At 33.8% G+C, this 55,974-nt stretch carries 64 protein-coding genes, 4 tRNA genes and 1 other RNA gene (1 of these 69 only partly in view); 50 read left to right on the plus strand and 19 right to left on the minus strand.

Annotation, left to right across the window (positions count from 1 at the left end):
• Positions 1 to 7 precede the first annotated feature (7 nt).
• The 5 genes from IJL02_RS12510 (at position 8) to IJL02_RS07525 (ending at position 3,273) form a co-directional block, all read left to right on the plus strand.
• Complete coding sequence (locus IJL02_RS12510; RefSeq protein WP_369334641.1) at positions 8 to 211, plus strand: zinc ribbon domain-containing protein; 204 nt, start codon at positions 8 to 10, stop codon at positions 209 to 211.
• Between the two features lie 196 nt (positions 212 to 407).
• Complete coding sequence (locus tag IJL02_RS07510) at positions 408 to 731, plus strand: helix-turn-helix domain-containing protein (RefSeq protein ID WP_292814277.1); 324 nt, start codon at positions 408 to 410, stop codon at positions 729 to 731.
• Positions 732 to 1,445 (plus strand): ImmA/IrrE family metallo-endopeptidase, encoded by a 714-nt coding sequence (locus tag IJL02_RS07515; protein WP_292814281.1) that lies wholly within the window; start codon positions 732 to 734, stop codon positions 1,443 to 1,445.
• Positions 1,442 to 1,978, plus strand: a complete 537-nt coding sequence (locus IJL02_RS07520) for a nucleic acid-binding protein (RefSeq protein ID WP_292814285.1) — start codon at positions 1,442 to 1,444, stop codon at positions 1,976 to 1,978. The genes IJL02_RS07515 and IJL02_RS07520 overlap by 4 nt, the downstream gene beginning before the upstream one ends.
• A gap of 281 nt (positions 1,979 to 2,259) precedes the next feature.
• Positions 2,260 to 3,273, plus strand: a complete 1,014-nt coding sequence (locus IJL02_RS07525) for an ArsA family ATPase (RefSeq protein ID WP_292814288.1) — start codon at positions 2,260 to 2,262, stop codon at positions 3,271 to 3,273.
• A 257-nt stretch (positions 3,274 to 3,530) separates the two neighbouring features.
• Here IJL02_RS07525 and IJL02_RS07530 read toward each other — a convergent pair whose 3' ends face one another.
• From IJL02_RS07530 to IJL02_RS07540, 3 genes are all read right to left on the minus strand, one after another.
• The gene (locus IJL02_RS07530; protein WP_292814293.1) at positions 3,531 to 6,377 is read right to left on the minus strand and encodes a hypothetical protein; all 2,847 of its coding nucleotides are present in this window, start codon (positions 6,375 to 6,377) and stop codon (positions 3,531 to 3,533) included.
• Between the two features lie 171 nt (positions 6,378 to 6,548).
• Positions 6,549 to 7,187 carry a cobalt-precorrin-7 (C(5))-methyltransferase gene (locus tag IJL02_RS07535; RefSeq protein ID WP_292814296.1) on the minus strand — a complete coding sequence of 213 codons (639 nt, stop codon included), beginning with the start codon at positions 7,185 to 7,187 and terminating at the stop codon, positions 6,549 to 6,551.
• A 1-nt stretch (position 7,188) separates the two neighbouring features.
• Positions 7,189 to 7,572: a helix-turn-helix domain-containing protein gene (locus IJL02_RS07540; protein ID WP_292814299.1), complete on the minus strand. Its 384-nt coding sequence runs from the start codon at positions 7,570 to 7,572 to the stop codon at positions 7,189 to 7,191.
• Positions 7,573 to 7,723: 151 nt separating this feature from the next.
• Between IJL02_RS07540 and IJL02_RS07545 the strand changes: the two genes are divergently transcribed.
• A complete protein-coding gene (locus IJL02_RS07545) occupies positions 7,724 to 8,488 on the plus strand; it encodes a protein-ADP-ribose hydrolase (RefSeq protein ID WP_369334642.1) in 765 nt (254 codons plus the stop codon).
• On the plus strand, positions 8,481 to 9,332 hold the full coding sequence (locus IJL02_RS07550; protein ID WP_292814305.1) for a hypothetical protein: 852 nt from the start codon (positions 8,481 to 8,483) through the stop codon (positions 9,330 to 9,332). Before IJL02_RS07545 ends, IJL02_RS07550 begins: the two co-directional genes overlap by 8 nt.
• Here IJL02_RS07550 and IJL02_RS07555 read toward each other — a convergent pair.
• Positions 9,329 to 11,455: a phage holin family protein gene (locus tag IJL02_RS07555; RefSeq protein ID WP_292814309.1), complete on the minus strand. Its 2,127-nt coding sequence runs from the start codon at positions 11,453 to 11,455 to the stop codon at positions 9,329 to 9,331. The genes IJL02_RS07550 and IJL02_RS07555 overlap by 4 nt on opposite strands.
• Positions 11,452 to 12,321 carry a metallophosphoesterase gene (locus IJL02_RS07560; protein ID WP_292814312.1) on the minus strand — a complete coding sequence of 290 codons (870 nt, stop codon included), beginning with the start codon at positions 12,319 to 12,321 and terminating at the stop codon, positions 11,452 to 11,454. Before IJL02_RS07560 ends, IJL02_RS07555 begins: the two co-directional genes overlap by 4 nt.
• 79 nt (positions 12,322 to 12,400) lie before the next feature.
• Between IJL02_RS07560 and IJL02_RS07565 the strand changes: the two genes are divergently transcribed.
• Genes IJL02_RS07565 through IJL02_RS07575 form a run of 3 tightly spaced genes read left to right on the plus strand, consistent with a single transcriptional unit; the run spans position 12,401 to position 14,980 of the window.
• Positions 12,401 to 13,591 carry a redox-regulated ATPase YchF gene (locus tag IJL02_RS07565; RefSeq protein WP_292814315.1) on the plus strand — a complete coding sequence of 397 codons (1,191 nt, stop codon included), beginning with the start codon at positions 12,401 to 12,403 and terminating at the stop codon, positions 13,589 to 13,591.
• A 33-nt stretch (positions 13,592 to 13,624) separates the two neighbouring features.
• On the plus strand, positions 13,625 to 13,945 hold the full coding sequence (locus tag IJL02_RS07570; RefSeq protein WP_292814317.1) for a TIGR04076 family protein: 321 nt from the start codon (positions 13,625 to 13,627) through the stop codon (positions 13,943 to 13,945).
• Positions 13,946 to 13,960: 15 nt separating this feature from the next.
• Entirely contained in the window at positions 13,961 to 14,980 is a 1,020-nt protein-coding gene (locus IJL02_RS07575; protein WP_292814323.1) for an SLC13 family permease, read from the plus strand.
• On the opposite strand, the gene IJL02_RS07580 is transcribed toward IJL02_RS07575, so the two are convergent.
• The gene (locus IJL02_RS07580) at positions 14,977 to 15,921 is read right to left on the minus strand and encodes a hypothetical protein (protein ID WP_292814328.1); all 945 of its coding nucleotides are present in this window, start codon (positions 15,919 to 15,921) and stop codon (positions 14,977 to 14,979) included. The genes IJL02_RS07575 and IJL02_RS07580 overlap by 4 nt on opposite strands.
• A gap of 25 nt (positions 15,922 to 15,946) precedes the next feature.
• Positions 15,947 to 16,345 carry a C-GCAxxG-C-C family protein gene (locus tag IJL02_RS07585; protein WP_292814332.1) on the minus strand — a complete coding sequence of 133 codons (399 nt, stop codon included), beginning with the start codon at positions 16,343 to 16,345 and terminating at the stop codon, positions 15,947 to 15,949.
• A gap of 85 nt (positions 16,346 to 16,430) precedes the next feature.
• Between IJL02_RS07585 and cfbD the strand changes: the two genes are divergently transcribed.
• From cfbD to IJL02_RS07600, 3 genes are read left to right on the plus strand one after another with little or no spacing between them, the layout of a single operon-like run.
• Positions 16,431 to 17,501 (plus strand): Ni-sirohydrochlorin a,c-diamide reductive cyclase catalytic subunit, encoded by a 1,071-nt coding sequence (cfbD, locus tag IJL02_RS07590; RefSeq protein WP_292814336.1) that lies wholly within the window; start codon positions 16,431 to 16,433, stop codon positions 17,499 to 17,501.
• A gap of 1 nt (position 17,502) precedes the next feature.
• Positions 17,503 to 18,099 (plus strand): imidazole glycerol phosphate synthase subunit HisH, encoded by a 597-nt coding sequence (hisH, locus tag IJL02_RS07595; RefSeq protein WP_292814339.1) that lies wholly within the window; start codon positions 17,503 to 17,505, stop codon positions 18,097 to 18,099.
• Positions 18,100 to 18,101: 2 nt separating this feature from the next.
• A complete protein-coding gene (locus IJL02_RS07600; protein WP_292814342.1) occupies positions 18,102 to 19,466 on the plus strand; it encodes an AIR synthase-related protein in 1,365 nt (454 codons plus the stop codon).
• A 34-nt stretch (positions 19,467 to 19,500) separates the two neighbouring features.
• Here the strand turns inward: IJL02_RS07600 and IJL02_RS07605 are convergent, their stop codons facing one another.
• Together IJL02_RS07605 and IJL02_RS07610 are read right to left on the minus strand one after the other, a co-directional pair.
• Entirely contained in the window at positions 19,501 to 19,629 is a 129-nt protein-coding gene (locus tag IJL02_RS07605; RefSeq protein ID WP_292814345.1) for a hypothetical protein, read from the minus strand.
• 63 nt (positions 19,630 to 19,692) lie between these two features.
• Positions 19,693 to 20,553, minus strand: a complete 861-nt coding sequence (locus IJL02_RS07610; protein ID WP_292814348.1) for a S49 family peptidase — start codon at positions 20,551 to 20,553, stop codon at positions 19,693 to 19,695.
• Positions 20,554 to 20,713: 160 nt separating this feature from the next.
• Here IJL02_RS07610 and IJL02_RS07615 point away from each other — a divergent pair, with 160 nt between their 5' ends.
• The 8 genes from IJL02_RS07615 (at position 20,714) to IJL02_RS07650 (ending at position 28,050) form a co-directional block, all read left to right on the plus strand.
• Positions 20,714 to 21,151, plus strand: coding sequence for a hypothetical protein (locus IJL02_RS07615; RefSeq protein WP_292814351.1), 438 nt, complete (start codon positions 20,714 to 20,716; stop codon positions 21,149 to 21,151).
• Positions 21,152 to 21,203: 52 nt separating this feature from the next.
• A tRNA-Arg gene (locus tag IJL02_RS07620) sits at positions 21,204 to 21,277 on the plus strand.
• Between the two features lie 20 nt (positions 21,278 to 21,297).
• Positions 21,298 to 22,554, plus strand: a complete 1,257-nt coding sequence (gene truD, locus IJL02_RS07625) for a tRNA pseudouridine(13) synthase TruD (protein WP_292814354.1) — start codon at positions 21,298 to 21,300, stop codon at positions 22,552 to 22,554.
• An 8-nt stretch (positions 22,555 to 22,562) separates the two neighbouring features.
• Positions 22,563 to 23,081 (plus strand): zinc ribbon domain-containing protein, encoded by a 519-nt coding sequence (locus IJL02_RS07630; protein ID WP_292814356.1) that lies wholly within the window; start codon positions 22,563 to 22,565, stop codon positions 23,079 to 23,081.
• Between the two features lie 9 nt (positions 23,082 to 23,090).
• Positions 23,091 to 23,480, plus strand: coding sequence for a DUF126 domain-containing protein (locus IJL02_RS07635; protein WP_292814358.1), 390 nt, complete (start codon positions 23,091 to 23,093; stop codon positions 23,478 to 23,480).
• A 7-nt stretch (positions 23,481 to 23,487) separates the two neighbouring features.
• On the plus strand, positions 23,488 to 24,699 hold the full coding sequence (locus IJL02_RS07640; RefSeq protein ID WP_292814360.1) for an amidohydrolase family protein: 1,212 nt from the start codon (positions 23,488 to 23,490) through the stop codon (positions 24,697 to 24,699).
• Positions 24,696 to 25,487 (plus strand): nitroreductase family protein, encoded by a 792-nt coding sequence (locus IJL02_RS07645; protein ID WP_292814363.1) that lies wholly within the window; start codon positions 24,696 to 24,698, stop codon positions 25,485 to 25,487. The genes IJL02_RS07640 and IJL02_RS07645 overlap by 4 nt, the downstream gene beginning before the upstream one ends.
• A 70-nt stretch (positions 25,488 to 25,557) precedes the next feature.
• Complete coding sequence (locus IJL02_RS07650; RefSeq protein ID WP_292814368.1) at positions 25,558 to 28,050, plus strand: heavy metal translocating P-type ATPase; 2,493 nt, start codon at positions 25,558 to 25,560, stop codon at positions 28,048 to 28,050.
• Positions 28,051 to 28,055: 5 nt separating this feature from the next.
• On the opposite strand, the gene IJL02_RS07655 is transcribed toward IJL02_RS07650, so the two are convergent.
• Positions 28,056 to 28,910 (minus strand): hypothetical protein, encoded by an 855-nt coding sequence (locus tag IJL02_RS07655; RefSeq protein ID WP_292814371.1) that lies wholly within the window; start codon positions 28,908 to 28,910, stop codon positions 28,056 to 28,058.
• An 8-nt stretch (positions 28,911 to 28,918) separates the two neighbouring features.
• Positions 28,919 to 30,268 carry an adenylosuccinate lyase gene (gene purB, locus IJL02_RS07660; protein WP_292814374.1) on the minus strand — a complete coding sequence of 450 codons (1,350 nt, stop codon included), beginning with the start codon at positions 30,266 to 30,268 and terminating at the stop codon, positions 28,919 to 28,921.
• A gap of 156 nt (positions 30,269 to 30,424) precedes the next feature.
• On the opposite strand from purB, the gene IJL02_RS07665 reads away from it, so the two are divergent.
• The 19 genes from IJL02_RS07665 (at position 30,425) to IJL02_RS07755 (ending at position 44,468) form a co-directional block, all read left to right on the plus strand.
• A complete protein-coding gene (locus IJL02_RS07665; RefSeq protein ID WP_292814377.1) occupies positions 30,425 to 30,628 on the plus strand; it encodes a helix-turn-helix transcriptional regulator in 204 nt (67 codons plus the stop codon).
• A 445-nt stretch (positions 30,629 to 31,073) separates the two neighbouring features.
• The gene (locus tag IJL02_RS07670; RefSeq protein WP_292814381.1) at positions 31,074 to 31,499 is read left to right on the plus strand and encodes a CPBP family intramembrane glutamic endopeptidase; all 426 of its coding nucleotides are present in this window, start codon (positions 31,074 to 31,076) and stop codon (positions 31,497 to 31,499) included.
• A 35-nt stretch (positions 31,500 to 31,534) separates the two neighbouring features.
• Complete coding sequence (locus IJL02_RS07675) at positions 31,535 to 31,933, plus strand: hypothetical protein (RefSeq protein ID WP_292814384.1); 399 nt, start codon at positions 31,535 to 31,537, stop codon at positions 31,931 to 31,933.
• Between the two features lie 91 nt (positions 31,934 to 32,024).
• Positions 32,025 to 33,521, plus strand: coding sequence for an anthranilate synthase component I (gene trpE / locus IJL02_RS07680; protein WP_292814387.1), 1,497 nt, complete (start codon positions 32,025 to 32,027; stop codon positions 33,519 to 33,521).
• The gene (locus tag IJL02_RS07685; protein WP_292814391.1) at positions 33,518 to 34,102 is read left to right on the plus strand and encodes an aminodeoxychorismate/anthranilate synthase component II; all 585 of its coding nucleotides are present in this window, start codon (positions 33,518 to 33,520) and stop codon (positions 34,100 to 34,102) included. Before trpE ends, IJL02_RS07685 begins: the two co-directional genes overlap by 4 nt.
• Positions 34,099 to 35,106, plus strand: coding sequence for an anthranilate phosphoribosyltransferase (gene trpD / locus IJL02_RS07690; RefSeq protein WP_292814394.1), 1,008 nt, complete (start codon positions 34,099 to 34,101; stop codon positions 35,104 to 35,106). The genes IJL02_RS07685 and trpD overlap by 4 nt, the downstream gene beginning before the upstream one ends.
• A 5-nt stretch (positions 35,107 to 35,111) precedes the next feature.
• A complete protein-coding gene (trpC, locus tag IJL02_RS07695; protein ID WP_292814397.1) occupies positions 35,112 to 35,888 on the plus strand; it encodes an indole-3-glycerol phosphate synthase TrpC in 777 nt (258 codons plus the stop codon).
• Positions 35,881 to 36,480 carry a phosphoribosylanthranilate isomerase gene (locus IJL02_RS07700; protein ID WP_292814400.1) on the plus strand — a complete coding sequence of 200 codons (600 nt, stop codon included), beginning with the start codon at positions 35,881 to 35,883 and terminating at the stop codon, positions 36,478 to 36,480. The genes trpC and IJL02_RS07700 overlap by 8 nt, the downstream gene beginning before the upstream one ends.
• Positions 36,477 to 37,661, plus strand: coding sequence for a tryptophan synthase subunit beta (gene trpB, locus IJL02_RS07705; protein ID WP_292814404.1), 1,185 nt, complete (start codon positions 36,477 to 36,479; stop codon positions 37,659 to 37,661). The genes IJL02_RS07700 and trpB overlap by 4 nt, the downstream gene beginning before the upstream one ends.
• Positions 37,654 to 38,427, plus strand: coding sequence for a tryptophan synthase subunit alpha (gene trpA / locus IJL02_RS07710; protein WP_292814407.1), 774 nt, complete (start codon positions 37,654 to 37,656; stop codon positions 38,425 to 38,427). The genes trpB and trpA overlap by 8 nt, the downstream gene beginning before the upstream one ends.
• 69 nt (positions 38,428 to 38,496) lie before the next feature.
• On the plus strand, positions 38,497 to 39,231 hold the full coding sequence (pcn, locus tag IJL02_RS07715) for a proliferating cell nuclear antigen (pcna) (protein ID WP_292814411.1): 735 nt from the start codon (positions 38,497 to 38,499) through the stop codon (positions 39,229 to 39,231).
• 53 nt (positions 39,232 to 39,284) lie between these two features.
• Positions 39,285 to 40,160 (plus strand): hypothetical protein, encoded by an 876-nt coding sequence (locus tag IJL02_RS07720; RefSeq protein ID WP_292814416.1) that lies wholly within the window; start codon positions 39,285 to 39,287, stop codon positions 40,158 to 40,160.
• Between the two features lie 236 nt (positions 40,161 to 40,396).
• Positions 40,397 to 40,675: a 50S ribosomal protein L44e gene (locus IJL02_RS07725; protein WP_292739056.1), complete on the plus strand. Its 279-nt coding sequence runs from the start codon at positions 40,397 to 40,399 to the stop codon at positions 40,673 to 40,675.
• Between the two features lie 9 nt (positions 40,676 to 40,684).
• Entirely contained in the window at positions 40,685 to 40,864 is a 180-nt protein-coding gene (locus IJL02_RS07730; protein WP_067044971.1) for a 30S ribosomal protein S27e, read from the plus strand.
• Positions 40,865 to 40,928: 64 nt separating this feature from the next.
• Positions 40,929 to 41,726: a translation initiation factor IF-2 subunit alpha gene (locus IJL02_RS07735; RefSeq protein WP_292814418.1), complete on the plus strand. Its 798-nt coding sequence runs from the start codon at positions 40,929 to 40,931 to the stop codon at positions 41,724 to 41,726.
• A gap of 6 nt (positions 41,727 to 41,732) precedes the next feature.
• The gene (locus IJL02_RS07740) at positions 41,733 to 41,900 is read left to right on the plus strand and encodes an RNA-protein complex protein Nop10 (protein ID WP_292751336.1); all 168 of its coding nucleotides are present in this window, start codon (positions 41,733 to 41,735) and stop codon (positions 41,898 to 41,900) included.
• 6 nt (positions 41,901 to 41,906) lie between these two features.
• Positions 41,907 to 42,677: a proteasome assembly chaperone family protein gene (locus tag IJL02_RS07745; protein ID WP_292814423.1), complete on the plus strand. Its 771-nt coding sequence runs from the start codon at positions 41,907 to 41,909 to the stop codon at positions 42,675 to 42,677.
• Between the two features lie 29 nt (positions 42,678 to 42,706).
• Positions 42,707 to 43,258 carry a DUF2112 family protein gene (locus IJL02_RS07750; RefSeq protein ID WP_292814426.1) on the plus strand — a complete coding sequence of 184 codons (552 nt, stop codon included), beginning with the start codon at positions 42,707 to 42,709 and terminating at the stop codon, positions 43,256 to 43,258.
• A gap of 22 nt (positions 43,259 to 43,280) precedes the next feature.
• On the plus strand, positions 43,281 to 44,468 hold the full coding sequence (locus tag IJL02_RS07755; protein WP_292814429.1) for a TIGR00375 family protein: 1,188 nt from the start codon (positions 43,281 to 43,283) through the stop codon (positions 44,466 to 44,468).
• Positions 44,469 to 44,477: 9 nt separating this feature from the next.
• Here IJL02_RS07755 and IJL02_RS07760 read toward each other — a convergent pair.
• From IJL02_RS07760 to IJL02_RS07770, 3 genes are all read right to left on the minus strand, one after another.
• Positions 44,478 to 44,551 (minus strand) — tRNA-Arg (locus IJL02_RS07760).
• 55 nt (positions 44,552 to 44,606) lie between these two features.
• A tRNA-Arg gene (locus IJL02_RS07765) sits at positions 44,607 to 44,680 on the minus strand.
• Positions 44,681 to 44,767: 87 nt separating this feature from the next.
• Positions 44,768 to 45,283, minus strand: coding sequence for an endoglucanase (locus tag IJL02_RS07770; RefSeq protein ID WP_292814433.1), 516 nt, complete (start codon positions 45,281 to 45,283; stop codon positions 44,768 to 44,770).
• 160 nt (positions 45,284 to 45,443) lie between these two features.
• Here IJL02_RS07770 and frhA point away from each other — a divergent pair, with 160 nt between their 5' ends.
• From frhA to frhB, 4 genes are read left to right on the plus strand one after another with little or no spacing between them, the layout of a single operon-like run.
• Positions 45,444 to 46,658: a coenzyme F420 hydrogenase subunit alpha gene (gene frhA / locus IJL02_RS07775; RefSeq protein WP_292814437.1), complete on the plus strand. Its 1,215-nt coding sequence runs from the start codon at positions 45,444 to 45,446 to the stop codon at positions 46,656 to 46,658.
• A gap of 18 nt (positions 46,659 to 46,676) precedes the next feature.
• The gene (gene frhD, locus IJL02_RS07780; RefSeq protein ID WP_292814440.1) at positions 46,677 to 47,246 is read left to right on the plus strand and encodes a coenzyme F420-reducing hydrogenase, FrhD protein; all 570 of its coding nucleotides are present in this window, start codon (positions 46,677 to 46,679) and stop codon (positions 47,244 to 47,246) included.
• Positions 47,246 to 48,094: a coenzyme F420 hydrogenase subunit gamma gene (gene frhG, locus IJL02_RS07785; RefSeq protein ID WP_292814444.1), complete on the plus strand. Its 849-nt coding sequence runs from the start codon at positions 47,246 to 47,248 to the stop codon at positions 48,092 to 48,094. The genes frhD and frhG overlap by 1 nt, the downstream gene beginning before the upstream one ends.
• Positions 48,095 to 48,105: 11 nt before the next feature.
• Positions 48,106 to 48,957: a coenzyme F420 hydrogenase subunit beta gene (frhB, locus tag IJL02_RS07790; protein WP_292814447.1), complete on the plus strand. Its 852-nt coding sequence runs from the start codon at positions 48,106 to 48,108 to the stop codon at positions 48,955 to 48,957.
• Positions 48,958 to 49,034: 77 nt separating this feature from the next.
• Here frhB and map read toward each other — a convergent pair whose 3' ends face one another.
• Entirely contained in the window at positions 49,035 to 49,952 is a 918-nt protein-coding gene (map, locus tag IJL02_RS07795) for a type II methionyl aminopeptidase (protein ID WP_292814450.1), read from the minus strand.
• Between the two features lie 100 nt (positions 49,953 to 50,052).
• Here map and IJL02_RS07800 point away from each other — a divergent pair, with 100 nt between their 5' ends.
• The 4 genes from IJL02_RS07800 to rnpB all read left to right on the plus strand — a co-directional run bounded on the left by IJL02_RS07800 (position 50,053) and on the right by rnpB (position 51,471).
• Entirely contained in the window at positions 50,053 to 50,457 is a 405-nt protein-coding gene (locus IJL02_RS07800) for a hypothetical protein (protein WP_292814453.1), read from the plus strand.
• A 12-nt stretch (positions 50,458 to 50,469) separates the two neighbouring features.
• A complete protein-coding gene (locus IJL02_RS07805; RefSeq protein ID WP_292814458.1) occupies positions 50,470 to 51,000 on the plus strand; it encodes a hypothetical protein in 531 nt (176 codons plus the stop codon).
• A gap of 94 nt (positions 51,001 to 51,094) precedes the next feature.
• Positions 51,095 to 51,169 (plus strand) — tRNA-Met (locus IJL02_RS07810).
• A 19-nt stretch (positions 51,170 to 51,188) separates the two neighbouring features.
• Positions 51,189 to 51,471, plus strand: an RNA gene (rnpB, locus tag IJL02_RS07815) — RNase P RNA component.
• A gap of 26 nt (positions 51,472 to 51,497) precedes the next feature.
• Here the strand turns inward: rnpB and IJL02_RS07820 are convergent.
• The 4 genes from IJL02_RS07820 to IJL02_RS07835 form a co-directional block, all read right to left on the minus strand.
• Complete coding sequence (locus IJL02_RS07820) at positions 51,498 to 52,100, minus strand: TetR/AcrR family transcriptional regulator (RefSeq protein ID WP_292814461.1); 603 nt, start codon at positions 52,098 to 52,100, stop codon at positions 51,498 to 51,500.
• 30 nt (positions 52,101 to 52,130) lie between these two features.
• Complete coding sequence (locus IJL02_RS07825; protein WP_292814466.1) at positions 52,131 to 52,739, minus strand: TetR/AcrR family transcriptional regulator; 609 nt, start codon at positions 52,737 to 52,739, stop codon at positions 52,131 to 52,133.
• A gap of 150 nt (positions 52,740 to 52,889) precedes the next feature.
• On the minus strand, positions 52,890 to 53,492 hold the full coding sequence (locus tag IJL02_RS07830) for a TetR/AcrR family transcriptional regulator (protein WP_292814468.1): 603 nt from the start codon (positions 53,490 to 53,492) through the stop codon (positions 52,890 to 52,892).
• Between the two features lie 25 nt (positions 53,493 to 53,517).
• The gene (locus IJL02_RS07835) at positions 53,518 to 54,126 is read right to left on the minus strand and encodes a TetR/AcrR family transcriptional regulator (RefSeq protein ID WP_292814471.1); all 609 of its coding nucleotides are present in this window, start codon (positions 54,124 to 54,126) and stop codon (positions 53,518 to 53,520) included.
• Between the two features lie 330 nt (positions 54,127 to 54,456).
• Between IJL02_RS07835 and IJL02_RS07840 the strand changes: the two genes are divergently transcribed.
• The gene (locus IJL02_RS07840) at positions 54,457 to 55,884 is read left to right on the plus strand and encodes an MFS transporter (RefSeq protein WP_394357494.1); all 1,428 of its coding nucleotides are present in this window, start codon (positions 54,457 to 54,459) and stop codon (positions 55,882 to 55,884) included.
• Positions 55,885 to 55,938: 54 nt separating this feature from the next.
• Positions 55,939 to 55,974, plus strand: partial view of a DUF308 domain-containing protein gene (locus IJL02_RS07845; RefSeq protein WP_292814477.1) — the start only. The gene runs 417 nt beyond the window's last position; the window shows 36 of its 453 coding nt (coding positions 1-36); the start codon lies at positions 55,939 to 55,941; the stop codon falls past the right edge of the window.

A 55,974-nucleotide genomic window follows, 5' to 3' on the forward strand; every position in this document is an offset into this window, starting at 1 on the left:
GTAGAATTTGTTAAAGTATCTAAATTTTTCCCATCCACTCAAATATGCCACAAATGCCAAGAAAAAAAATGAAAACCTCAAAGGACTTAAAAATCTAGAAATACGGGACTGGGACTGCCCGCATTGCCATACACATCACGACCGTGACTGGAATGCGGCCATTAACATCCTTAATAAAGGATTAGAAATCGTCGGGACGACGGTGCAGTAAAATTTCCAAAAAAATAAACTATATTTTTTTTGGTTTACGAATCCCCGTCGTCAACACGACAGGGAAGTTCAATTTCAAATAACTATTCAGCTTATTATTTTTTTATATGCAAAAGTCAAAATTGGAATATAATTATACAAATATTTATATATATTTTATTCCAAAATAGTATTATTTGAGATTTTGGAGGAATAACATGGTTGAAACAATAGGCGATAGGATAAAAAAATTGAGAAAAATGCATAATTTTACTCAAGAACAAATTGCAGATTATTTAGGATTTAAACAAACACAAATTGCCAAATTAGAAAATAATGATAGGAAATTAAAATCCTCTTCACTAAATAAATTATGTGAACTTTATAATTGTCCTAAAGAATATATTTTAAAAGGAATTGGTAACTATTCCAAAGATGAATTTAAATTTAGATCATCAAAAGATTTAGATTTAAATACATTAGCAAATATGAATAGGGTAATTAGAAACCTTAAGGAATTAAATGAATTAAATGGTGATTAAATGAATTCATATAAACTTAATCATTTAGCCATGGAATTCCGATTAGATATTGGTTTAGATTATGGTACTCCATTAGATTTTTTTCCTGTAATTACAAGTAAATTAAAAAATCTAACAATTGTGTTTATAAAAATGGATGATAAAATAAGTGGGGCCTGCTTTAAAGTTGATTCACAACAAATCATGTTTATTAATTCCAAACATCCCAAAGGAAGGCAAGTATTCACTGCAGCTCATGAAATTTATCACTTATTTTATGAGGATACAAATTTCACAATTTGTAATCTAAATAGTAATGATGAAATCGAAAAAAATGCAAACAGATTTGCTTCATTCTTATTAATGCCAATTAATGCATTATATTCTTATAAAAAGGAGAATAATATAGAAAAATGGAATTTGAATTCCATAATTGACTGTGAACAATATTTCCAAATTTCTCATGAAGCACTGCTTTATAGATTAAAAAGTGGGGGCGACATCACATTTGATGAATTTAACTTGTTTAAACCGAACATTAAAAACAATGCTCTACATAGGGGATATGATTCCAGTTTATATGAACCTTATATCGGTAAAGATTATACTATAGGCAATTATGTGAGATTAGTTGAGGAAGTTTACGAGAAAGATTTGATTTCTAATGGAAAACGGGAAGAATATCTTATTCAAGCATATCTAAGTGATTTGGTGTATAATTTGGAGGACTTATGAGTGATAAAGAGATATTCTATGATACCGATTGTCTAAGTAGTTTTATAAGTATTAATGATGTTACAATACTAAAAGAAATGTTTGAGAAAGTAATTATTCCTTATGAAGTATATGAAGAATTTTCTCGAGTAATTATATTGAAAAAACGTATTGACGATTTGCATTATGAAGGATTTTTAGAAATTAGGGATTTTGATGTTGAATCCGAAAGTTATACTCTTTTTCTAAAGCTTTGTGATGGAGAATTCACCGGAAGGAAAATTGGTGATGGTGAAGCAGCTGCTATTACATTAGCTGTGGAAAATAATGGTATTTTGGCCAGTAATAATACTAGGGATATTAATGATGCAGTCAAACATTTCAATTTAACTAGAATAAGGACTGGAGATATACTCGTCAAAGCATTTAACTGCGACATGATAACTGAAAAAGAAGGAAATGAAATTTGGAATAAAATGCTTAATCAAAAAAGATATTTAACTGAAAAATCATTTTCAGATTACTTAAAAAAATATCCAAAAACCCTATTTTAATTTTATTTAACCTTATTAAGTGAAAAAAATTCGGAATCTCCACCTCTTATAGGGAGGGTGGTTCAAAAATTAATCTTCGTTATCACAAAGATTGGAATGTCATTATTGATAACTAACTTTATATACTATAAAACATTAAATATCATTTAGTAACCTAAAGTAAGATTAATTAAAATCTATACTTTTTACACTAATAAATGGAAAAATTTCATGAAAAAAGGAGTAAGTACACGAAAATTCGAGTACAACCTAAAGTAATTATATTATAAGGAGGTAATCTCTTGGCATTTAAAGATTATTTTAAATTTAATAAAGATAAGACAACATTTATTTTTGTAGGTGGTAAAGGTGGAGTTGGTAAAACTTCAGTATCTTCCGCTACTGCATTATGGTTGGCCGAACAGGGTAAAAAAACTTTAATCGTATCAACTGACCCTGCACATTCCCTTGCAGACTCACTGGAAGTACCAATTGGCAGCTATCCGCGTGAAATAAAAACAAATTTATTTGCAGTTGAAATAGACCCTGACGAAGCAATGGCTCAAAAACAGGCACAATTGGAGGCTCAAAAAGCAGCAAATCCATCTGAGGATGGGGGATTATTGGGAATGGATTTCCTATCTGACCAGTTGGATATGGCATCATCTTCTCCTGGAGCTGATGAAGCGGCTGCATTTGAAATGTTTATGGGTGTGATGAATTCCGATGAATTTGATGTTGTAGTCTTTGATACTGCTCCAACAGGACATACTTTAAGATTATTATCTTTCCCGGAAGTTATGGATTCATGGGTTGGTAAAATGATGATGCTTAAGGCAAAATTAGGCACTGCTACCAATGCACTTAAAAAAATCATGCCGTTTATGGATGCAGTAGATGATCCTCAAACTTCTGAAGATTTAAAAAGAACCAAAGAACAAATTGACCAGGCAAAAGAAGTTTTATCAGATCCTAATAGAACCACATTCAAGATGGTTGTAATTCCGGAAGAGATGTCAATTTATGAATCTGAAAGGGCTCTTGAAGCACTTGCAAAACATGATATCACTGTTGATAGTGTTATTGTAAATCAAGTAATGCCTGATATCTGCGATTGTGATTTCTGCCATTCAAGACACAAGTTACAGCAAAAACGTTTAGCTTTAATTGACCAGAAATTCCCAAACCAGCACATTGCAGAAGTTCCTTTATTTAAAGATGAAGTTAAAGGTCAGGAAAAGTTATTAAAATTAGCTCACATCCTATATGATGATGAGGACAATGATGAAGTAGTTCAAGAAGCTATTCAGTTATAATAAGTTAAGGTATTAATTATTCTTAACTTTAAATTCTTTTTTTAAAAAAATAAATAAGTTAAAATAACGAGTATTTTAACTTTTAAATAGATTATACCAGCTAGTCACGCCCAGAATTATTATCATCAGGGCGGATATGGTATAATCCATAGAACCGGTCAATATCAATAAAATAATTTCATAAATTAGACAAATTAGAAATATGATGTCTAATATCTGAATTATTTTGGGCTGATTTTTGAATTTTTCAATTATTTTCATTTTACAACTCCTTTCCAGCTATTGTCCCAGTATTTTGTAGGAATGCTGTATGGTGTCCAGTAATCACCTTCAAAATATTGATAGGTTTCTGTCTTAGTTAGATGTTTGGTTTTTCCATTACTAATGTATATTGCATTATTTCTGTCTAAAGTCAGATCTTTGTTGATTGTAACTTCAATATAATCATATCCTCCATTTTTATTTGGAATGTTATAAACTTTCTTGTTTTGAAGATATCCCGGTCTTGTGAATGTATATTTGTCCATAACTGCATACCATTCTTTTTCATTAACCACTTTATTTCTGTATGTCGTACCAACGGTTTGAACAACAGCCATTGTTGAAAATAATCCCAAATAAGCTGATGAGGCACCTGTCAGTACTTTGTTTAATATTTCTTTTCCAACCAGGTATGTAATGTAGCTTGCTGGTTGTGCATTATTTAGAATTTCAGATATTCCTTTTGAAAGGGACCCTAAAGTGTTTCTGATTCCGGCAATAATGTCTTTGGGCATTATGCCTACACTACAACAGTCTTTCGTTGTGGATATTGTTGAGCCTTTATAAACATTGTCATTGTGGTATAATAGCACATTAGCCACTCCATTCGATGTGTTATATGCTATAACGGATTGGGTTGTGTCTTCCGAGAATATGTAAATCATTTCACCTAATTGGGTGATGCTGAATCTGTTTAGTGAAATTGAATTAAAAACATTTTCAAGGGAATTCGTTGAGTTTTGCTTATATCTCCATTCAACTTCAGATAATGCATAATCCTCTAAATTTGGCAGGTTTAGAGAATTGATTAGTCTGAATAATAAAACATTTTTTTCAGCTCCACTGACGTCCATGCCCATATCTGCATTTAATATGTTTAGATATGTATCCTCCAGGTTAATGCCGCCCATTATTGTTAATGTGTGTCCTCTTTTCCAATTTACGTTATATTCTTTGGAATAACTGTTTGCCATCTCATCTGCAAGCCAGGCGGTTTCCAGTGATGCCAAATGCATTCCATAAACATTCATCACTCCGAATCTGTCCAAATATTTTTTATTGTCATTGACCCAATTTTCCAAAATTGTTTTTGTTATTTTTTCATTGATTATGCTGTATGACTGAAGAACCTCAAAACCTAACGTTTTTCTGTAGTTTTCACCAAGACCATAGCTAATGATTTCTGTTTTTTTAAGCTCTTCTTTATCATTTACCATAAATTTCGTTATTATTTCTTCTTTTGAACAGTAGCCTTCAATGCTTTTACCGAAATATGAAAATGTAACTGGGGTATTGGTGTTTGCGAACTTTATCGATTGCGTGTTGTGGTTTGTAATTTCATCATAGCTTTTATAGTCAAAGTCATAAATGGTTTTTTGATAAAATTTGGCTAAACTGTATTTCAGACCCATTTCATCAAAGCTTTGGGTTTGAAAGTTCACTTTGGCCATTATCTTGTCATTCTGCATATATGTTAATGTTTCACTGTTTAGAGATCCTCTGTCGGCATAAAACCCGAATAATTCGACATTGTCTTTGGTATTGGATTGATAGTCAATTTGAGTATATCCGCTTATTCGAGAAATTATCAGTCCTGTTCCCTTAAAATTATTTTTATTTGTGTCAGTTTTCATTTCACTTCCATCTAATGGGATAAAATAGCTTTTGTATCCGAGAACAATTGAATCCAATCCGTTAATGCTTGACGTTGAAAACAGATAACCGTTGTTTTCAGTTTGCACAATGAATGTTTCTATTTTCGGCATCTTTATTATTCCGTTTAAACCTGTCTTCAGTGAATATGCTGAATTTTGATATACGTGGGGGATTGTTACATTAACATAATTTGGAATCAGTGTGGAATGAATGAATTTTGATGTTTTTATAACCTTATTTACAGTTATCTTATTTGTTGCTTTCAGACCGTCAAATTCGGTTGTTATTGTGTATTTTCCGGGGTTTAATTTTATTTCTAATGTTGCAATGCCGTTTTTATTGGTAGTTTTTGTATAGGTTTTGCCATTTACTTTTAATGTGGCTTTTTTACCGGCTGCCGCTTTACCGTTATTATTCAGTATTTTAACATTAAATTTTCCTGTTTCACCTTCTTTTATTGTCAAATCCTTTGTTTCAATCAGCGATTTGATTGTGACTGTTTTTGTAAGTGTCTCTGAAGTTTTTGTATTGGTAATTGAAATGCCATATTTTCCGGGCTTCAGGTTTATCGCTAATTTTGCGATACCCTTTTTATCGGTTTTGACAGAATACGTTTTACCGTTCAACTTAAGTTTCACTTGGGTATTTTTCAGAATTTTTCCTTTTTTATCATAGAAAGTGGCCGAATAGGGTGATGTGTTCTTGTAGTATTTTGCCAAATCGCCGCATTTTATGGTACTTTTAATTGTAACTGTACTTTTTGCGCTACTTTTTTCAAATTCATTATTTCCGTTGCATATGCTTAAAACGCTATATTTTCCGCTTTTATAATTTAGATTTATAGATACTTTCCCGTTTTTGTCTGTCGTTTTTGTAAATGTTTCTCCGTTAATTTTTATCTGAACTTTAGCATTTCCGATTGTCTTTTTGCCGTATTTTAATGTCGCTGAAAATTTGCTTCCGTCCTTATAGTACATGTTTACATTAGGTGCAGTTAATGTGGTCTTTTTTTTAGTTATCACTTGGGACTTGGAAGCGGCACTTAATTTTATTTCATCACTTGTGGCACTTAGTTTTTCATTATCCTTTTCTACACTTATTTTACTTAAATCCTGGTTAGGATTAGGTTGTTGAATACTTATTGTTGTTTTATTTTCAATTTCGCTGGCAGAAACTGCCGATATCAAAAAAACAAATAAGAAAATAAAACATATGGTGTTTATTTTTTTATTCATAGTATCTACCTGACGTTAATTTTTTTAATTAACAATCAAAGTATGATTTCTAGAATATAAATGTTTTAATCTTTAAAATAAATGGTAAATGACTTTTAAAATGAATTTTACAGATAAATTGTTCTAATATATGACCATAATGCACATATAGGTAAATTCACTTTGAGCAATGTCTTTTAAAGTGGCTTCTACAATTTGCTCATCAGGGTAACTGAGACGTTCGCAGACAACAACTTTTCGATTTGGCTCAACGCCATTGTCAAGTAAAAACTGAGCCATGTCCTTCACTTTTCTTGAAGGAAGCGCAATGGTTGTCTTTCCATTGTTTATGACCGGCAGAATGTCTTCAATATTTTCCCTTCCATGAAAAGTCATCACATTGGCATTGTCCCACTGAATGTGGCATCTTCCGGCAGCAAGCTGAAGTGAACTGATTCCGGGAATTACTTCGATATTGTCTTTATCAAATCCTTTTTCATCTGAAATTCTTAAAACTGTATTCAGCACTCCTGAAAAACCCGGATCGCCGGTTGATAATATGGAAACAGTATTTCCGTTGCAAGCTAGCTGAACACCCTCTTCGATTTTATCCAATAAGTCTTTCACGTTAAAAGGAATTTTTCCTTTAACATCATCAAAAAGCTCTATTGCTCTTGTACTTCCAACAGTATAGTCGCTTGCATTTACTGTGTCAACAGCTTTTTTTGTTAGATATTCGCTTGCACCGGGACCAATTCCAACAATATAAATTTTTCCGCTCATTTTAACCATCGATTCCTAATTTTTCTATAAATGTTTCTTTTAGCATTTCTCTGGTTTCATCAGAATAGCTATTGTCATTTTCGTCATGTAAAGTAAACATTGCGAGTTCAAAGACAATTCTGTTCATGGATTTTCCATATTCTGTCAGGTAATATTCTGTTGTCACTGGGGTGGTGTTTAAAACGACTTTTTCTATCAATCCATTTTCTTCCAGCTCTTTAAGGCAATTTGACAACACTTTATTGCTCAATTTTGGTTTATCTTCTTTAAACTCTTTGAAATGTTTTTTACCAAAAAACATGTCTCTTATGATTTGTATGCTCCATTTTTTATTAATCAGATTCAGAGTTTTATCAACGGGACAAACTATCTTTTCGGTGTTCATATTATTAACTTTGTTTAAATGTTATATATCTTTTGTTAGTTACTTTCAAGTAACCAGGTTGCTTTTTAGTTACAAAAATCATTTAAATATCTTAAATTATATTATTATTAACAAATTATTTGGAGGGATTAAAATTAAAACTGCTGAACAACTGGATTTTTTAATTAATTACTTGATTGATGAGAGAAATGAAGTTATTGATATTCCGAATGATATTCAATCTAAGAAAAATTTGTTACGATCTCTAATGAATATAAGAATGCCCTCTGAAGTTAGTGAGGAATTTTTAAACATTCAGGATGATTATTTGACAAATGAAACTTTAAATAAGACTTTAACATCTTTAAATGATATTGAAGAGGTTAAAGGCAATGTTGCACTTTGGAAAGGAGATATTACAACCTTAAAGGTTGACGCAATCGTAAATGCCGCAAACTCAAAATTGCTTGGCTGTTTTATACCTATGCACAACTGCATTGACAATGTGATTCACTCAGCAGCCGGCGTTCAACTAAGGCAGGAGTGTAATGAAATCATGCAAGGTTCAGACGAGCCAATCGGTAAAGCTAAAATCACAGATGCTTATAATCTACCTTCAAAATATGTAATTCACACTGTCGGTCCTGCAATACCTCAGGGAATGCTTCCTTCTAAAGATGATGAGAATGCATTGGCTAGCTGTTATAGGTCATGTTTGGAAATTGCCGATGAATATGACCTTGAATCTATTGCATTCTGCGGTATTTCAACAGGGGTTTTTAATTTTCCACAGGATTTGGCAGCCAGAATTGCCATTAACACAGTAGAAGAATATTTAAAATCACATGAAACAGATTTGCATGTAATCTTTGATGTATTTTCAGAGGAATCATATTCAATATATAAAAACTTATTGTGGGGGGATGAAGATGGATAAATTCGTTTTAAGACTAGACAATGCTATTAAAGCTATAAATGATGCTGATTATATAATTATTGGTGCTGGTGCAGGATTTTCGGCAGCCGCAGGTATAGAGTATTCGGGAAAACGTTTTGATGATAATTTCCAGGATTTCATTGAAAAATATGGGGTTCAGGATATGTATTCTGCAACCTTTTATCCATATGGGACTCAGGAAGAGAAATGGGCTCATTGGGCTCGTCATGTCTATGTAAACAGATATTCAGTTGGAAAAACAAAATTATATGGTCAGTTGCTTGATTTAGTAAAGAATAAGGATTATTTTGTCTTAACAACCAATGTTGAGCATCAATTTTGGATAAATGGCTTTGAAGATGAGAGAATTTTTGCAACTCAGGGGGATTATGGGCTCATGCAGTGTGCCACAGCCTGTCATGATAAATTGTATTCGAATGAAGAACTTGTTTTAGAAGCTATTGAAAAAACCGAAAACTGTAGGATTCCGTCTGATTTGGTTCCGGTATGTCCTGTTTGCGGCGGGAATATGGAAATTAATGTCAGAAAGGACAATTTCTTTGTTGAGGATGAAAAATGGCATGAAATGAGCGAAAATTATTCTAAATTCTTACAGGGTGTTGACGAAAATAAAAATATTGTATTTCTTGAGTTGGGTGTAGGCTTTAACACTCCAGCCATTATAAGATATCCCTTTGAACAGATGACCTATAATTATCCAAACACTACATTAATCAGATTAAATAGGGATTATCCTCAAGCAATTCCTGAAAACAGGGATAAGACAATAAGCTTTGATGAGGAAATTTCTGAGGTGTTTGATTATTGGATCAGTAGGATTTAAATATTTTTTAAATTCTCTATTTCTTTTTTTAAAAATCCATATATGGATTCTGCTCCAATTAGCTCTCCGGGATTTTCCCATTCATGAGGGTATAAAATAAACGGTTTAGTTTGGTTTCCTCCAAGTCCTCCGTGACTTCCAATCAGTTCTTCAAATGCGCAAACTTCATCATTTTCCGAATCATAAAAACTGTTCACCAGAATATCAGGCATATTGTCGAATGCATTTTGTCTTTTTAGATGTCTGGAAGCATTTTTTCCAAACCCTTCAAGAGGGTCTTCTCCGACTATTTTTTCATTATCAATATAGTTTATTCCATTTTTACCTATTGCCATTGCGCCATTGTTTATGGAGTTTACAAGTATAAACCCAATGCCTGAATGTTTAACAAGACCCGGAATCAAATCAGGAAATAGCATTACAATTTCTTCGTAGCTTAAACGTTGTTTCCATTGTGTCAAATAGATTAATCCCATATTTCCGGATCCTAAAACTATTAATTCGGAATCCTTTACTTTTTTTGTGTCGTGCTCAACACTTTCGTGGCCCCGGATGTAATCTAGACTGTTGGCGTATTTTTCCCGCAGATTAATGTACTGTTCATTTTCAAAGATTATTGCAGGTTTTCTGTTTTCTATTTCTTTTCTGATGTTTTGAATTGATTTGTTTTCATCAAATAAATTGTAGCGAATATCTCCAACTTTTTCTTTAATATTTTTTATCTGTTTATTTTCCGGAATGACTGCATCTCTAAAGTGGTCAATGTTGTACTTTGTTTTAAATATTTTCAAATCCTCGGGAAGCAATCTTCTAACGTAATCTCCCAGTGTCATTCCATATCTCTGTTTGAATGTTGCGCCAAAACTCTGTCCATGATCGGATAACACCACTAACTTATAGTCTCTGTCACTCATCTCAATAGCAGAGGAAAGTCTTTGGAATTGAAGGTCAATTTGTTTTAAAACACTCCAAACATCGTCATCTTCTACTCCTGAGTGATGAGCTACTTCATCATAACCCATAAATGTTGCATAAGCAGTATCAATGTTTCCTGTCAATATTTCGCCGGTTAGGATTTCTGTAGTAGCTTCTCTTAAAACCACATTAGCTCCTGCTCTAACGGCAGCATAAACTATTGTTCTTCTAATCTTGGGTTGAATATTTTTTATATAATGAACAATTTGTGATTTTAACTCAAGGATAATATCCCACAAGAATAGAACGAAAATTCTGGGGAAATTGTAGGTGTCTAAAAATACTGTGTGCAAACTTTTACTGTAGATTCTTTTTAATCCCTCCAATTTGGATGATGTTAATGTGGTTAGTTTGCTGTCTCCGGAAAACATGTTGGCAATGCTTATCCCGTCTACAAGCAGACCTTCCCCATTACTTATTCTCTTTTCAATTTCAGGAGTGTCGCTTAATTTTCCAGAAACTATTATCCGATTGTCATTTTCTTTTTCAACCCATCTGTATGCCACAATGTTTTTATTGTTTCCGTGCAGGATTCCAGCTTGGCTTGCTCCGGTTTGTGAGGACAAATCAGTTTCCCATTCCTTAAGGGTATGTGTTTTTTCATCTAACCACAGTTTTAAATTAGGCATGACTCCTTTATCTATGGCTTTTTGTAACGTGTTTTTTGACAGACCATCAATTTCAAGCATTATAACTCCAGGATATCTTTTTTTATATGCAGTTTTTCTTTTTAAAGCATATTTTAAAATGTTTTTCATGTAACTGTCAAAGTAGTTTGTGTGGGTAGTGTTTATCACAAATGTTGTAACTATTGCCATCACTATCGGAACTTGAAGCGCTCCATAAAAGCCGACATAAACTCCCGGAATAAAATATGCTGCGATATAAAATATCAGTGAATTAATAAACAGGTTTGCGATACCTAATGTGAATATGATAAATTTCATTAGAAATCTCTGAAAAATAGGCCATAGCAGTGAATTTGCAATTGATACAGCAATTACAATTATGATGGCATTATACCAAGGACCGACTGTAAAATCAGCGCTGATGTAATCTGTTGCATATATTGCTATTATATTGGCTAATGCCAGCAGCAAATATGTTATTAATGTCCTTGAGTATGAAATTAATCTATTTTTAATCATTCTATCAATATTTTTTGTTTTTTAGTCGTTTTTAGTGTGATTATTGTAATTTCAGGCTTGCAATTGATTCTGATTCTAAAAGAATTTGTTCCAAGACCTTTGCTTGTGTATTGAATCATATTTCCAACTTTATAAATTCCGACAGGGAATTTTGTTGAATTTGGTCCTCTAAATGGGGTTGTTTCAAATTTTGGTATGATAAATTGGCCTCCATGGGAATGGCCTGAAATCTGCAAATCAAACTTGTTTGTTTGTGAGGATTGCTTTGCAAAATCCGGTTCGTGAGCGAGCAATATTGTTGGAATGTTTTGAGGTAATTTTTCAATTACTTTATCTAAATCATCTGCACAAACAGTACTTGAATCAACGCCTGCCAAATTTAAACGGTCTTTGCCTTTTTTAAGGGTAACAACATCATTACTTAAATCAACAACATCTGAGGCTTTAAATATATCCCTTACTTTTTGTGCGCCCATCCAGTGGTCATGATTGCCTAAAACACCGAATTTTCCATCAGGAGCTTTTAATTTTTTAAATGATTTTTTTAAAGAATCCAAATAGCAATCTATTACATATGAAAAATAATCGCCTGTTAAAGTAATCAGATCAATGTTTAAGGCGTTTACATAATCAATTAGGTCATCTAGATACTCGGGATTAATCCATTGACCCAAATGGATATCTGTTAAATTTAAAATGCGATAATTGTTAAAATTCCAGCCCAAATTTTCCAATTCAATATCAATTTCAACCAAATCAATGTTTTTTTCACTAAACTTTTTGTCTGGAAGTGAATATGTTATAGCATCCTGAATGCCTTGGCGAACTTTCATTGCTGAAGGTTTCTCAATTTCTTCATCTTTCATGTATTTTATAATTTACTTTCTGAAACTATTTATAATTTTAAAAACATACATTTAGGTGTTATTAATTAAAGTGATTATTATGCTTCAAATTGCAGTTTGTGGAAAACCAAATGTTGGAAAATCATCTTTTTTCAATTCAGCAACAGCATCTGGTGTTGAAATGGCTAATTATCCATTTACAACAATTGATGCAAACAAGGCTGTTGCTCATGTAATTAAAGATTGTCCATGTAAGGAATTGGGCGTTACATGCAATCCTCACAATTCAATTTGTATAGATGGAAAAAGATTGCTTCCAATTGAATTAATAGATGTTGCAGGATTGGTTCCTGGAGCACATGAAGGAAAAGGATTAGGTAATAAATTTTTAGACGATTTAATGCAGGCTAAAGTATTCATAAATGTTATTGATGCTTCAGGTTCTACAGATTTGGAAGGAAATCCTGTTGACGCTGGAAGTCACGATCCACTTGAAGACTTGGAATTTTTAGAAAACGAGATTGTAATGTGGATGTATGGAATTTTATCAAAAAATTGGGTAAGACTTATCAGAAAAGTAGGTGCTGAGCATTTAGATATCTCAAAAGTATTGTTTGACCAGCTGTCCGGTACTGGTATAGCTATTGAAGATATTATTGAGGCTAAAAGAACAGTTGAACCTGATTATAACAAATGGGAAGAAGAAGACTTAATTGAGCTTACAAGAAATATCCTCCATATTGCAAAGCCAATGATGATTATTGCAAACAAAGCGGATTTGCCAACTTCCAAAGCAAATATCGAAAGAATTAAGGAAAAATATCCGAATGTTATTCCAACATCTGCAAATTCCGAAATTGCACTTGTAAAAGCAAATGAATCCGGTCTGATAAGTTATGTTTCAGGTGAAGACCATTTTGAAATATTAAAACCTGATGAGTTATCCGAACCTCAAAAGAAAGCTTTGGATTATATTCAAGCTAATATTTTGGATGTTTATGGAAGTACCGGTGTTCAGGATGCTTTAAACTATGGTATTTTTGAGCTATTGGATAATATTGTGGTCTATCCGGTTCAGGATGAAAACAAATACACTGACCAAAAGGGCAATGTTTTGCCTGATGGATTTTTGGTCAAAAGAGGCTCCACTCCTCGTGAGCTGGCTTATATTGTCCACACAGACATTGGAGATAAGTTCATGCATGCAGTAGATGCCAGATCTAAAATGCGTGTGGCCAGTGATTATGAACTCAAAGACGGCGACATTATTAGTATTATTACAAGAGGTTAATTCCTCTGCTTTTTTTTAATTTTATTTTAGGTGATGATTTTGCAGAAGGTTAAAATCACAGTTGTTAAAAAAGTCAGGCATGATGATTTAATTGAAAAATATGAAAATCCTCTAGAGCATGAGTGTGATGTTGAATTAAACCAGGTTTTCATTGCAAACGGATGGGAAAAACCTGAAAATTTCTGTGACAGCGCATGGGAAAGTCTTTCTCCATTTGTACTGGCTTTAGCTAACGGTGCTGAAGATTTCTATGACGGTTGGATGAAGAATAAAAAATCTGCCATGATATCCTGCAATGACGGTTTTAGGCCTGTAAGTTTTCTTTTAGAAACAATGGATGAGAAAGCGGATTAATCATTAACAGATAATATGGCTGAATTAATCGATAAAACTGTAACCTTTTTTAAAAAAGAGATTGTATTTTGCATATCATTAATTTTAGCTATTGTATCTTGTTTTTTTGTTGAACCGAGTAGTAATTATTTTCATTATATCAATTGGCAAACGATTATACTGCTTTTTGTAATAATGGTCATTGTTGAAATTTTAAAAAATTTATCTGTTTTTGAGATTCTGATTCGAAAATTAGTAACTAGAACAGCAAATACGCGAAATCTTGTTTTAGTTTTAGTATTTGCTTGTTTTTTTAGCTCCATTTTTATTACAAATGATGTTTCTTTAATTATTTTTGTACCATTCGCCATTTTGGCTTTAAAAAAAGTTGAAAAAACAAATTTAATAATATTTACAGTCTGTCTGCAGACCATAGCAGCTAACGTGGGTTGTATGGTTCTTCCTATTGGTGCTCCACACAATATTGTAATGTATACTGTGTCTAATATATCATTTACATCATTTTTCTTATTGCTTTTACCTTATATTATCGTATCTATGCTATTTTTAGCAATATTATTATTTTTTATTCCTAACAACGATATAGTTTTACCTGAACTAAGTAAAATAGAAATCAATAGGAAAAACTTCTTTAAAAGAATTTTATTTGGTGTTGATTATTATTTGCTTTTAACTTTTATTGCTCTTTTTATTTTAATAGGCAATCTGGAAAATATCGCGTTTTTCAAATCATTTTTTACCAAGTGGATTGTTGGAAATGAGGTTCTCTGTGGTGTTATTTCATCTCAAATTATTTCCAATGTTCCTGCAGCAATGTTACTTAGTGGTTTTAGCACTAATTATGAAGCCATTATTGTTGGAATTAATATTGGAGGTTTTGGAACCCTTATAGCCTCTATGGCCAATTTGATTTCCTATAAAATTCTTGTTCGCGAATTTGATGATTTTAAAATTAAATATTTGATTGTTTTTACAGTTTTAAATGTAATTTTACTGATAATCTTTTTTGGAGTTTACATATTCGCGCCTAATTAAAATATAACGCCAGGTTTGTTTTGATTTTGATAAGCATACCATGTACTGTTTTCAATTAAAAATTCCCTTGCCAGATATTTGACGATTTCTGGTGTTTCACCGTCTATCGCAATCTTGGCTTCAACTTCTTCATATAAATGTTTCATTCTTTTATGGTCTTCTATAGTGTCTGATAGTGACATCTTTCCATAGTAGCTTGCACCAAATAATGCTATTGCTGAAAAAGTTCCCAGAGCTATTTTTAATAAGGCTCTAACAAGGTTTGCATCAATATTTCTTGGGGGATTACTCAACATGATAGATTCAAAAACTAGTGTGGCGACATATGCGATTATACTTAAAGCGATTGTAATTTGGACAATGCGAGTATTCTTTTTTTCTTTCGGTTCTTTTTTTTCGATAGCACCTATATGGTATTTTTTTTGTGATCTAATCCAAATGTCTGAAATTTGTTTGATTTGAGTTATCTTTTTAGGTGTTTTAGGTAGGATTTCTAAAATCCAAGGCACACCCTCTTTAGTAAACCATGGAATAATGGTTTTCACATCAGTTTCATTTCCTGATATTAAAAGGAAAAATTGCACACGAAGTGTTTCAGCAAGTACTCTATATTCCAGGTATTTTCTATGGGAATCCCATCGCATTGCTAAATCACTGAAGAAATATGAAATTATTATTAGGGGGATGCATGTGAATATGAGCAAATGCCATTCGGCTTCATCATAAAGAAGAAATATAAAAATCAATGCACTTCCCATAAATGCCAATAAAAAGAGATTTCTTTCGTGTTTTTTAAAATTCTCTATACTTAAAGCATCAGCATAGCTGTACATCTCATCGATTTCTTTTAATGTTTCATCTGTTATTGGCTCATCCATAATGTGGTCTAAGTAACCTGTGTAATTTGCCTTGTCTTCTTTAAAAACTTCTGTTCCGTTCATGTAATTGGACCACTATTTTTTTAAACTATTCATCTAATAAATCAGCTACTTTTTTTGCAATAAATACGCAACAGTCAACACATGGGGACTTATCGACTCCATTATTGGTTATCTTATCACATCTGACTGTTCCATATTCATCTTTAAATGAATTGAAAATTTCCTTTGCATTGGATTTGATTTTTGAGGTATCATCTAAAATTAAACCGTTTGCCATTAAGGCACCGGTAACTGCACCGCAGGTTCCTTCATCAAATGTTCCACCCATTCCGCCTGCAAATCCGCAAGCTAATTTTGTCATCTCTTCGGTTGTGATGTCCACACCGGCAGTTTCACAAAGTCCCATTAAAGTTGACTCAGAACAGCTTTTAGATTTTCGGTATTCTCTGATTTTATCCTCTAAAATTTTTTCGTCAAGCTTCATAATGCAATCTCCTGAATTTGTTAATTAATTATATTAATTAAGAATTTTATATAATTATTTGTTAAATTTATCAGGTGAAAAAAATATGCATCCAAGACCGAGTCCAATTGCTGCGTCTCTCTACACTTTAAGAGACATGAATGTTGATGTTATTATTATGCATGGGCCAAACGGTTGCTGTTTTAGAACCGGTCGTTTACTTGAAAGTGACGGGGTAAGGGTTCTGACAACCGCAATGGCAGAAAACGATTTTATTTTAGGCGCCGGCGAAAAGCTGGAGGAAACTTTAATTAAGGCTTATGACATGTTTGAACCGAAACTGATGGGCGTCGTTGGAACATGTGCAAGTATGATTATTGGTGAAGATTTAAAAGAAGCCATAGCCAATGCTGATTTGCCGTGTACTGTAATTCCAGTTGAATCCCATGGGGGATCAGGGGAAGGTGACAATACTGTAGGAGCCATCATGGTTTTAGACGCAGCTGTTGAATGTGGTGTTATACCAAGAGATGAGGCAGACAGACAAATTGAAATGCTTGAAAAAGCAACAGAAGTTGAAAAAACCCGTGGAATGGCACAGGGTAAATATATCAAACCTAATTTCGGCGATTCCAAGGAAAATGTTGCAAAAATTGTTGTTCAAGCTTTAAAGGATGGAAATAAAGTTGCTTTTGTACATAATGCTAAAAAAGAAACAGCATATCTGTTTGCAGATATTATCAACTTTGATTATAAAGACATTAACAGTGATAATAAACCAATTATTGTAGCTAATTTGGATGAAAACACAGGTCTTGAAAGAATCAGGGGCCATGCAAGAAATATCGTAAATCAACTGCCGATGGATATTGACTATATAACTGGTGGACTTGATGAATATCCGGTAACAGCAAATGCAGCGGCACAATATCTGAAAGATAAGGATTTGGACTTGATTGTCGTATTTGGAGTTCCTCATGCATTTCCAATTGAGGAATTTGACGTTGAATCTGTTGCAGTAACTGATGGGCCTCGTTTGGTTGAGCCTCTTAAAGATTTGGGCTATACTCATGTTGTAGCGGAGCTTGACGCACATTCAAAAACTTTAGGAACTGAAGAAATAGTATTTTCCGATTTTGGCGGAATGATTAGAGCAGCTATCGGATGGTTGGAATAAAATGATTACAATTATTGATTATAAAAGTGGAAATTTAAAAAGCATTTCCAACGGTTTTAAAAAAATCGGTTGTGATTATCAGATTACTGATGATAAAGAAATAATTGCAAACAGTGATTATCTGGTTCTTCCGGGTGTCGGAGCATTTGGAAGTGCAATGGAGAATTTAAAACCGTTTGAAAGTGTTATTAAAGAGCATGTTGCTGATGACAAGCCATTTCTTGGAATATGTCTTGGCCAGCAGGTACTGATGAGTGAAAGTGAGGAATCTCCAGGCGTTAAAGGTCTGGATTTATTTAAGGGGCATGTTGAAATGCTTCCAAAAGGTGTTAAAATACCTCATATGGGTTGGAATAAATTAAATGTAGTCAATAATTCTCCTATTCTGGAGGGTATTGATGGTGAATATTTCTATTTTGTTCATTCATATCATGTAGTGCCTGATGAAGATGATATTATTGCCGGAACTTGCGAATACGGCGGTGATGTTGTGGCATCATTAAATCAGAATAATTTGTTTTCCACACAGTTTCACCCGGAAAAAAGCGGTGAAGCGGGACTTAAAATTTTGAAAAATTTCACTAATTTGGAGATTTAATTATGGATATAGAAGGATTTGTAAGAGCAAGAATTGATGATTATGATTATAATGACCTTGCAGAGATTTTAGCTGTGAGAATAAGAGAATATAAGAAAATTTCAGAAGAAAACTCTGTTGAAATGGCAAAAGCTGTAATTGATGAAGTTTCAACAACTTTAAAATTGCAGGAAAGTGATGATGAGTTTTTAAAAGAAATTGCTAGTGTAAATAAAGCTGATGTGCTCATGGGGGAGATGGGTGTAGGATCTCGCGGAGCCGGAGACTTTTTTGTTCACAGAAAAATAGCTGAAATAGTATCCTCAACAAACACTGCCTCACTTGTAAATCCGTCAGAACAGGACGATGGAGGTGTCGTAAAGGCTCCAGTTAAAAATGATGAGGTCTATATTACCACAGCTGTTGATGGAATACACTCACGTTTAAGCGAATATCCATTTTTAGGCGGATTTCATGTAACTCGTGCAACTTTAAGGGATGTTTGCGTAATGGGAGCAGATCCTGTTGCAATTTTAAGCGATGTTCACCTTGCAGATGACGGGGATGTTGCTAAAATATTTGACTTTACAGCAGGTGTTGCAGCAGTTTCAGAACTTGTAGATGTTCCAATCGTTGCCGGAAGTACTCTTCGTGTCGGAGGAGATATGGTTTTAGGCGACAGATTTGTATCAGCTGTTGGAAGCGTCGGCGTATCAGCTTATCCTCCAACTGCAAGAAAAGGAGCTACCGAAGGGGATATTATCCTTTTAACTGAAGGTTCCGGTGGTGGAACAATAACAACAACTGCACTTTACAACGGTTTCTTTGATGTTGTATGGGACACAATGAATGTTAACTTTGTTCAGGCATCACATGCGCTGTTTGAAGCAGACCTTGTAAAAGACATCCATGCAATGACAGATGTGACAAACGGAGGTCTTAGGGGCGATGCTCATGAAATCTCAAATACAACCGGTGTTGGATTGGAGTTTCATGAAAAAGAAATCAGACAAATGGTTGCGCCTAATGTGTTAAACATGCTTGAAACATTAAATATTGACCCGTTAGGTGTTTCAACTGATTCATTAATGTTAATTGCTCCTCCGGAAATTGTTGGAGATATTAAAAAGGCAGTTGGAAAATATGATGTTGCAATATCTGAAATTGGTGAGGTTAACAACTCCGGCGAGCCGATTTTAATTAAAGAGGATTCAACTGAAGAAAAATTGGTTCCATTGTTTAGGGAAGCTGCATATACCAAAATTAAAAAGTTAGTTGGTGAAACAACTCCTGAAGACTTTGAAGAGATGAAACAAAAAGTTCAAAAAGCTTCAGATGCAGCTATTGCTAAAAAAGAAAAAGTTATTGAACATATTCTAAGGAATTAGTTTTTTTGAAGAAAAATCATTGGATTTTCCTTCATTACATTTTACTTGTTAAAATTCCTATCTTTTCTTTTTTGTAGGGTCTTGACCTATCATATGGTGAGAGTTTCATAGGGTCATGTTCTTTAAAATATTTTATGTAGTGCTTATATGTAATTTCATTCATAATAACATCTCCTATGCAGGTATTAAGTAAATATTATGTTTTAATTGTTTAAATAATTTATCTTCAATCTAACAAATAGGATAGAAATGTCCCATTTTGATTGGAATATATTTTACTAGTGTTCACGTTATTAAAATAACTTAAACTCGCATAATGTATTGATAATATTAAGTCTTGAATTTCTTCATCATCTTCAATGTATCTAATGTTTAAACCTATTTCTAGACATTTTTCCGGCGATAAATTTCGGTAATGGCTTTTTGTAGCTTCCCTAAAGATAAGTTCGTATACAATTTTTTCAATCATTTCTTGATTGTCCGCTTTAAACATGGAATATTTCAAAGATTTTTCTAAAATTTCTTTTGCCCAGTCAATAGAATTTTCACATTCGAATAAAAAATTAGCAGGGTACTTATCAAGTAATGTTGTCCAATAATGAGTACTTTTTGGATTTTCTTCAATCTCTTTTTTAGCTAGTTCAAATTCTTTAATTACAGTTCGGGCACTCATTCCATAAATTTGTGGGTCTGCTGGACCTAAACTGGAATGTTTTCCCATTAATATTTCTTTACATGAGCAAGCAATCATTGTTCCTCCAGACATAGCCATTTGTGGGATAATTGCTCTTATGTTTTCACCAAAAACTGCATGCAAATAATCTATAATAGATTCTGTTGCATTTACTGATCCTCCGGGAGTATGTAATATCAAATCTAATCCTTTTGATTTATCTAAATCTTTTATAACGCTCATGAATCCATTTTTGTCCATGGAATCTATTGCGCTTTCTTCGTTTTCTAGTGTCAACCAACCGGAATAATATACGATGGTATTCCTTCCAGTTTTTTCACTTAATTCTTTTGTATATTTGATTATTGTAGTTTTAGGATTATTTTCTTCTTCAATTTCACTAAATGAAGGCATATTATCACTAGATATTCTGTTTAAATTGTATCAATTAATTATTTTGTAAGAAATATTTTGAAATATTTTGAATATATTAATTGTCGAAGTGCGATTGCGTGCAAAAGCACTTCTGCACACTTCCAAATTTTTTATTTATTTTGAACTCCAATTTTGCAACATGTTAGATGATAAAGGAAATTTTTTTTTAATAGAGTCAATTTTAGCTATTGCGATTCTTTTAATGGCAATTTTTGTTGTAAACACTGTTATTAGTATATCAAGTCCTGATTACTCTTATGATAGTAGGGATTTCAAAACAGCTCAGGATACTATGGAAATTTTATCGGGTAAGGTTAATTTCACTGATGTAAGTTTTATTGGAAGCATTTCTGATACTTTAAAAGATAATAAAAATTCAAAAAAATCCGTTAAAGAAGTTTCTGAGATTTGTAAAAATAAGTTTAAAAGCCTTGGTATCGAAAATTACCAGTTCAGTGAAAATAATGTTTTAAATGGTAAAGTATTGGCGTTCAAAGGTGATTATTCAAATGCTGCTAATGTATCGCAAGCTACTAGAACCTATGGTGAGTATTCATATACCTTGTCGGTATGGTAATAATTTAAATACTATAAAAATAATATATTTGTTTGTTATCTTATTTTGTTTAGCCCCGATGGTGTAGTTTGGATAACACATGGGACTGCGGATCCCATTCCCCGGGTTCAAATCCCGGTCGGGGCATTATTATTTCCGTGATTATTATGTTAAATGCTAACACTTATGTTACATCCCAAAAAGGTATTGGTGGGACTATTAGAAACCAATATGAAGATTTTTATGTAGAAGAAATTCCTGAAATAACTCCTGAAGGCGAAGGTCCGAATGTTTATGTCTGGATTGAGAAACTTGGAAGGACCACCTTGGATGTGGTTTTGGATATTGCCCGTGATTTGCACATTTCAAGAAAAAGAATGGGCTTTGCAGGAATGAAAGATAAAAAGGCCATTACCCGCCAATGGATTTGCATAGCAAATATGGATTCTGAAGAGCAATTCAAGCAAGTTGAAAACTTGGATATTTATAAAACCGATTTTTTAAAGGTTGTTCGTGGCCGTAAAAAACTCAGAATGGGTCAGCTTAAAGGAAATAAATTCAAAATTCTCATTAAGGACTTGGATGATATTGAAAAAAGCGCAGAAATTGCAAACGATGTTTTGGGAGAACTTGAAATAAAGGGCGTTCCTAATTATTTCGGATGGCAGAGATTCGGAAAGCCAAGAACTATTACTCATTTGGTTGGCGAAGCACTGGTTGAAAATGATTTGGAAAAAGCTGTTGGGAGATATATTGGAAATCCAACAGAAGATGAAGGTGAAGACAATCAGAAGGCGAGACAGGCATATGATGACGGAAATCTTGAAGAAGCTCTCACTCTAATGGGTAAAGGAATGCGTTATGAAAAAATGATGATTAAGGAGTTAATCCGAGACTCCAAAAAAGGTGAGCTGACTGATCAGTCTTATATGAATGCTCTGCATGCACTTCCAAAACCGCTGCAGAGGATGTTTGTTCATGCTTATCAATCTTATTTGTTTAATGAAGCTGTAAGCAATCGTGTAGCTATGGGAATCGATAAATATGTTGAAGGAGACATTATCATTGATAATGAGGAAAATATAGTCAGAGATAAGACTCCCAAACAATATCAGGAATTGATTACAGACTTTAAGGCAGATCCGACTTGTCCCTTGTATGGTACAAAGGTTCCATTTGCAGGAGGCGAAGTCGGCATTATGGAAGAAAATATCTTAAAGAATTATAATCTTACCAAAGAGGATTTTAAAGTCCCTAAAATGCCACGTTTGGGAAGTCATGGCCTTAGACGTGCGATGCGTTTTCAGGTATGGGATGCAAAAGCAACCCCTCAAGAGGAGGGTGTTTTATGTGAGTTTTCAATCAATAAAGGCTCATATGCAACTGCCGTTTTAAGAGAAATCATGAAAAAGGATGTTATTTAGGTGAAATTATGGTAATATGTCCAGATTGTGGAATGGAGGTTCCAGATACAAAATTCTGTAGAAATTGTGGAGCATATCTTGCTGGTGAAACTCAAATAGTTAATGTGGAATCTAGCCAAACAACAGAAGATGTGCATGATGTTAAAACCGAGAAAAAGAAGTACTGTTCTAATTGCGGATTTGAATTAAATGGAGACTTTAAATTCTGTCCAAATTGCGGATATGATTTAAAAAATAGGGTTGTTAACAATAATGCCAATAGGAACGTTGTAAACGCATATGAAGAGAAAAATATTGTTTTAGCGATTATTTTAAGTGTTATTTTCCCGGGATTAGGTCAATTCTATTTAAATTTGAATCATAAAGGTATAATATTTTTAATTGGATACATTGTATCTGCATTTTTAGTATTTTTTGTTATTGGGTTCTTATTAGTATTTGTTATATGGATTTGGGCATTGGTGGACACTATCCAGTCTACAAATGCTTTAAATGCTGGTGAAAGTGTAGAAGATAGGTTATTTTAAAGTGATTTTATGATTGAGTGTAGAAGTATTGCAAAAGGAAAAGGTAAAGGAGAACTGATTGTTTCATCAGAACCTATTAGTTTTTTAGGCGGTGTAAATCCGGAAAATGGTGAAATAATTGATCCGAATCATGAACTAAAAGGAAAAATAATTAAAGATAAGGTTCTGTTTATTCCTGGTGGTAAAGGGTCTACTGTTGGTTCTTATGTAATTTTTCAGATGATGAAGAACAACACTGCTCCAAAAGCAATTATCTGTCTTAATGCTGAGCCAATAATTGCTACTGGTGCAATAATGTCTGATATTCCTATGGTGGATTCACCGGCTAACATTAAAGATTTAACCGATGGAACTTTAGTGGAAGTTGACGGGGATAACGGAACAATAGAAATATTGTAGTGATAATATGCAAACTCTAATTGAAAACGTAAACATCATTAATCCATTTGAAGAAGTTAAAACTTCACAAAATGTTTTAATTGAAAATAATATAATTAAGGAAATTTCCTCTTCAAAAATTAATGTTAAAGATGCCAATTTAGTTGATGGGCAAGATAATTATTTGCTTCCGGGATTTATAGATTGCCATACGCATATTTTTGCAAAGGGTTTTCACAAACAGGAAAACATGGCAAATCCTTTGGGAATTCATTTCTATAATGCAGTTCCCCATTCTATACAAACATTAAATGCAGGTGTTACTTCAATTAGGGATTGCGGGTCTGCTGATTTAAGTTTTAAATTAGCTCAAAAGAGAAGATTATTCCCTGCTCCAAAAATCCATCTGTCAATTACTCCTCTGGTCATGACTGGTGGTCATTTCGATTTGTTTTTACCCTCCGGCTTTGATATGGAGATAATGTATCCTGGTTTTCCAAAGGGAAGATGTGATGGTGTTGAAGAGGTCATAAAAAAGACTCGTGAAGTTAAAAGGGCAGGCGCTGATTTTATTAAAGTAATGTGCAGTGGAGGAGTTTTAACTACAAATACTTCGCCGGAATTTCCACAATTTAATAAAAAGGAACTTAAGGCTATTGTTAAAGAAGCTTCTGCAAACAATATGGGTGTTTCAGCCCATTGCCATAGTCTCAAAGGAATGAACAATTGTATTAAATCAGGATTTACATCAATTGAGCATGGTACTTTTATTGATAGGAAAACAGCTAAAAAGATGGTTGAAAAGGATGTTAATCTGGTTCCAACACTTTTGGTCCATCAATTTTTATATGAAAACGGTTTTCCTGCATGGGACAGTTACGCCGATGAGAAAACAGAAAAATTAAAGGAAATCGTTAAAGTTCACAAAGAAAATATTGCCGTTGCCTATGAGGAAGGCGTAAACATTTTAATGGGTACAGACAGTGGCGTAATTCCTCATGGTCATAATTTAGAAGAATTGGTCCACTTGGTTGATATTGGAATGTCTCCTCAAGAGGCAATAGCCAGTGGAACAGTCAAAGCAGCAGAATTTTTAGGCCAGGACAACCTGGGTTTGGTTAAAGAAAGCTATGCTGCTGATTTAATTTTGGTAAATTCAAATCCTTTAGAGGATATTTCTGTTTTAAGCGATAATGAGAATATTTTAAATGTTATTCAAGATGGTGTTATAGTAAAATGAAGTTAATCATTGATGAAGATCTTTGTAATGCCTGCGGTCAATGTTCAAAAGTATGTATTCGAGACAATATTGTAGTCAATGACTTCGCTGTTGAAACAGGCAGCAACTGTTTTGAATGTGGTCATTGTATGGCTGTATGTAAGGTGGGAGCGATAACTCTAAAAGCATTTCAGGGAAATGAAGATAGGATAGTTGAGTATAATCCCCGAAAAATCCCAGTTGGCTACGATGATTTGCTTCAGTTTTTAAAACAAAGAAGGTCTGTCCGCTGGTTTAAAAATAAAAAAATAGATAAATTAACATTTGATAAATTATTTGAAGCTGCTTATTACTCACCATCAGCACAAAACGAACAGGATGTTGAATTTGTCGTTTTGGATGAAAAATTAGATGAATTCATGAATCTTGTATATGATATTATTAAAATCGAAGAGGAAAAATTTTTCAGAATCGAAGAATTTGGAGATTATTTAAAGGATTCCTCTTCAAAAGAATTCCATCCTCTGTTGTGGGAGGGAAAACAGCTTATTTTAACTTTTTCAACTGATAAAACAAGTGCTGTTATAGCTAATACCAGATTGGAATTGCTTGCTTATTCTTTAGGTCTTGGAGGATTTTATTCTCTGTTCATTTTAAAAGCTGATGAAATTGACCACGATCGGCTAATGGAATTTTTCCCAGAAATCGATTCAGACAAACACATGTATTCTTCTTTTGTAATCGGCTATCCGAAAGTGAAATTTAGAAGAACCATTCCTCATAGTGAAATTGATGTAATATATAAATGACTTTTTGTTTTACCTAAACTTTTATTATAGATAAATATAAAACTATTGTTATAATTAATGGGGGATTGTCATGGCAAAGTCAAAACACATGGACGTTCCGATTGAAGGTATGCATTGTGCATCCTGTGTTTTAAGTGTAAATAAAACTTTCGAAAAGGTTGACGGTGTGGAAGATGTTGATGCCGATTTGGCTTCAAATAAGCTTCACATTACCGTTAATCCCAAAAAAGTTTCTTATGATGAAATGGATAAATTAGTTAAAAACTTAGGTTTTGAACTCCATTCAGATGAGATGACTTTAAGAATTCAGGGTATGCATTGTGCTTCATGTACAATGAATGTTGAGAATTTTTTAATAAGATTGGATGGTATTTTTGATGTTAAAGCAGATTTGACCTCTCAGTCTGCAAAAATAAGGTATGATTCATCTAAAGTGGATTTGGATGAAATTGAAAAAGTAATCGAATCACTGGGCTTTGAACTTTTAGGAGTTGAAGGGCAAAGCGAAATTGATGAAGAAGCTATTTATCAGAAAGATTTGGCCGAAAAGCGTAACAGAATCATTGTAGGTTTAATATTTTCAGCTATCTTAATGATTTTAATGTTTAGTGGATGGGATCCGTTAATGGGTCTAACAGATTCCATTAAACAGTCAACCGGACTGAATATATCTTCAATGGGATTATTATCCTTGCTTGTAAGTATTGCTCCATTTTTATATGTTTCCTTACCAATCTTAAAAGCTGGTGGAAATGGATTAATGCACAAAAATCTGAATATGGATGTGATGTATTCCATGGGTATTATGGTGGCATACGTTTCAAGTATTTTAGGTACTTTTCACATTGTTTTAGACCATTCTTTCATGTTTTACGATTCCGCTGTAATGCTTCCTTCATTTTTAATGATTGGAAGGTATCTCGAAGCAAGAGCTAAAAAAAGAACTTCAGATTCAATAAGGGAGTTAATTGGTCTTCAACCTACTGTTGCAACAGCTATAGAACTCGATGAAAATGGTGAAATTGCATCTCAAAAAGAAGTTTCAATTGCAGATATTGTAATAGATGACTTGTTGTTAGTAAAACCTGGAGACAAGATTCCTGTCGATGGTGATGTTGTTGGCGGGGAATCATATGTCGATGAGTCAATGATTAATGGTGAGCCAATACCTAAAGTTAAAAAAGATGGTGAAGAAGTATTTGCAGGAACAATTAACCAGGACGGTGTGTTATATATTAAAGCACAAAAAATCGGAAAAGAAACTGTATTGTCAAATATTATCCGTTTAGTTGAAAAGGCACAATCCTCAAGACCTCCTGTTCAGAAATTTGCAAACACAATTGTAAGTTATTTTATTCCTGTAATTTTAACAATAGCTCTCGTTGTATTCCTAATATGGTATTTTGTATTGGGAGCTTCTTTGTTGTTCTCATTAACATGTCTAATTTCAATTTTGGTAGTTGCCTGTCCATGCGCATTGGGACTGGCCACTCCGACCGCAGTTACTGTTGGTGTTGGAAGGGCGGCTGAGTTCGGTATTCTAATTAAAAATGGTGATACTTTAGAAAATGCCGGACAAATTGATGTGGCTGCTTTTGATAAAACCGGAACAATAACAGAAGGAAAACCTGAAGTTGACGATATAATTGCTTATGGAATATCTGACAGTCAATTAATCCAGCTTGCAGCCAGTGTGGAACAGAATTCCAATCATCCTATTGCAAAAGCAATTGTTAATAAAGCTAAAGAGATGGGTGTGGAATTCGATTCAACAAGCACTTTTGAAAATGTCACAGGTAAGGGTTTGAAAGCCCAAATAAATGGAAGTGATGTTTTTGCAGGCAATTTGGCGTTAATGCAGTCTAATGATATTGATGTTTCAGATGAATCAATCGACAAATACCATGAACTTGAAAGCTTAAGCAAAACCATAATTTTCATTGCACAGGATAAATCCGTAAAAGGTATTTTGAGTTTGTCTGATAAAATCAAAGCTAATTCCAAAAGAACAATCGACGAATTGCATAAGATGGGTGTTGAGACTTATATGCTCACAGGTGACAATGAATCAACAGCACTCAATGTTGCCCGTGAAGTTGGAATTGATAATGTACGTGCTGGAGTTCTGCCTGAAAATAAATTGAGCATTGTAAAAGAAACACAGGCAAATCATACCAAAAAAGTATTGTTTGTGGGAGATGGAATTAATGATGCTCCTGCATTAACACAGGCAGATATTGGTGTTGCCATGGGTAATGGAACAGATATTGCTATGGAAAGCGGAGATATTGTTGTAATGGAAGGGGATTTGGAAAATGTGGTTGCAGCAGTCCAATTTTCTAAAAAAGTAATGAGAAGAATTAAAGAAAATATATTCTGGGCATTTGCATACAATTCAATTCTGATTCCTATTGCAGCAGGTGTTTTATACCCTGCATTTGGTATAACATTTGAACCGGCTTTAGCGGGTTTGGCTATGGCAATGAGTTCGGTTACTGTCATCACATTATCTTTAATGCTTAAAAGATATGTGCCTGAAATAAAAAGAAAGAGTAAAAATTAATTGGTCTATTGATCAATTAATTCCAATTTTATTTTTCCAAGTTTCGGTGCAAGGAAATTATAGAATATTGCTATAAGGATACCATATATAAATAAACTGATAAATCCTACAATAACATTAATAAGGAAGGATAAGATTTCTCCACCGCTGATTAATGTTATTAATGCACTGATTAAGTTTAATACACCTCCAACCACTGCAAAAACAATACCTAATTTCAAGGTGTCTATAGATTCGATTGCAGTCATATTATCTTCTTTTGTTAAGTTAAATACCGCACCTCTTCCAGTATTTGCAAGGATATTGTAAATGTAAGTTCCAAGCAAAACAAACACGAATGAAATTATAAATGTGCCGAATATTATCATTGCAATAATCATTGGTTGACTTATAAGCATTAATATTTGGTAAATGCTGTATGCTATCATTTCCTGGCCGGAAAACATTAAAGTTTGCATTATTGAACTAAGCAGCAATGGTAAAATGAAGGATGATGCCAAATAAATCAATATTACCTGTATTGTTATTATCATTGCAATTATGATTGCTGTTTGTGTAGTTGAAACTTTAATTAGTTCTTTTTCATCTGCAAATGCCAATTTGATTGTATTTACCTTTTTAGATATAATGTTAAAAAGGAAACCTTCACAGAATGCATTGTAGATTGTATACATGAAAGTACCTACAATTATTGTTGGGATGAGGTACAGTGACACTCCAATAGAACCTGGACTTGCAATTCCAATTCCTATTACGATAGCTATTGAAGAGATTATTGAAAACAGTACTGCAATAGCGGTCATAATTATTGTAAATGAAGCCAAATTCACTGATTTTAACTCTTTAATACTTGTGCTCATTTTTTCACCTAGAACCAGTCTTTAGATTTTTCAAGCAATTCGTCAATGATTATGGAGATTGATCCGACATAGGTGTGAGGGTCCATAATTTTTTCAACATCATCTTCGGTTAAATATTTTTGAACTTCCTCATCTTCTAAAATCAGTTCTCCTAAGAGTAATTTTTCTTTATTGGCTTTAATTGCATTTTTTCTTACAATTCCATATGCGGTCTGTTTTCCCATTCCTGCACGTGTAAGTTCTGCCATCAATCTTTCAGCCATAATCAACCCGTTAGTCAAGTTCAGGTTTCTTTCAATGTTTTCATCATAGAATATTAAGTTATTCATTAATTTAATTGTCAAGTTTAAGATGTAATCGGTTAGTATACAGCTTTCAGGGAACATGATTCTTTCACATGAAGAGTTGGTCAAATCTCTTTCATGCCAGAGAGGGTTGTTGTCTAATGCTGCATTAACATATGATTTGATGATTCTTGCAACACCACAAATCCTTTCAGCAGTAATCGGATTCATTTTGTGTGGCATTGTACTGCTTCCGACTTGTTTTTCAGGATCGAAATATTCTCCGACTTCCATTAGCTCAGTTCTTTGAAGGCTTCTAATTTCCAATCCGATTTTATCAAGGGTACTTGCGATATTTGCGAGCACGCTAATAAACTCTACATGGTTGTCTCTTTGAACAACTTGGTTTGTAATTGTAGCGGCAGGAAGGCCTAATATTTCAGCAACGGTTTTATGGATTTCCCAACCTTGCTCACCTAATGCGGCGGTGGTTCCTACAGCACCGTCCATCATACCGATACAGACATTTCCTTCAGCATGTTTCAATCTTTCGTATTGTCTGTGAAGTTCATCAGCCCAAATACCGAATTTCATACCGTAGGTTGTCGGAAGCGCATGTTGTCCGTGTGTACGTCCGATGCATACTTTCATTTTATTTTCTTCAGTTAATTTGAGCATTATTTTGGTTAATCTTTCTAATTTTTCTTTTAAAACTTCAATTGAGTCACGAATAAGCAATGAATTTGAACTGTCTACAATATCGTTAGATGTTGCTCCGAAGTGCACATATTCTCCTGCGCCATTTTCACATACTTCTGTGATTCCTTTGGAAAGTGCAGCAATGTCGTGGTTAGTTTCAGCTTCAATAGCTTTAACTCTTTCTAATTTTACATATTCTGTTGTAGCTTTAGCGGCAATTTCATCAGCAACTTCCTGAGGAATTATTCCTAGTTTTCCTTCAGCCTGTGCTAATGCAGATTCCACATCTAACATTCTTTGCAGTTTGTTTTCTTCTTCCCATATTCTTTTCATTTCTGGGGTACCGTACCTAAATTCAATAGGATGTATAGCCATTTTTTATCATCTCATTTTAATTCATTAATCTATATTATATATTTTAATCATTCTGTCTATTATATTTTAATTATAATTTACAAAACATTTATATTACTTTATCTAAAAATATTAATACAACCTATATAATCTGAAGATTATATGATAGGTGAGCATATGGAAACAAAAATACGGCAGTTTCGCCACGAAAAAGGCATGACTCAACAGGAGCTTGCCGAAGCTGTTGGCGTGACTCGTCAGACAATAAACGCATTAGAAAACGCTCGTTATAATCCTTCCTTATTATTGGCCTATAAGATTACAAAGATTTTGGGCAAAGGTTCTATTGAAGATGTTTTTGTGTTAACTGAAAACGATTGAATGAGATTTCGGAATTGGTATTTTATTTGTTGTTTTGTTAAAAAGTGTGTTGTTTTTCTATGTAATTTATCTTTTACATAATGATTCTAGTTTTGGTAACATGTCTTTATTTAATGACGCTTTAAAGGAGATTAAAATTAAAAACCTTTCGATTTTTATTATTATTGTCTATCTAGTTTTATTTGTTCTGTCAAACTATGCTGGTATAGGCAGTATCAAGTGGATTTATTTGATAATCATTTGTTATTTCATTTTTAAATTAAAAAATTCTCTTAAATGGATAAAAAATGATATAATTGGCATATTTGATAAGATTCAGTTAAAATATGTTTTACTAATCGTGTTTTTAAATATTTTCTTCTCTTATGGAATGCTGTATTTTTCCAATGCACTGATTAATAATTTTCCATTTCTGGATTTTCTTATCAGTTTTTCAATTCCTTCAATGTCAATATCTGGATATGTCCCGATTATAGGCGGTCTTGTATCAACAATTGTTATTTCTCCAATATCTGAAGAGTTAATCTTTAGGGGAGTATTTTTAAATAGGCTGAAGCCGTTCGTTCCAACAGTATTTGCAGTATTGATATCTTCATTGCTTTTTGCATCACTTCACAGTTTTGGAAGCATTATTTCTGCGTTTGTTTTTGCGGTTTGTATGGCAATTCTGTATATTAAAACTGAAAATATCTTTGTTCCTATTATTGCTCATTTTTTAAACAATCTATTCGCCGAGATAATTAGGATAGCTGATTTTAACCAGTTATTATTTTCAAATAATCTTGTAATTGCAGTAATGAGTATTTTGGCTGTAGTTTCTGCGGTTATTTTATTAATTTCAATTATCGGGGAATTGAATAAAATTAAATAATAAAAAATCATAGATATTCTTAAAGGAGTTTTAACATGGATTTAAAGAAAATTGGAATCGCTCTTATATTTATCGGAATTGTTGTTACAATTGTATATATTGGCAATGAAAAGATTTTCGTTCCTGCATTGACAGTAACTGTTTTAGGGTTCTTTGTAACTGTTGTCGGTTATATTAGTGATATCCGCAAAAGAAAAATCATTAATGACCAGCTCGACAAAGATATTGGTTCTATCCTTCAACCTTTAATTACCAAATATTCCAATTTAAATAAACAGTATAGGAGTCAATTTGAGGGTGAAGAGTATGCTAAAAAACGATTGGAGTTAAATAAGAATTTGGAAAAGGAAATTTCTGAAAAACTTCCTTATCTGGAAAGTCGAGAAGTTAAAAAGATTGTTATTCAGTTTAGTCAGGAACAGGACAAAATGTAACAATATTTTTTTTAAAAAATTTTGTAATGTACAAAAAGTTACAACAAGGCTTTAAATAGTACATTGTCCTAATATTAAATTAAGTGATTATATGTTTTCCCCAAGTTTAGAAGAAGTAAAAGATATTTCAAAAAATAAGGAGTATAAGCGAATACCTGTATCTTATGAATTATTTTCAGATATAGCTACTCCTGTAGAGGTTTTAAGAGTTTTAAAAGGAATCAGTAACCATTGTTATATGCTGGAGAGTATTGAAGATGCTGAAAAATGGGGAAGATACAGCTTTTTAGGTTTTAATCCGCTATTGGAATTTACCTGTCAAAACGGTGTTGTCCGCATTAGAGGTGATGAAAACTTTGAGGAGTTCAATGATAATGAAGTGGTTATCGAAACCGATAATCCCAGCGAAATCATCAAAGATCTGGTTAAAAAGAACAAATCTCCAAAACTAGATTATTTGCCTCCATTTACTGGTGGTTTTGTTGGTTATTTTGCTTATGATTATATAAAATATGCCGAACCTTCTCTAAAATTGGATGCTGAAAATCAGGATCAGTTTAAAGATATTGATTTGATGTTGTTTGATAAAGTTGTTGCTTTTGATAACTTTAAGCAAAAAATAATTTTAATTGCTAATATAAAAACCGATGATTTGGATGGAAATTATCAAAAAGCTTGTAAAGAATTAAAAGACATTGCGGACTTGATAAAAAATGGTAAAAAAGCTGATATAGAACCATTAAAATTAAAATCAGATTTTAAACCTGTATTTTCACGTGAAAAATATTGTGATATGGTTTTAAAAGCGAAACATTACATTAAAGAAGGAGATATTTTCCAGGTTGTACTGTCTAACAGAATTGAAGCTGACATCTCCGGAAGTTTATTTGACACGTATAGGGTTTTAAGAACCACCAATCCTTCTCCATACATGTTTTATTTCTCAAGTAATGATATTGAAATTGCTGGAGCTTCTCCAGAAACCTTGGTTAAACTGACAGATAAAAAATTATACACATTTCCGCTTGCAGGAACAAGACCTCGCGGAAAAACAGAAAAGGAAGATTTGGAGTTGGAAGAAGAATTGTTGGCCGATGAAAAGGAATTGGCCGAACATAACATGCTGGTTGATTTGGGACGTAATGATATCGGCAGAATTTCTGAGATAGGTTCTGTTCATGTTGATAAATATTTGTCTGTTGAGAGATTTTCTCATGTGATGCATATCGGATCCACTGTTAGCGGAATTTTAAGAAGTGATTTGGACTCACTTGTAGCTATTGATTCTATTCTTCCCGCCGGAACATTATCCGGAGCTCCAAAAATTAGGGCTTGTGAAATCATTAATGAACTTGAAGACAACAAACGTGGAATTTATGGTGGGGCAATAGGTTATGTTGACTTAAGCGGGAATATAGATACCTGCATTTCAATTAGAATAGCTTTTGCAAGAAATAATAAAGTTTTCATACGTTCCGGTGCAGGTATTGTTGCAGATAGCGTTCCTGATAAAGAGTTTGATGAATGCTTAAATAAGGCAGCAGCAGTAATTAATGCACTAAAAATTGCAGATGGGGGAATAGAATGATTCTTTTAATTGACAATTATGACAGTTTTTCATATAATCTATTTCAGCTGATTGGTGAGGTCGAAAGAGATATTGCTGTTTTTAGAAATGATAAAATAACAATTGATGAGATTTATGATTTAAATCCGGATGCAATAATATTGTCTCCAGGTCCGGGAAAACCTGAAAATGCAGGAATTTGTGAAGATATTGTCCTGGAATTTCATGATAAAATTCCGATTTTAGGTGTTTGTTTGGGCCATCAGGCAATCTGTGAAGCTTTTGGAGGAAATATTTCACATGCAAAAAGGTTGATGCACGGAAAATCATCGGATATTTCTCTGGATTATGATTATCTGTTTAAAGGTCTTCCAAGTGAAATCAATGTTGGAAGATATCATTCATTGAGTTTAGTCAAAGATACAGTTCCTGATTGTTTGGAGGTCATCTCTAAAGCCAAGGATGATGGCGAAATCATGGCAGTTAAACATAAGGAATTTAATGTATATGGACTTCAGTTCCATCCGGAATCAATATTGACTCCTGATGGTTTAACAATTATAAGCAATTTTTTAGAAAAAGTAGATAAGGGGATTTTATGATTAAGGAAGCTATTTTAAAAGTGTATAAAAAACAAGATCTAACATATGATGAAGCTTACCAGACTATGGATGAAATTATGAGTGGTGAGGCAAGTGAGGTGCAGATGAGCGCATACTTAACCGCAATGTCCATGAAAGGTGAAACAATTGACGAAATCACTGCATCTGCCGAAGCTATGAGAGCTCATTGTGTTAGATTATTGAATGATGAGGATGTTTTGGAAATTGTTGGAACTGGAGGTGATGGTTCAAACACGTTTAATATATCAACAACATCTTCAATTGTCATTTCCGCAGCAGGAGTTCCGGTAGCCAAGCATGGAAACAGATCAGCATCCAGCAAATGCGGGGCTGCTGATGTACTTGAGGAATTAGGTGTTAATATTTACATTGAACCGGAAAAAAGCTTAAAATGTCTAAAAGAAATTAACTTGTGTTTTTTGTTTGCTCAAAACTATCATTTGGCCATGAAATATGTTGCCGGAGTGAGAAAAGAACTTTCTATAAGAACAATTTTCAATATTTTAGGTCCTCTCACCAGTCCTGCAGGGGCCAGTATGGAAGTATTGGGAGTTTATGAAAAAGAACTTGTAGAACCTTTAACAAAAGTTTTAAAAAATTTAGGAGTCAAATCTGCAGTAACCGTTTATGGTCTTGACAGCATGGATGAGATTTCTGCAAGTGACAAAACAGCAGTTTGTGAACTTAAAGACGGTGAAATCATGACTTATGAGATATCTCCGGAATACTTTGGAATGGAATTGGCGTCAAAAGATGATCTCGTTGGCGGTGATGCAAAAGAAAATGCCAAAATCACTTTGTCAATTTTAAATGGTGAAAAAGGTCCAAAAAGAAATGCGGTTTTATTGAATTCCGCTGCAGGTTTATATGTTGCGGGCAAAGTCGAATCTTTAAGGGAAGGCGTTGAAATGGCAGAAGAGATTATTGATTCCGGAAAAGCGCTGGAACAGCTTGAAAGATTTATTGAATGTACAAACAGATGATTATTATGTTGGATGAAATTGTCGAGAAAACAAAACAGAGAATTGAAGAGTCTAAGAAAAATAAGTCCCTCGAAGAACTCAAAAGTGAAGTTCAAAAATTAGAAATTACAAAGGAGTTTCCTTTTAAGCAGGCTTTAAGCGAGGACGAAATTTCAATTATTGCCGAAGTTAAAAGAGCTTCTCCTTCAAAAGGATTAATTGCTGAGGATTTTGATTATTTGGCTATTGCAAAAGAATATGAAGCTGCCGGCGCATCTGCAATTTCCGTTTTAACAGAACCTTACTTTTTTAAAGGCTCCAATGATTATTTAAAAGAAATTTCTCAAAATGTAAGCATTCCTATTTTGAGAAAAGACTTTGTCATAGATGAGTATATGATTTGGGAGGCAAAACTGCTTGGCGCTTCCTGTGTTTTATTGATTGTGTCCATTTTATCAATTGTTGAGCTAAAGAAATTTTTAGACCTTGCTCATGATTTGGGTCTTTCAGCCATTGTTGAAACTCACGACGGTGATGAGGTTCGGACCGCTTTGAATGTTGGTGCTGAAATTATTGGAGTTAACAACAGGGACTTGACTGATTTTAGTGTAAATATTGAAAATAGTATTGATCTACGTAGATGTGTTAGTGGCGATGTCATATTTATTTCTGAAAGTGGCATTAAAACACCTCAAGATGTAAGGAGATTAAAAGAAAATAATGTTGATGCTGTTTTAATTGGCGAAACTTTAATGAAAAGTGATGATAAAAAGCTGATGATTTCGGAGTTGAAAAATGGTTAAGATTAAAATCTGCGGGATTCGCCGACAGGAGGATATTGAAATTGTAAATAAGTATAAACCTGATTATATAGGTTTTGTATTTGCACAGTCAAAAAGACAGGTTTCTCATGAACTGGCATCAAATTTAAAGGATAATCTGGACCCAAATATTAGTTCTGTCGGAGTTTTTGTTGATGCATCTGCAGACGAAATATTGGAACTGTTCAATGGAGGAATAATTGAAATTGCGCAGCTTCATGGTTCGGAAGATGAGGAGTATATTAATGCTCTAAAAGAAAAAACTAATAATAAGCTAAAAATTATCAATGCAATTGAGATGTCAGAAAATGAAGATTTATTAAACTATGATGATTCTCAAGCTGATTATCTGTTATTGGACAGTGGTAAAGGCAGTGGAAAAACCTTTGACTGGCGTCTGATTAGAAAAGATTTAAAAAAAGACTTTTTCTTAGCAGGTGGAATAAATTCAGCTAATGTTGTTAAAGCTATTGAAGAATTTAATCCATATGCTATTGATTTAAGTTCAAGCCTTGAAACTGACGGATTTAAAGATGAAAATAAAATTAAAGAGATTATGGAGGTTATAAATTGAATGATGGAAGATATGGTGAGTATGGTGGTCAATACATATCTGAAACTTTAATGAATGAGTTGTTATATCTTGAAGAGCAGTATTATCATTACATGAATGATCCTGATTTTGTAGATGAATTGAATACTTTATTAAAAGAATATGCCGGAAGGCCGTCCTTGTTGTATTATGCAAAAAGAATGACTGAAGACTTGGGCGGAGCAAAAATCTATTTGAAAAGGGAAGATTTGAACCATACAGGTGCTCACAAAATTAACAATGTTTTAGGCCAGGTATTGCTTGCTAAAAAAATGGGAAAAACAAGAGTAATTGCCGAAACTGGCGCAGGACAGCATGGAGTTGCAACCGCTACTGCTGCTGCGCTATTGGATATGGAATGTGAAGTGTTTATGGGCGAAGTAGACACTGAAAGACAAGCTTTAAATGTATATAGGATGGAACTGCTTGGAGCTAAGGTGCATTCCGTTAAATCAGGAACAAAAACTCTTAAAGATGCTGTCAATGATGCATTTAGGGATTGGATTGCAAGAGTTCATGATACAAATTATGTGATAGGTTCTACAATGGGGCCTCATCCGTTTCCAATGATTGTACGTGATTTTCAAGCAGTTATAAGTGCTGAAGCTCGCCAGCAATTTTTAGACAAAGAAGGAAAGTTGCCTACTGCTGTTGTAGCATGTGTCGGTGGTGGAAGTAATGCCATGGGTGCATTTTATAATTTCATTGACGATGAAGATGTAAAATTAATCGGTTGTGAAGCGGGAGGCAAGGGTGTAGACACTCCTTATAATGCTGCGGCTTTAACTAACGGAAAAATAGGAATATTTCATGGAATGAAATCAATTTTTAACCAGGGAGATTACGGTCAAATCGCTCCGGTATATTCTGTCTCAGCAGGCCTTGACTATCCGGGTGTTGGTCCTGAGCATGCTTATTTAAGAGATATTGGCAGAGCAGAATATGTTCCGATTAATGATGAAGAGGCGGTTGAAGCTTTTGAATATTTATCAAGAATGGAAGGCATTATTCCGGCTATTGAAAGTGCTCATGCTGTTGCACATGCAATGAAAATAGCTCCGGAAATGGATAAGGATGATATTATTATGATTTGTCTTTCGGGACGTGGTGATAAGGATGTTCGCTCAATTGCACAATACAGGGGAGTTGAGTTAAATGAGTAAAATAGCTAATGCATTTAAAAATGGCAAAGCATTCATAGGTTTTTTAACCGCAGGAGATCCGACTTGTGAAAAAACTGTTGAATATATCCTGGCGATGGAAGAAGCCGGTTGTGATTTAATAGAAATTGGCATTCCGTTCTCAGATCCTATGGCTGAAGGTGTTGTTATCCAGGATGCTAATGTAAGGGCGTTAAAACACAACACAACAACGGATGATGTGTTTGACATTGTCGAAAAGGTTAGAGCCAAAACTGATGTTCCGATTGTATTTTTAACATATATTAATCCTGTTTTCTTTTACGGTTATGAAAAATTCTTTAAAAGATGCAATGATTTGGGAATTGATGGGATTATCTCTCCTGATTTGCCTTTTGAAGAAAAAGGTGAAATTAAAGATATTGCTTTGAAAAATGATGTTGATGTTATCTCACTTATCGCTCCAACTTCAAAAGAAAGAATTCAAAAAATAGCCAGTGATGCAACAGGTTTCATTTATATTGTTTCATCTTTAGGTGTGACTGGAATGCGTTCTGAGATTAAAACAGACTTAAATGCAATAATAAAGGACATTCGGGATGTTACAGATTTGCCGTTGGCAGTCGGTTTTGGAATAAATACTCCCGAACAGGCAACTCAAATTGGTCAGATTGCTGATGGTGTAATTGTTGGCAGTGCAATTGTTAAGATAATTGAGCAGCACGGTGAAAATGCTAAAGAACCATTACGTGAATATGTTTCATCAATGAAAAAGGCAGCTAATGAATAATTAATAAAAAGATAAATTTATTATATATAAAAAATAGATATATAGACATTATTAATTAGAGGATTAGTTATGTTTAAAGCAGAATTAAGTGATTCTAGTATACTAAAAACCAGTTTTGATGCTATTTCATCCATTGTTGATGAAGTACAAATCCAAACTGATAGTGAAGGCATGAGATTAGATGCCTTAGACCGCAGTCATATAACTTTCGTACATTTGGAACTTAAAGCCAGTTTATTTGATGAATACATTTGTGATGTTCCTGAAAAAATTAATATTGATACTGATGAATTTATGAGAGTTCTCAAACGTGCAAAATCTCAAGACAGAGTTTTGATGTCTGTTGATGAAGGAAACTTTATCATTACTTTTGAAGGAGATGCAACAAGGACTTTCAAAATAAGATTGATTGATATGGAATATGATAACCCTGTTCCACCTCAAATCGAACATCCAACTTCATTCAAAGTACGTTTCTCTATATTAAAAGACTGTATTAATGATATTGATATCTTTTCAGATAAAATTGCATTCCAGGTTGATGAAGATTACTTTATTGCATCTGCAGATGGTGAATTTGGTGATGCAAGCATCAAATATCTCCATGGTGAAAATATCAATGAACATGCAAAATCTTTGTTCTCACTGGATAAAATTAGAGAAATGCTTAAAGCGGATAAATTTTCAGAGGAAGCTGAAATTGGTTTAGGTACTGACATGCCATTAAGTTTAACTCTTACTATGGTTACCGGTGACGGTAAACTAAGTTTCTTGCTTGCTCCTAGATTAGAAACAGATGAATAAATTTCATTTGTTTTAACTTTTTTTATTTTAACAATTTTTTAAGAGGATATTAAGTGGACGACCAATTTTATCAGACTTTACGTAATGTTCAAAAGAAGGAACGTAACAACGGTACTCTAGCTCGTGTAGATGAGACTTTTTATACTGATATTCATGAGTATTTAGATGATTTAAGAAAAAGGGCAATGGAAGATCCGTTTTCTAATGTTCATAGCATACTTAAGAATGCTCAGATGGTTGCTACCGATATCTGTGAAAGGCGTGAGAAAAAAATCACAGAATCTGCCGTAGTCAATATCCACAGGTCATATCATCTTTTCACTGGAAAACCTCAGTTTGATTTGGTTGATACAACTCCCCTAAATTTAACTCCTGAAGAGGAGAAATTCTATTATTCTTTAATCGAGACACTAAAAAACCATAGGGGCAATATCTCTTTAGAAAAGTTATCTGAAGATGATGATGACAAAAAACATAAAGTGGTCAAACCTAGCCAACCGCAAACCAATACTTTAGATTCTTCCAAGGAAACTCCAAAAACTGATGATGAAGTGTTAAACAGGTTAGATGAAATCAACAAGGCCAAAGTCATTGTTGATGAAAAGCCAGAGCCAATCGAAAAGCAAATCATCAATTCCAAAATTAATCAGGCTAAAAAAGAAAAACCAATTGTAAAACCAAAAGAAACTAATATTGAAGATAATCCTAATGCAGCTGATGAATCTGATGAATTTTATGATTTTGAATCTAAAAAAATTGCTAAGGACACAGAATTGGTTACAATGTTGGTTTTTGATGAGGTAGGTCCTATTGTGGGTGTTGATGAAAAGGTTTATGGTCCGTTCAGACCTCAGGATTTAGTGACTTTGCCGATGGTTAATGCAAAAATATTTTTCAAAAATCGAAAAGGTCGTCAAGTGAAAATTTAGCTGTTTTTCCATTAACTTTATATAACTTATTAAACATAAATAAAGAGCATATCTATTTGTGATACTAAAAAATTATATTTTATATAATTTGGATTTTTGCTGTTTGTAGACTTGATGCGTTACAAAGCAGTTTTAATCTCTAACGTTTTTTAATTAGATGTCAGTTTAGATAAATTCATGAATGGGTTGACAATGATTTATTAATTAAACACTTTATAGTGTAAAACGGTGGAAAAATGAAAATACCAAAAGAAAAAAGAACATACTGTCCTCATTGTAAAAGACACACAGTACATGAGGTTCACACTGCAAAAAAAAGAAAAGCTAGTGAGTTAACTTGGGGACAAAGACAATTCAGACGTGTAACTGCTGGTTACAGAGGTTATCCAAGGCCTTTACCTGCTGGAAACAAACCAGTTAAAAAATTAGACTTAAGACTTAAATGCAAAGAATGTGGTAAATCTCACATTAAACAATCTTTCAGAACAGGAAAACCTGAATTTGTAGCAAAATAGGTGATTAACATGGTTAGTAAAGGTAGAGGAAACTTTTTAAAAGTTAAATGTTTAGATTGTGACAATGAACAAGTAATATTTGATCGTGCAGCATCTGATGTAAAATGTATTATTTGTGGTAAAACTCTTGTCAAATCTCGCGGTGCTAAAGCTAAAATCACCGCACACATTGAAAAAGTTTTAAACTAGATTTCTAGTTTTAAACTTATTTTTTACTTATTTTTTTATAATTTTTATTGATGTTGGTGAGAGTATGGTAAGAAAAAGTCAAGAATGGCCTGATGAAGGAGAACTTATTGTAGGTACTGTTTATAAAGTTCTTAATTATGGGGCTTTTGCTAAATTAGAAGAATATCAGGGCAAAGAAGCTTTTATTCATATTTCTGAAGTATCTTCCGGTTGGGTTAAAAATATCAGAGATCATGTAAGAGAAAACCAAAAAATCGTCTGTCGTGTTCTCAGAGTTAATCCTAAAAAAGGGCATGTTGATGCTTCCTTAAAAAGAATCCGTGAAGATCAAAGAACTAAAAAAATCCAACATTGGAAAATCGAGCAAAAAGCTGAAAAATTCTTAGAATTGGCTGCTAAATCATTAGATAAAGATTTGGACGCTGCTTACGATGAAGTAGGTTATGAACTTATGGACATCTTCGGTGATGTTTATGGTGCTTTTGAAACTGCTTCTGATGAAGGTGCAGAATCACTTACTGAAGAAGGAATCCCTCAGGATTGGGCAGATGCTATTACTGAAGTAGCTAAGAAAAATATTACTCCTCCGGAAGTCCATATCAGCGGTTATGTAGATATTGAAACTTTCGTACCTAACGGTGTTGAAATTATCATCGCTGCATTGAAAGCTGCTGAAGATAACGGCGATGAGGAAGAGGAAATTAAAGTTCAATGTGTTGGGGCACCAAGATACAGGATTACTGTAAAATCTACTGATTATATATTGGCAGAAAAAGCTCTCAAAGCTGCTGCTGACAGATGTATTGCAGTTGTCGAAGAATCTAATGGAAATGGTTCATTTTTAAGAGAATTAGATAATTAGATTCTTATGAATATGAAAATGAATAAATGTCCTGAATGCGGTATTTATACTTTAAAGGATGCTTGTCCTAAATGCGGAGGCAAGCTTAAAGTGATTTATCCTCCTAAATTTTCTGTTGAGGATAAATATGGTAAATATCGTAGAATATTAAAAAAAGAATCAATGAAGGAGTAATTGGGTATGAAAACTACTGAAATAACTGTTTTAGAAGACATTGAATTAGATAATCCTATTTTTATCGAAGCATTACCTGGTCTTGGACATGTTGGTAAATTGGCTGCTGACCACATGATTGATGAGTTAGGAGCTACAAAATTTGCTGAAATTTATTCTCCAACTTTCCCTCCACAAGTTATTGTTAAAGAGGATGGGATAATTGAAAACATGAAAAATGAACTGTATTATTTAAGAGAAGTTGGTGAAGATAATCTGGATTTAATTATTCTTGTCGGCAATACTCAATCTTTATCCCCTGAAGGTCAATACCTTGTCTGTAAGGATATTTTGGAATTTGTCAAACAGTATGGTATTGATAGGATTTACACATTAGGTGGAATGGTTACAGGCCAGCCTCCAGAATCTCCTAAAGTTTTCGGTGCAGCTACTAATGAAGAGAATGCTGAATTACTAAAGGAAATTGATATTGAACTTAGATCCAACGATGGGGGCATTGTTGGTGCATCCGGTTTATTTTTGGGGTTAGGCGTTCGCCAGGGAATTCCTGGATCCTGTCTGATGGGTGAAACTTTAGGTTACTTTATTGATGCCGAATCTGCAGAGGCAATATTGAATAAATTGTCCATATTACTTAATTTTGATATTAATGTTGATAAATTAGAAGAAAGAGCTGAAGAAACAAGACAAATGATTGCTAAAGCTCAACAAATGGAACAGGATATGATTAATAAAGCTAATGCAGGAAATGCTGATGATTTAAGATATATTGGTTAAACCAATATATTTTTATTTTACTTTTTTTCATGAATATTGTTGTAGTTCCCGACGCATCCATGATTGTCATTCCATTGATTGAAAAAAATAGACATAGTTATTTATCTCCCTCCAATTTTTCAAAATATGATAATATGGACATTTGTGAGGGAAATCTGATTTTTGACAATGTCATTTCAAAATATACTACTAGTGAAATGCCTTCTGGTGTTAAAAGTAGGATAATCTTATTTTCCAAAGTGGCTGATAAAGCCGATGCGGCTATTGTAATAGGTAAACGACCTAAAAATCGCATTCCAATGTATAATGCTTTGAACGACCTGATTTTATTTGGTGGAAACTCATGCAATAACGCTCACAGCCTTATTTTAAAAATTATTAATGATTCAGATATTCCAACATTGAAGCTTGCCTATCCTACAAATCAAAAACAGATTATCGAACTGATTGAAAAAACAAACTATTTTTTAAAAAATTTGGATAAATCTCCTCAAAATGATGATTTGGGGGTTGATTTGTATCCTAAAAATGAGAAATGTCATATTTGCGATGTTAAAAAGTTATTGGATAAGTTAATATAAGACAATTTTCTAACAATTAATCATGTTGATAAATGCTGATTTTCATGTTCACAGCTGTTTTTCAATGGCTTCATCTAAAGACATGCTAATTGAGAATATGGCGCCTAAATCAAAGTTGAAGGGATTGCAGCTTCTGGGTACCGGTGATGCATTTCATCCTGCCTGGCTGAATATGATTGAGGCGCAAACATCTTATTCGGGTGACGGAATCTATACGTTAGATGATATGAATTTTGTTTTAACGGTGGAAGTTGAAGGAAAAAACAGGATTCATCATTTAATTATTATTCCAGACATTGATATTGCCCGTGAATTGTCCCAGAAGTTGCCTTCTAAAAATAAGGCTTCCGACGGAAGACCTAAAACTCAATTGGGCGGCGCTGAACTTTTGGAGTTGGTCAGAGATTATGACTGTTTAATCGGACCGGCACATGCATTCACCCCATGGACAGGGATGTATAAGTCCTTTGATAGTATTTATGACTGTTACGGTAAAAAACCGGATTTTGTAGAGCTTGGACTTTCTGCAGATACATTTATGGCAGATACAGTAGATGAACTTAAAGATTTTCCGTTTCTTACTAATTCAGATGCACATTCACCATGGCCCCATAGATTGGGCCGTGAGTTTAATCAAATCGAGCTTCGAGATATTTCATTTTCTTCAATAAAACATGCTATTAAACATAGGGATATCAAAGCAAATTATGGTCTTATCCCTAACTTGGGTAAATATCACATGACTGCATGTACCAAATGCTATAAACTTATTGATCCTGCAATTGCACGTGAAAATAAGATGAAATGCAGCTGCGGCGGAACAGTTAAAAAAGGGGTTGATTTTAGAATATCTGAAATTGCCGATTATAATCAGCCGAAACATCCTGATTTCAGGCCGGATTACGTTCATCTGATGCCTCTTGCAGAGTTGATTTCAACAATTTATGGAAAAGGCGTTACTACAAAAACGGTTCAGGGCATATGGCAAAAGTTAATAGATAATTTTAAAACAGAAATTGAAGTATTATTAAACGTTCCAATAGAAGAAATTAGCAGAATCGATACAAATGTTGCTCCTGCTATAGAATCATTTAGGAATAATGATATTGATGTTATTCCTGGCGGCGGGGGTAAATACGGTCAGATTTCTTTTGATAGAAAATTAAATAAATCAAAAAAAGAAAAAGTCATCACTTTAGATAATTTTTAAAATTAAATACGGACTTGGAGGGATTTGAACCCTCGATCTTAAGATTAGGAGTCTTACGCCCTTCCAGACTAGGCTACAAGCCCATAATTATTAATTCTGTGAAAAAATCATTTAAAAAAAGTTAAATTGTAATAAGAGCGGACCCGCCGGGATTTGAACCCGGGGTCTTCGGATTAGAAGTCCGACGCCCTATCCAGCTAGGCTACGGGCCCTTCATATACAACAATAATAAATCTATTTTTTTTATTATATATATTTATCTATTTTATTAAAAAATAAAAAAAGGATTAAAAAAATCCTTACATTCTACTTACACTACCTGTTGCATCATTAATACCAATGCTGTCTACAGCATTTCCATCTTCATCATAAATGGTAGCATACCAATATCCACCAGAATAATATACGTTTCCAGCATAACATCCTGGTTCTCCTACAGCACTATTTGCAATACTTTGTGCTGTGGAATATGATAAATGTGTACTTGAACTTGATCCAGAGCCACTGCCTCCTCTAGAGCTTGATCCGGAACCGCTGCTACTGCCACTACCACTTCCTGATCCGGATCCTGAACCTGATGATGAACTTCCAGATCCTGAACCGCTGCTTCCTCCATCAGTAGTAGCTACAGAAGATCCACTTCCGTTTCCAGCAGGAGTGCTGTTGCCGAGTCCGTTTCCATTATTACTGTTAGCGGACATACTGGATAAGTCGGAGAATATTGGACTGTCACTATTTGTTATTCCGTATGCTGCAACAGCTGCTGCGATACATAACACAACAATAATTGAAATTATAATATTTGCTTTATCCAATTTTTTCCCTCCTTTGAATATATATTATGTATAATATTTAAATTAAGTCTTTTATTTCTTATATATATTTCGATTAATTTTTTGTGGCATAATTTATTAATAATAATATTTATAAATAATTAATGTTAGTTTCTAATTGCTAATAATTGAGGTGACATATTTGAAAGATAGAGTAGTTATATCTCCAACAACTCGTCAAGAAGGCCATGCCGAATTGGTCATGGAAGTTGACGATGAAGGGATAGTTACAAAAGGTATGTATTTTAGTATAACTCCTGTTAGGGGTTTAGAGAAGATGGTTCTTAACAAAGCTCCTGAAACAGCACCTGTTTTATGTCAAAGAATTTGTGGAGTATGTCCAATTCCACACACATTAGCTTCCGCTGAAGCAATGGACATGGCATTAGGTATTGAAATTCCTAAAGCAGGTAAATTGTTAAGAAAAGCTGTCGCAGCAGCACACGGTATTAACAGTGCAGCAATTCACCACTTCTTAGTTGCTCCAGATATTACTAACGAAAGTAATTTCGCAACTGCAGTTGACAGTGTAAGTGAAATCAGAAAAACTGTTCAATACGTAGTAGATATGTGTGCTGGTGAAGGAATCCACCCTGCTGATATCAGAGTAGGTGGTATGGCAAGAAACATTACTCCATTCACTAAAGAAAGATTAGTCGAAAGAATGACTGCACTCAGACCAAAACTCGAAGAACACATTGATTTCATCAAAGGACTCGTTCTCGACGCAGGTTTACCAAAAGATTTAGGTGTAGTCGACCAACCATTAATGGCTATGGATGCTACTTACGGTACTAACGAATTCGATATGGACAAATTCTCTGAAGTTTTACCAGAAGCATGGTATGATGATCCAGAAATTGGTACCAGAGCTTGTTCCGTAATTCCTTTATGGGAAGGTAATAACGTAGAAACCGGTCCTAGAGCAAGAATGGAAAAATTCCAAGGATTTAAAGACAAAGGTGTAATCGCACAACACGTTGCACGTGCTGACGAAATGTTGAAAAACTACGACGCATGTATGGAAGCATTAGATGCACTTGACACATCCGCTCCTGCAAACGTAAGTTACGATAAAAGAGGAACTGGAGAACTTGGATTTGGTGTAATCGAAGGTCCTAGAGGTACTGACGTACACATGGCACAAGTTGTAGAAGGAAAAACTAAATTCTACTCTGCAATTGTACCAACTACATGGAACATTCCAACTATGGGTCCTGCAACTGAAGGATTCTCTCACGAGTTCGGTCCACATGTAATTAGGGCATACGACCCATGTTTATCATGTGCTACTCACGTAATGGTAGTTGACGACGAAGACAAATCCATTCTTAAAAATGAAATGGTGAGAATCTAAGTAACTTGGAGGAATTAAATGCCTTATGATTCGGATATAATCGTCATCGGTTGTGGAAATGTTTTATTTAAAGATGATGGATTCGGTCCTATTCTTATAAACATTTTGCAAAAATATACAAATGATGCTAATGACTATTATGATCCAGCTGTTACTTCATATGTAGAGGATGAATTCGATAAAGAGATTTTAGAGCAAATTAAGCAAAAATTTGATGGTATTGAGTTACCTGAAGGGGTTCAATTCATTGATGGTGGAACTGCGGCTCCAACTAATTTCTTCCCACTATACGAAGAGTATGATTGGAAAAAACTCATCGTATTGGATGTGGTTGAATTTAATGCTGAGCCTGGAACCGTAGATGTATTTGATCCAAATGTTATGCAAAAAGGAAAATATGATAATCCTCATGGAATGACCGTGGAAAATCCTCTTCAAGAAATTTCTCAAAAATGTGAAGTAGTTATTGTTGGTTGTAAACCAGCTGAGATTCCAACTCCGGATGTTGATATGGGTTTAACAGAACCTGTTACAAAGGCGATTCCTAAAGCTATTGATATTATTTTAAAAGAAATTGGGGTAAAATAATGTTTGATAAATTGAAAAAAGCTTTCGGTGGTTCTTCTGAAGAAGCACCAAAAGTAGAAGAAAAAGTTGAAGCTGCTCCTGTAGAAGAGAAAGTTGAAGCTGCTCCTGCAGAAGAAACTAAAGCTGCTTCATCAAAACCACGTATTGGTTACATACACTTAAGTGGTTGTACTGGGGATGCAATGTCTTTAACCGAAAACTATGACATATTATCCACTGTTTTAACTGACATGGTTGAAATCGTATATGGACAAACTTTAGTTGATAAATGGATTCATGGTACTTATGCTGAAGAAATGCCAGAAATGGACTTATGTTTAATTGAAGGATCTGTATGTTTACAAGATGAACACAGTGTCCACGAAATCTTAGAAGCAAGGAAAAAATCTGGCTTAATTTGTGCATTCGGTTCCTGTGCTTTAACTGGTTGTTTCACTACTTTTGCTCGTGGTGGTCAACAAGCACAACCTAAACACGAATCTTTCTTACCAATTAGTTCATTAGTAAAAGTAGATTTAGCACTTCCTGGTTGTCCTGTAGCACCTGAAATGATTGCTAAAGCTGTCGTTGCATTATGCGAAGGCGATTTAGATTACTTAAAACCAGCAATGGATTGGGCTGCATGTGATAAAGGATGTGGTTGTGACGTATTAACCAATGTAATCCGCCAAGGATTATGTACTGGTTGTGGAACTTGTGCTCTTGCTTGTCCTACAAGGGCAATGGGCTTTTCTGAAGGTAGACCTAGCTGTGACAGAGACAGATGTATTAAATGTGGTTCTTGCTACATGATGTGTCCAAGATCTTGGTTACCTGTAGAAAGAATTAAAAAGGAAACAGGACTTTAGGAGGAATGGATATGCCATTAGGTACTTATAAAGAAGCATTATCTGCAAGATCTACTGATAAAAAAATTCTAGATGTATCACAAGACGGAGGAATTGTTTCAGCTTTACTCTGTTACGCACTCGATGAAGGTATCATTGAAGGTGCAGTTGTAGCTGGAACTCCTGACGACGATTGGAGACCAATTCCTACTGTAGTAACTTCCTCTGATGAAGTTATTGCTGCAGCAGGTACTAAATACTCCATGTCCCCAACTTTATCCGCATTAAAAGAAGCAACACGTCAATACGGATTAGAAAAAGTTGGTGTAGTATCAACTCCATGTCAAACCCAAGGTTTAAGAAAAGCACAAGCTTATCCATTCACTAGATTTGTCGCTGAAAAAGTAAAATTAATCATCGGTATCTACTGTATGGAAAACTTCCCTATGGCTTCTCTTGACACCTTTGCTACTGCAAAATTAGGATTTGACAGCTTACAAGATGCTACTAAAATGGACATCGGTAAAGGAAAATTCTGGTTAACTAAAGATGGTGAAGACTCTGGTTTAGCTATCAAAGAAACCCACGGTTACGAACAAGCAGGTTGTAACATCTGTCAAGATTACGTAGCTGAATGGGCTGACGTATCAACCGGTTCTGTAGGATCTCCTGACGGATGGTCTACTGTTTTAACCAGAACTGACGATGGTGACAGTGTATTTAAAGCAGCTGTTTCAGCTGGTTTAATCGAAACTAAACCAATGGACGAAGTAAAACCTGGTCTTCCTTTACTTGAAAAATTAGCTAAAGGTAAAAAAGACAAAAACACTGCAGAACGTGAAAGAAGAGCTAAAATGGGAGTTAAAATCCCTGCTTTATACTAAATCTTCTTTCTTTTTTCTTTTTTTTTAAAAATTTAGTATTTTAGTAAAAATAAGTTTTGAAGAGATGTTAATCCCTTCTAGATAGTTGTAACGGTACAACCTTCTTTTTCAACAATTATTGTATGTTCTTTTTGACTTACAAAACAGTCTTTTTTCTCACGAAGTGGCGCATAAGGATATATTGCCATTGCTTCGGATAATTGTTTAAGTCCGATTGATCCTTTCCTTTCGCCGAATTCGTCTGTAATCCAGCGGCCTGAAAATGGGACGTATCTGTGGTTTTTCTGGATGTATTTTAAAACTCTTTGGGTTGTTTTCATTCTGAATGGTTTATTTGCCATATATGAAAAGATATAATGACCTGGTGCATCATTTACAATTCCTTCACCGTTGGTTGCAAAAGGTTCAATCGCTACTGCCTGGCCTTCTTCTAGAATATAGTTGTCATGATTGTCATAATTCGGAATTGAAATTCCTGCATGCAAATTGTTTTGCTCCAGACTGTGTCCTGTCAAATTAAAAATGGGATTTAACTTATATTCGGATATTGCCTCATGGACTGCCGCACCGATTTTTGACACTTCAATTCCGGCTCTCGCAGTTGCGATTGCCGCTTCAAGACCTGCTGCTGATGCTTCTACTATTTCTTCATGTAAGTTAATTTCATCCTGTGTGTAATTTTCATCAATGTTTCCATCAGCAATTATTGTAACGGCAGTATCTGCAATATAGCCATCAACCATTGCACCTAAATCCAGTTTAACCATATCTCCAGCCTTAAATTTGGTTTTATCTCCTGCAGGTGAGGTGTAATGCGCTGCTATTTCATTAATTGATACGTTGCATGGAAATGCTATTTCGGCACCATTTTTTAAAATTTCACTTTCTACATAATTTACCAAGTCTATAACTAAAGTTCCGTCTTTAATCATTTTTGAAGCTTCATCACGAATCTTTGATGTGAGTTTTCCAGCTTCTATGTAAGATTCTATCATATAGTATTACCTTCTTTTTCGAATAATTAATTTTATTATTGATAAAGTTTATATAATAATATATTATTAAACTAGTTTATATAAAATTGGAGGTTATTAAATGGAAATTCCTACAATACCTGACCAAATGTTTTTCTTAATCATTGCGGTCATTGTTGCAATTGTAATTATTATCATTGTTTTCCAATGGAGAAAGGTTGCACAATCTAAAAATTCAATATTAATGCTTGAAAAAGAAATTGAGCTCAAAAAAATGTCCATGGTTGAAAAAGACATTGAATCCAAAAGATTAATGGATAATCCTATTCCATTACCGCAAGAGCAACAGGACAGTCTTTCAGCTATCAGGCAATCCACAACTGAAGTCAGAAGCAATGTCGGTTATCTTCACTCTGAAATCAATGAAAGATTAGCCAGACTTGAAGCTGAAACTGAACAAAGAAAGTTAGAAAAAATGCTTAAAGAAATTGAGGCAAAAGAAGCTAAACTTAAAAAAATGAAATAGACAGGTGGTAAAATGGATGCTATGGAAGTAGTTGCAGTTATAATTTTAATTGTAGCTATTGTAATTTTAGTTTACTATTATTTGTTAAACAGTCCTGCTACTGTTGATAAAATACGCAGTTATGTACCTGCCAGTGCTGATGCGCACATGAATGAAATTTTGGGCAGTTCTGGCGGTTCAGAATCAGGATATGATTTATCCAAAGAAGAAGTTCCTGCTGAAAAAGAGGAATCTGAATCAATGGGTAAAAGGATTAAAATCAAATTGAGTGATATTGATTCTGCACTCAACACTGATGCTTTTTCCCAAAAAATTGATGCTTTTTTAGATGAAAAAAGTGATGAGCTAATTAAAAGTTGGTCTTTAGCCACTACCGATGATTTGGATGAGCTTCAAAATAAATTCTCTGAAACTACAGCTAATGTGGATAAGTTGGATAAAAGTTTCGCTGATTTTAAAAAATCTTCTGAAGAATTCCAAAAAGTGACTGAAGAAAAATTAAATGATTTGGATAAAAGAATTGAATCATTAGAAAATAATTAAATTTATTTTCTTTGATTTTTTCCATTTTATGGAAAACTTTATATACAATCTAAACAATATTTATAATATAGTTTTATACTATTTTTGTTTGTATAGCAGGGTGGGGTAGTCTGGTGATCCCGCGGGGCTCATAACCCCGAGATCCCTAGTTCAAATCTAGGCCCTGCTACTTTTAATTAATATTTTTGGCAAGTTAAAGACAGCTGCTGGTTTATTTTAAACTAAGGAAACTCCGCCCATCACACAGAACTACGGCGTTGAAAAACGTATACTGAGAAGTATGACTCTGGAGCAGAAACGACACGGCTTTTAATGGTAGACGATGATATTTAATTGAGGACATTAAAAGAAGCGGTGAAACGGCCATTCCGTAGGATGCAAGAGCAAAGGTGCCGATGACAACCTGTATGAGGCAAGGTAGCACGCTAAGATGAATGCTGTTAAACAGAAGGTGGGTTACTCTTAACAGGCCATGAATATTAATTATTTTCTTATTTTCACTGCCATTCGATGGCTTGCCAGGTCATCTCAAAGTTTTTCTCGAAAAGAAGATCAATATCCTCATTTGGGAAATCTAACCAAAAGCATTGAACTCCCATATACATGATGTACAATGTTTCGGCAATGTTTTTGGTTGAGAAATCGTCCCTGATTTCATTTTTCCTTTTGCCGTCTTCAACAAGGTCGGTTAAAAATATTCCAACATCTTTTCCTATTTGTGAAACTGTCCTGTTGACCTCATCATCGGCATATCCTGTTGCGGTTAAAAGAATTAATACAGTTCCATAATCGATGTTTTCATTGATGCTTTCAATTTCCATACCATCTATGAAGTGATGCAAAATATAAAGCAATCCATCATGGATTCTCTCCTTTGTGGAACCTTCAAGTGGGATTTTATCAAAATCGATTTTCATATAATCCACCATATACTTTTGCATAATCGCTTCAAATATTTCGTTTTTATCTGAAAAATGATAATATATGCCGCCGGTTGTCAGTCTGGTGCATTTTTGAATATCTCTAATTGAAATATCGATTGTACCTTTCTCCAATATTAATTTTAGCGTTTTTTCAACAATCAAGTCCTTAGTGTTCATCTAACCACGCAATGTTTTCAAGTTAATTAATTATTCTCTGAATCTTATCTTTTCCCATTGCAAATCAAAATTATCTTCAAAGACAGAAATCATATCATCAATTATATATGCCTCCCATTTATATGCAATTCCCATGTACATGATAATTAATGACTCTACAATGTCTTCGGTTGAAAAGTCCTGTCGGATTTGTCTGTTTTTTTGACCTTCCTCAACAATTTCTGTGAAAAGTTCCTTCAATTCGTTTAGGAGGCTTTGGACTAACCTCTGAAAATTTTCATGAACAAATCCTTTTGCAGTCAAAATCGCCAATATGATTCTGTAGTCTATTTCATCATCAATCGATTCAATCTCGATTCCGGTTTGTTTTTCTTTGAAAATTTCAGCCATGACATCGTGGATTTTCTCTTTTGCATTTCCCTTTATCTGCCTGAGTTCGTCTATATTGAATTTGTAATAGTTTAGATAGTATCTTTCAGTAATTTCATTGTATATCTCTTCTTTATTAGAAAAATAGTGATATATTCCGCCGGTAGCAATTCCGGATGCGGCACTGATTTCTCTAATTGAAATAATAGAGTTCTGCTTTTCAATCATTAATTTTAAAGTACTTTCTAAAATTAATTTTTTTGTATCCATACATACAATATTTTATATTTTATGGTAATTAAATGGTGTAGAGAACTAACGTTCTGTTTGTGAAAATTTAATATAAAGGACAAACGTTCAGTTATTTTGTGGAAAATAGTGACTAATCTCATGGTTTTTAATAAATTAAAAAAATAGTTTTCATTGAAATTCGAGGGTCTGCCAGGTCATGTCAAAGTTTTTCTCAAAAATGAGATCAACATCATCATTTGCGAAAGTTAACCAAAAACCTTGAATTCCCATATACATTGTATACAATGATTCTACAATATTTTTAGTTGATAAATTTTGTCTGATTTCATTTTTACTTTTACCATCTTCGACAAGGTATCTTAAAAAAGTTCTAATGTCATTTCCTATTTGTGAAATTGTTCCGTTAACATCATCATGGGCATATCCTGTTGCGGTTAAAAGAAGTATTACACTTTGATAATTGATTTTTTCATTGACACTTTCAATTTCCACGCCGTTTACGTATTGATGTAAGATATAAAGCAATGTGTCATGGATTTGGTCCTTTGCGGAACCTTCAAGTGGGATTTTATCAAAATCTATTTTAATGTAATCAATCATATACTTTTGCAGAATCGCTTCGAATATTTCTTTTTTATCTGAAAAATGATAATATATGCCTCCGGTTGTCAGTCCGGTGCATTTTTGAATTTCTCTAATTGAAATATCCGTTGTGCCTTTCTCCAGTATCAATTTCAGCGTTTTTTCAACAATCAAGTCCTTAGTGTTCATCTAACAGCCTCATGTTTCTTAATATCTATTCTCTAAATCTAATCTTTTCCCATTCCAAATTAAAATTATCTTCAAAGTCTGAAATCATATCATCAATTAAATATATGTCCCATTTATATTGAATGCCCAGGTACATGATAATTAATGACTCTGCAATGTCTTCGGTTGGGAAGTCTTGTCGGATTTGTCTGTTTTTTTGACCTTCCTCAATAATTTCTGTGAAAAATTCCTTCAATTCGTTTAGGCTATTGGGGAGAAACCTGGGGTAATTTTCATTAGCAAATCCTTTTGCAGTCAAAATCAGCAATATGATTCTGTAGTCTATTTCATCTTCAATCGTTTCAATCTTGATTCCTGCCTGTTTTTGTGTAAAAATTTCAGCCATGACATCGTGGATTTTCTCTTTTGCATTTCCCTTAATCTGTCTGAGTTCGTCAATATTGAATTTGAAATAGTTAATAAAATATCTTTCAGTAATTTCATTGTATATTTCTTCTTTATTTGAAAAATAGTGATATATTCCGCCAATAGTAATTCCGGTGGCGACACTGATTTCTCTAACTGAAACGAGAGAGTTTTCCTTTTCAATCATTAATTTTAAAGTCTTTTCTAAAATTAATTCTTTTGTATCCATATATATAATATTTTATATTTTTTGGTAATTAAATAATGTAGAGAACGAACGTTCGGTTATGAAAAATTAAGATTAAGAATAAACGTTTGGTTATGTTTGAAAATAGTGATTAACCACATAGTTTCAATGAATTAACCAACAAAAACTTTATAAAACAATAAAATGATAAATATTAACAAGAAAAATATTGGCATCTAGTTAATATTTTCTTAAGATTTTTATATTGATATGGAGGATTAATAAATGAATGAAACGCTTAAGGAACACTCTTGGATTCCATTAATACTAGTGGCCTGTGCTTCATTTATTATAACATTGGACGCTACATTCATGAATGTTAGTATTTCCAAGGTCGTCGTTGACCTGCATACTGATGTGAGTACTATTCAATTGATTATGTCATTTTATACTCTCATCACTGCTGCATTCATGCTGCTGAGTACCAAACTTCAGGACATTGTCGGTAAAAAGAAACTGTTCATAATTGGTACTATACTTTATGGTGTCGGTACTTTTACCGCAGCAATAAGTTGGAGCACACCAGTGTTATTTATTGGATGGGCATTGATTGAAGGTATTGCAGGGGCATTAATGACACCTGCTACTGTTTCTCTTATTAGTGGTATTTATTCCGGTGAAAAACGTACATTTGCTTTGGCAATTGAAAGTGTAATGGTTTCCGTTTCTGCTGCTGTCGGTCCGCTGTTCGGTGGGGTCATGACAACATTTTTCAGTTGGAGATGGGGATTTGCAGTTGAATTAGTATTTGTTATCTTTATTTTAGTAATGCAACATAAAATACCTGATTTCGAACCTACCGAATCCAGAAGCGATTTGGATATTACTGGTGCTATAATTTCATTAATAGGACTTGTCCTGTTCGTATGGGGTATATTAATGCTGACAAAAGATACCTCAACCAGTATAATGGTAATCGTTGCAGGTTTAATTATCTTAGCAGCATTTGCATGGTTTGAAAGTAGAAGAAAAAGTAATGGTAAAGTGCCGTTACTTGATATGGGGTTATTCAAAGACAGAAATTTACGTGTAGGAGCAATCATTAGATTGATAGGTTGTCTTGCAATGGGAGGAGCATTGTTTGCTGTTTCCCTGTTCCTGCAAAGTGTAATGCAGTTAAATGCATTAAATACAGGTCTGACTACACTTCCGATGACTATAGGTCTGCTTATATTTGCAATAGCAGCTCCAAGTTTATCTACTAAAGTTGGTCATAAAAAACTGATAGCCGCAGGATCTCTAATCGCAATCCTTGGATGTGTGATTTTAAGCTATCAATTCAGATTGAATACAACAATGTATGATTTAATGCCTGGTTTGTTTGTATTGGGTGCTGGACTTGGTTTTGTCATGTCCTTAAGTACAGACATTTCCCTAGCTTATATTCCTAAGGAAAATGAAAACAACGCATCCGGTGTTCTTACAACCACACAGACATTAGGTGAATCAATGGGTACAGCAATTATCGGTGTAATCTTAATTTTAGGAGTTATGGGTGGTCTTTCTACTGCAATCGATATGTATGCACCAGAACATTCAGGCGACGCACAATTCTTTGATGATGCCACCAATTATCTCCAACAAGCAGGTACTGATAATATCACACAGGACAGTACTGTTTTAAAAGCTGTAGATACTATTATTCAGGAAGCCATGGGATTCGTAATGATAGTAACGGCTATTCTGCTGGCTATTGTATTCATTGCAACGTTGCGGCTTAAGAATATGAAAAATCAATGAGAGTTTAACTCTCATTTCCCTTTTTTATATATAAAATTTTTGGAGGAAAAAAATATGGAATCAAATCAAATATCTGGAATTTTATCAATA

The organism is Methanobrevibacter sp., assembly GCF_017427765.1.
Taxonomy (GTDB): domain Archaea; phylum Methanobacteriota; class Methanobacteria; order Methanobacteriales; family Methanobacteriaceae; genus Methanocatella.

What these genes read in the sequence shown, in the direction of transcription:
- IJL02_RS07510 (WP_292814277.1), top strand. Translation starts at nt 408, where the DNA reads ATGGTTGAAACAATAGGCGATAGGATAAAAAAATTGAGAAAAATGCAT.
- IJL02_RS07515 (WP_292814281.1), top strand. Translation starts at nt 732, where the DNA reads ATGAATTCATATAAACTTAATCATTTAGCCATGGAATTCCGATTAGAT.
- IJL02_RS07520 (WP_292814285.1), top strand. Translation starts at nt 1,442, where the DNA reads ATGAGTGATAAAGAGATATTCTATGATACCGATTGTCTAAGTAGTTTT.
- IJL02_RS07535 (WP_292814296.1), bottom strand. Translation starts at nt 7,187, where the DNA reads ATGAGCGGAAAAATTTATATTGTTGGAATTGGTCCCGGTGCAAGCGAA.
- IJL02_RS07540 (WP_292814299.1), bottom strand. Translation starts at nt 7,572, where the DNA reads ATGAACACCGAAAAGATAGTTTGTCCCGTTGATAAAACTCTGAATCTG.
- IJL02_RS07550 (WP_292814305.1), top strand. Translation starts at nt 8,481, where the DNA reads ATGGATAAATTCGTTTTAAGACTAGACAATGCTATTAAAGCTATAAAT.
- IJL02_RS07555 (WP_292814309.1), bottom strand. Translation starts at nt 11,455, where the DNA reads ATGATTAAAAATAGATTAATTTCATACTCAAGGACATTAATAACATAT.
- IJL02_RS07560 (WP_292814312.1), bottom strand. Translation starts at nt 12,321, where the DNA reads ATGAAAGATGAAGAAATTGAGAAACCTTCAGCAATGAAAGTTCGCCAA.
- IJL02_RS07565 (WP_292814315.1), top strand. Translation starts at nt 12,401, where the DNA reads ATGCTTCAAATTGCAGTTTGTGGAAAACCAAATGTTGGAAAATCATCT.
- IJL02_RS07570 (WP_292814317.1), top strand. Translation starts at nt 13,625, where the DNA reads ATGATTTTGCAGAAGGTTAAAATCACAGTTGTTAAAAAAGTCAGGCAT.
- IJL02_RS07575 (WP_292814323.1), top strand. Translation starts at nt 13,961, where the DNA reads ATGGCTGAATTAATCGATAAAACTGTAACCTTTTTTAAAAAAGAGATT.
- IJL02_RS07580 (WP_292814328.1), bottom strand. Translation starts at nt 15,921, where the DNA reads ATGAACGGAACAGAAGTTTTTAAAGAAGACAAGGCAAATTACACAGGT.
- IJL02_RS07585 (WP_292814332.1), bottom strand. Translation starts at nt 16,345, where the DNA reads ATGAAGCTTGACGAAAAAATTTTAGAGGATAAAATCAGAGAATACCGA.
- cfbD (WP_292814336.1), top strand. Translation starts at nt 16,431, where the DNA reads ATGCATCCAAGACCGAGTCCAATTGCTGCGTCTCTCTACACTTTAAGA.
- hisH (WP_292814339.1), top strand. Translation starts at nt 17,503, where the DNA reads ATGATTACAATTATTGATTATAAAAGTGGAAATTTAAAAAGCATTTCC.
- IJL02_RS07600 (WP_292814342.1), top strand. Translation starts at nt 18,102, where the DNA reads ATGGATATAGAAGGATTTGTAAGAGCAAGAATTGATGATTATGATTAT.
- IJL02_RS07605 (WP_292814345.1), bottom strand. Translation starts at nt 19,629, where the DNA reads ATGAATGAAATTACATATAAGCACTACATAAAATATTTTAAAGAACAT.
- IJL02_RS07610 (WP_292814348.1), bottom strand. Translation starts at nt 20,553, where the DNA reads ATGCCTTCATTTAGTGAAATTGAAGAAGAAAATAATCCTAAAACTACA.
- IJL02_RS07615 (WP_292814351.1), top strand. Translation starts at nt 20,714, where the DNA reads ATGTTAGATGATAAAGGAAATTTTTTTTTAATAGAGTCAATTTTAGCT.
- truD (WP_292814354.1), top strand. Translation starts at nt 21,298, where the DNA reads ATGTTAAATGCTAACACTTATGTTACATCCCAAAAAGGTATTGGTGGG.
- IJL02_RS07630 (WP_292814356.1), top strand. Translation starts at nt 22,563, where the DNA reads ATGGTAATATGTCCAGATTGTGGAATGGAGGTTCCAGATACAAAATTC.
- IJL02_RS07635 (WP_292814358.1), top strand. Translation starts at nt 23,091, where the DNA reads ATGATTGAGTGTAGAAGTATTGCAAAAGGAAAAGGTAAAGGAGAACTG.
- IJL02_RS07640 (WP_292814360.1), top strand. Translation starts at nt 23,488, where the DNA reads ATGCAAACTCTAATTGAAAACGTAAACATCATTAATCCATTTGAAGAA.
- IJL02_RS07645 (WP_292814363.1), top strand. Translation starts at nt 24,696, where the DNA reads ATGAAGTTAATCATTGATGAAGATCTTTGTAATGCCTGCGGTCAATGT.
- IJL02_RS07650 (WP_292814368.1), top strand. Translation starts at nt 25,558, where the DNA reads ATGGCAAAGTCAAAACACATGGACGTTCCGATTGAAGGTATGCATTGT.
- IJL02_RS07655 (WP_292814371.1), bottom strand. Translation starts at nt 28,910, where the DNA reads ATGAGCACAAGTATTAAAGAGTTAAAATCAGTGAATTTGGCTTCATTT.
- purB (WP_292814374.1), bottom strand. Translation starts at nt 30,268, where the DNA reads ATGGCTATACATCCTATTGAATTTAGGTACGGTACCCCAGAAATGAAA.
- IJL02_RS07665 (WP_292814377.1), top strand. Translation starts at nt 30,425, where the DNA reads ATGGAAACAAAAATACGGCAGTTTCGCCACGAAAAAGGCATGACTCAA.
- IJL02_RS07670 (WP_292814381.1), top strand. Translation starts at nt 31,074, where the DNA reads ATGTCAATATCTGGATATGTCCCGATTATAGGCGGTCTTGTATCAACA.
- IJL02_RS07675 (WP_292814384.1), top strand. Translation starts at nt 31,535, where the DNA reads ATGGATTTAAAGAAAATTGGAATCGCTCTTATATTTATCGGAATTGTT.
- trpE (WP_292814387.1), top strand. Translation starts at nt 32,025, where the DNA reads ATGTTTTCCCCAAGTTTAGAAGAAGTAAAAGATATTTCAAAAAATAAG.
- IJL02_RS07685 (WP_292814391.1), top strand. Translation starts at nt 33,518, where the DNA reads ATGATTCTTTTAATTGACAATTATGACAGTTTTTCATATAATCTATTT.
- trpD (WP_292814394.1), top strand. Translation starts at nt 34,099, where the DNA reads ATGATTAAGGAAGCTATTTTAAAAGTGTATAAAAAACAAGATCTAACA.
- trpC (WP_292814397.1), top strand. Translation starts at nt 35,112, where the DNA reads ATGTTGGATGAAATTGTCGAGAAAACAAAACAGAGAATTGAAGAGTCT.
- IJL02_RS07700 (WP_292814400.1), top strand. Translation starts at nt 35,881, where the DNA reads ATGGTTAAGATTAAAATCTGCGGGATTCGCCGACAGGAGGATATTGAA.
- trpA (WP_292814407.1), top strand. Translation starts at nt 37,654, where the DNA reads ATGAGTAAAATAGCTAATGCATTTAAAAATGGCAAAGCATTCATAGGT.
- pcn (WP_292814411.1), top strand. Translation starts at nt 38,497, where the DNA reads ATGTTTAAAGCAGAATTAAGTGATTCTAGTATACTAAAAACCAGTTTT.
- IJL02_RS07725 (WP_292739056.1), top strand. Translation starts at nt 40,397, where the DNA reads ATGAAAATACCAAAAGAAAAAAGAACATACTGTCCTCATTGTAAAAGA.
- IJL02_RS07730 (WP_067044971.1), top strand. Translation starts at nt 40,685, where the DNA reads ATGGTTAGTAAAGGTAGAGGAAACTTTTTAAAAGTTAAATGTTTAGAT.
- IJL02_RS07735 (WP_292814418.1), top strand. Translation starts at nt 40,929, where the DNA reads ATGGTAAGAAAAAGTCAAGAATGGCCTGATGAAGGAGAACTTATTGTA.
- IJL02_RS07740 (WP_292751336.1), top strand. Translation starts at nt 41,733, where the DNA reads ATGAATATGAAAATGAATAAATGTCCTGAATGCGGTATTTATACTTTA.
- IJL02_RS07745 (WP_292814423.1), top strand. Translation starts at nt 41,907, where the DNA reads ATGAAAACTACTGAAATAACTGTTTTAGAAGACATTGAATTAGATAAT.
- IJL02_RS07750 (WP_292814426.1), top strand. Translation starts at nt 42,707, where the DNA reads ATGAATATTGTTGTAGTTCCCGACGCATCCATGATTGTCATTCCATTG.
- IJL02_RS07755 (WP_292814429.1), top strand. Translation starts at nt 43,281, where the DNA reads ATGTTGATAAATGCTGATTTTCATGTTCACAGCTGTTTTTCAATGGCT.
- frhD (WP_292814440.1), top strand. Translation starts at nt 46,677, where the DNA reads ATGCCTTATGATTCGGATATAATCGTCATCGGTTGTGGAAATGTTTTA.
- frhG (WP_292814444.1), top strand. Translation starts at nt 47,246, where the DNA reads ATGTTTGATAAATTGAAAAAAGCTTTCGGTGGTTCTTCTGAAGAAGCA.
- frhB (WP_292814447.1), top strand. Translation starts at nt 48,106, where the DNA reads ATGCCATTAGGTACTTATAAAGAAGCATTATCTGCAAGATCTACTGAT.
- map (WP_292814450.1), bottom strand. Translation starts at nt 49,952, where the DNA reads ATGATAGAATCTTACATAGAAGCTGGAAAACTCACATCAAAGATTCGT.
- IJL02_RS07800 (WP_292814453.1), top strand. Translation starts at nt 50,053, where the DNA reads ATGGAAATTCCTACAATACCTGACCAAATGTTTTTCTTAATCATTGCG.
- IJL02_RS07805 (WP_292814458.1), top strand. Translation starts at nt 50,470, where the DNA reads ATGGATGCTATGGAAGTAGTTGCAGTTATAATTTTAATTGTAGCTATT.
- IJL02_RS07820 (WP_292814461.1), bottom strand. Translation starts at nt 52,100, where the DNA reads ATGAACACTAAGGACTTGATTGTTGAAAAAACGCTAAAATTAATATTG.
- IJL02_RS07825 (WP_292814466.1), bottom strand. Translation starts at nt 52,739, where the DNA reads ATGGATACAAAAAAATTAATTTTAGAAAGTACTTTAAAATTAATGATT.
- IJL02_RS07830 (WP_292814468.1), bottom strand. Translation starts at nt 53,492, where the DNA reads ATGAACACTAAGGACTTGATTGTTGAAAAAACGCTGAAATTGATACTG.
- IJL02_RS07835 (WP_292814471.1), bottom strand. Translation starts at nt 54,126, where the DNA reads ATGGATACAAAAGAATTAATTTTAGAAAAGACTTTAAAATTAATGATT.
- IJL02_RS07840 (WP_394357494.1), top strand. Translation starts at nt 54,457, where the DNA reads ATGAATGTTAGTATTTCCAAGGTCGTCGTTGACCTGCATACTGATGTG.